The organism is Kitasatospora sp. NPDC088346 (assembly GCF_044740765.1).
Lineage (GTDB): Bacteria > Actinomycetota > Actinomycetes > Streptomycetales > Streptomycetaceae > Kitasatospora.
In genome coordinates this window covers 1-55401 of the sequence record NZ_JBIURH010000039.1, presented here as the reverse complement: position 1 = coordinate 55401, position 55401 = coordinate 1, and the positions used below count along the sequence as shown (strand labels likewise).

Below are 55401 nucleotides of genomic sequence, written 5' to 3'. Positions count from 1 at the left end.
CCGTGGGAGGTGGTGGCGCGGATGTCGAGGCCGGTGCTGCCGTCGTTCCTGAGCGCGTTGCTGATGCGGCCCCGGCCGGTCTCGGCGTCCAGGGCCGCCGAGACGCCCGCGGCGGCGCCGACCGTGATGTCACCGGACCGGGTGCGCAGCACCACCGTGCCGCGCACCGCTTCGGTGATCCTGATGTCACCCCGCGCGGTGGCGATCTCCGCGGGGCCGTCGAGCCGGCCCACCTCGACGTCGCCGTCGACGGCGGTGAGCCGGATGCTCGCGGCCTCGTCGACCGCGATCCGGCGGTACGCACCCTCGAACACGAGGTCGCCGAGCCGGCCGACGACGCGCAGTTCGGATCCGGCGGCCCGGCCCTCGACGTGGGATCCGGCGGGCAGCCGGACGGTGACGTCCACCGCCCCGGAGGGGCCGAAGGGCTGGTTCCCGCTCGCGGTGCCGATCCGCAGGACGCCGTCGGCGAGCGCGACGGTGGTCTGCTCGGCGGCCCGGACGTCGCGGCCCTTGGCGGGGTCGGCGGGCGCGACCTCCACGGTGGTGTCGGCGCGGTCGGTGGCGATCAGCCGGACCCGCCCGGCGGGGATGTCCAGGACGGCGGAGACGGGGGTGGGGGTGTCGAAGGTCCGCATCGTGCTCTCCTTGGGTGCTTGTCGTTTCTGACATCGCAAACGCTACGTTGCATTTGCAAGTCGGGCAACATGCGTTCCGCAAGGAACTGCCACTAATGCAGGTGAGAGCGGTAAATTCGTTGCAACTGACTCCGAATCAATGCAACGGGGATCCCTGCGTGCGTTGCATTGGATTGAGAGTGAATGCTCCGTCGCGGGATGTCAGCTCGCTGTCGGCGACCTGTCGGAAGCTGCGCGGCGGGCGTCCGGTGACGCGCAGGACGGTGTCGGTGGTGCGGTCCTCGGCGCCGTCGGCGATGGCGAGGTCCATGTCGGCCAGCATCCCGGCGAAGTCCACGGGCATCTGCGCGGTCAGACGGTCGCGCATCTCGTCGCGCGTCAGGTGCTGGTGTACGACCGGGCGGCCGGTGGTGTCGGAGACGATGCGGGCGATGTCGTCGTAGCCGAGCGCCTGCGGTCCGGTCAGGATCAGATCGGTGTTGGGCGCCGGGTCGTCGGTGAGGGCGCGGACCGCCACGGCGGCGATGTCCCCGGCGTCGACGAAGCCGACCCGACCGCTGCCGGTCGCGGTCCGGACCACGCCCTCCTCGCGGATGGTGCGGGCGTGCACGTGTGCACCGGTGAAGTTCTGCATGAACCAGGACGGGCGCAGCACGGCCCACTCGTCGAACAGGCCGGGCAGCGCGTCGTGGACCGCCCCGACCGCCGGGCCGCCCCTCGGCACGGCCGAGGAGCTGAGCAGGACGGCGCGGCGCACGCCGGCGTCACGGGCCCGGCGGAGGAAGGGCAGCATGACCGCGGCCGGGTCGGGCTCGCCCGTCGGCGGCACCAGGTAGGCGCGGTCGCACCCGGCGAGGGCGCCGTCGAAGGTGGCGGGGTCGTACCAGTCGAGGCGTACCGGTTCCGTGCCCGGGAGTGCGGTGGCGGTGCGGCCGGCCGCCCTGACGCGGCGTCCGGCCGCGACCAGGAGTGCGGCGGTCCGGCTGCCGGTGGTTCCGGTGGCGCCGACGACCAGGGTGGCGGCGGGGCTGCTCATCGGGTGCTCCCTGCGGTGAAGTCGAGGCCGGGCTGTTGAACGGCGAGCGGGTTCCAGTAGTCGCGGTAGGAGGTGAAGCGTCCGTCCCGGACCGTCACGACGGCGATGTAGGTCATGTCGAAGGGGGAGCCGGTCTCGACCGGCGTGCCGACTCCGCGCATCTCCACCACGATCGTGCCGGGTTCGGTGGTCCGGTGGATCCGCAGGTCGGGGAAGTCGTGGAGGTCGATGTGGTCGGGGTAGTCGCGCATGTAGGCGGCGATGGCCTCCCGGCCGTCGAGTCGCCCGGGCCAGCCGGGTGGCGCGAACGGGAACTCCATGACGCCGTCCTCGGCCCACAGGCCGACCCAGGCGGGGATGTCCTTGTCGAGCAGCAGGCGCAGGCTTCGGCGGTACAGCTCGTCCGGTGGGGTGTCGGGGCATGCGGGCATGGGTGTCTCCGTCCGGTGCGTCCAGTACGATACGGACCAGTGGTCCGCTTCAGTGGGAAGATACGGACCGCTGGTCCGGATTGCAACTGGAGGTAGACATGCCGGAGCGCGCCCCGCGCAAGGACGCGGCCCGCAATCGGGCGGCCGCCCTCGCGGCCGCCGATGCGCTGTTCGCCGGCTCCCGCAGTCCCGGGGAGATCACCATGGCCGACATCGCGGCTGCGGCGGGGGTCGGCAAGGGCACCCTCTTCCGGGCCTTCGGCGACCGCACCGGACTCATCCGCGCCCTCTACGAGGCGCGACTCCAGCCGCTCTCGGACGCCGTCGAGGACGGCCCGCCGCCGCTGGGGCCGGCCACCCCGCCGGTGGAGCGCCTACCGGCCCTGCTCGACGCCCTCCTCTGCTTCAAGCTCGACAACCGCCACCTGGCGATGGCCCTGGAGGGCACGGGGGCCGACAGTCCCTACCGCACCGCGTACTACGAACGCTGGCACGCCCTGCTCGCGGAGCTCTTGCAGGGCGTTCGCGGGATGACCGGCCACGACTTCACCGCCCACGCCCTGCTCGCGGCCACCCGGGCCGACCTGGTCGAACACCTGGCGGGCGCGCAGCACGTCACCCGGGACGAGCTGCGCGCCCGGCTGGCCGACCACACCGCGCGGATCACCGGCACCGTCGCGCCGCGCGAGACCCCCTGAGGTCGGGTCAGGCCAGGGCCGCCGCCACCAGGCGGGCCGTCTCCGCGACCAGCGGTTCGTCCGCCGGTGCGGCGGGGTCGTGCCGGGTGGACAGCACGGCCAGCACGATCGGGCCCCGCCCCGGGGGCCAGGCGATGCCCACGTCGTTGGTGGTGCCGTAGCCGCCGGTGCCGGTCTTGTCCGCGACGGTCCAGCCCTGCGGGAGTCCGGCGCGGAAGCGGTTGCCGCTGGTGGTGTTGCCCAGCAGCCAACCCGTCAGCCGCTCGCGGTCCGGTGCGTCGAGGGCGTCCCCCAGGGTGAGCCGGGCGTAGGTGCGGCCGAGCGCGCGGGGGCTCGACGTGTCGCTCTCGCGTCCCGGCTCCGCGGAGTTCAGTGCCGGCTCCCACCGGTCCAGCCTGGTCACCCGGTCCCCGAGGGACCGGCAGAAGCGGGTGACCGCGTCGGGGCCGCCGAGCTCGCGCAGCAGCAGGTTGGCCGCGGCGTTGTCACTGTGGTCGATGGCGGCCGCGCACAGGCTCGCGACCGTCATGCCACCGGTCAGGTTCTCCGGCAGGCCCGTGATCGGCGCGTAGCCCGACTCCGTGACGTCCCGGTCGGTGTACCTGATGCGGGAGGCGAGGAACTCCCCGTCCCGGTCGAGGTCCCGCAGCACCGCGGCCACGGCGATGGTCTTGAAGGTCGAGCAGAACGGGAACGGTTCGTCCGCGCGGTAGTGGACGGTCCGGCCGGTGACGGTGTCGCAGGCGAAGACCCCCAGGCGTGCGGAGTGCGCCCGCTCCAACGCGCGCAACCGGCCCTCGATGCGTTCCTGGCCCTCGATCGGTTCCTGACCCGCGCCGCCCTGCCGGCCTGCGCCGCCCTCGCCGCCCGGGGCCTGCGCGAAGGCCCTCCCGGCGGGGGTGGCGGCGGTCAGGGCCGTCGCGGCGACTCCGGTGAGAACCCCGCGCCGACTCGGATGCACTGTCATGACCACGTCCCTCTGTTCGTGCGGCCGCCGGGTGCGGCAGCCGTCCCTTTCGGGTCGTTCGGACCCGCTCATCCCTTGTGGGGACGTGGGGGCGGGCGGGGCCGTTCCCGAATCGGTCGGGCGATCGAGGGCGGGCTGACCGGCCGTCAGGTGCCGGTGCGACGGTCGAGGCCGTCGAGCAGGAGCCGCAGGCCGTACTCGAAGCGGTCGTCCGGGGTGCGGGCGGCCCAGTGGCGGATGGCCGTGCCGATGGCCGGGTAGTCGCCGGTGGCGGCGGTGTCCGGGGTCGGGGTGCGGTCGGTGGTGGCGAGCTGGTGCTCCCGGCTCTGTTCCTCGATGACGTGGCCGAGGACGTAGTCCTGGATGGTGAAGAAGGCCAGCGCGGTCTCCGTCTCCGGCACCCCGGCGGCGGCCAGGGCGTGCACGGCGGCCTCGCCGAAGCCGAGGGTGTTGGGCCGGCGGACGTACGTGCCGGACAGCACCCGGGCGCCGTCCCGGCGGGTGAGCAGGGCCCGCCGCAGTCGCCGGGCGAGTTCCGCCGTCCGCTCGCGCGGCGGCAGCGCGGGGTCCACGTCGGCGACGCCGCTCATGATCTCCTCGGCGATCGCCTCCAGCAGCGCCTGCTTGTCGCGGTAGTGCCAGTACAGGGCGCTGGGGCCGACGCCCAGGGACGTGGCGAGGCGGCGCATGGTGAGCCCGTCCAGGCCGTCCTGGTCGAGCAGGCCGAGGGCTCCGGCGAGCACGTCCTCGCGGTGCAGGCGCACGCGGATCTCCTTGCTGGGCGGGCGGGTTGGGCCGCCTTCGAGGCCCTGGTCACCCGCGTTGACACGCCGTTGAGCCTACCCTAACCTGAACACCGTTCTACTAGAACACTGTTCAGGTTTGGAGCCGACATGCCCATGCCCGCCTCCCCGCGCGACCCCTCCGCGGCCTCCCCGCCCGCCGTGCCGTCGCCCCGCATCCAGCCACCCGCCACCCGGCCACCCGTCACCGCGCCGCCCGCGGACCCGCCGCGCCTGCTGCGGCCCGGCCGGCCCGTCGCCGCGGCGGTGGCGATCGCCTGCGCCGCGTCGTTCATGGTCGTCACGGACGGCGCCATCGTGAACGTGGCCCTGCCCGCCATGAGCACCGACCTCGGACTCGGATCCGCCGCCGCCCGCTGGGTGGTGGACGCCTACCTGCTGGTGCTCGGCGGCTTCACGCTGCTCGCGGCCCGCGCCGGCGACCTCTTCGGCCGCCGGGCCACCCTCCGAGCGGGCCTGGTGCTGTTCACCGCCGCCAGTGCCCTCGGCGGCCTGGCCGGCAGCGGCCAGGCCCTGATCGCCGCCCGCGCCGCCCAGGGGCTGGGGGCCTCGGCCCTGGCGACCTCGACCCTCGGCGTCGTCCTCGCCGCCACCGCCGACCGGCCGGAGCTACGTCGGCGCGCCATGTCGGCCTGGGCCGCGTCGAGTTCGTCGGCCGCCGCACTCGGCGTGCTGCTCGGCGGTGTCCTCACCCAGCACGCCGGCTGGCGTTGGGTGATGTACGTCAACGTGCCCGCCGGCATCGCGCTGCTGGTCGCCGTCCACCTGTGCCTCCAGCCCGCCGGCGCCCGCGGCGCCGTCGGCCGCCTCGACCTGCCCGGGGCCCTCGTCTCCACCACCGGCGTCGGCCTGCTGCTCTTCGGCGTCACCCGTGGCGGCGAGCACGGCTGGATGTCCCCCTCCACCCTCACCGCCCTCCTCGCGGCGGCCCTGCTGCTCGGCGCGTTCGTCCGCATCGAGGCCCGCAGCGCCCACCCGCTGGTCCGCCTGCCGGTCTTCCGGCTGCCCGGCGTGCCGGCCGGGAACCTCGTCGTGCTGCTGCTCGGCAGCAGCCTGACGGCGTCGCTCTTCCTCGTCTCCCAACTGACGCAGCAGGTCCTCGGCTACTCCGCCCAGCAGGCCGGCCTGGCGATGCTGCCGATGGGCGCCTGCCTGGCCACCGCCGCGCTGCTCTCCCGCCGCCTGCTGGACGCCGGCGCGCGCCGACTGCCGCTGTACGGAGGCACCGTGGCGGCGGCCGGGCTGCTGTGGCTCGCCGTGCTCCCGGGCGACGCCCGCTACGCCGTCGACCTGCTCGGCCCGCTGCTGCTGACCGGGTCCGGCCTCGGCCTGATGCTGGTGTCCGCCACCACCGCGGCCACCGCCGCCGTGCCGCCCGCCGAGGCCGGTCTCGCCTCGGGACTGCTCAACACCTCCCGCCAACTGGGCGGCGCCCTCGGCCTCGCCCTGCTCGGCGCCATCGCCCAGTCCGTCACCGGAACGGCCGCCGGCACCGACTCCGGTACGGCCGCCAGGGCCGCCGCCGACCTCCTGCACGGCACCCACGCGGCGCTGCTCGCCGCCGCGGCGCTCAGCCTGCTGGGCGCGCTCACCTCCCTGCTGCTGCCCGGCACCAGGACCCGAACCCGCAGGTGAGCCCACCGACCCCCACCGACCCCCACCACCCCCTGAACCCGCCTCAACGCCCGCCCGGAGAACAGCCCATGAACACCGGTACGCACTACCCGGTCCTCGTCGTCGGCGGCGGCATCGTCGGCCTGACCGCCTCCCTCGCGCTCTCCCACCACGGGGTGCCCTCGCTCCTGGTCGAGGCCCACCCCGGCACCCACGACCACCCGCGCGCCCGCAGCCTCAACGCCCGCGCGATGGAGATCTACCGCGAACTCGGTGTCGCGGACGCCGTCCGCGCGGCCGGCGCCCCGCTGGCCCGCGCCGAGGGGCTCCACCGCGGCCCCGACCTCGCCACCGCCCTCGCCGCCGTCCCGCGGCGGCCGGACTCCGACGACCGGCCCGGGAACGGCATCTTCGCCCCCGCCGCGATGGCTCGCTGGAGCCCCACCACCGGCCGCCGCGCCACCCTCGACGCCGTCGAGCCCGTCCTGCTGGCGGCGGCCCGCCGCCGACCGGCCGAGATCCGCTTCGGCACCCGGCGCACCGGCCTCCGGCACGGCGCCGACCACCTCGCCGTCGACCTGACGGACACGGCCACCGGCGCCACCCGGACCGTCACCGCCGACTACCTGATCGCCGCGGACGGCGCGGGCGGCGCGCTGCGCCACGAGCTGGACATCCCCTCGACGTACGGCACCAGCCACGGGCACCAGCTCAACATCCTCTTCCGTGCGGACCTCGAACAGCTCGTCCGGGGAAGGGAGTTCAGTGTTGTCCTGATCTCGCTTCCCGGGGTCCGGGGGATGCTCACCGCCATCGACGCCCGCACCCGCTGGGCCTTCCACCTGCGCTACGACCCGGCCGTGGAGAGCCCCGCCGACTACCCGCCCGCGCGGTGCGGGCAGATCCTGCGGGACGTCCTGGGGGTGCCCGGCGCCGAGCCCGAGGTGGTCAGCGTGCTGCCCTGGGAGGCCCGCGAACGCACGCTCGACCGCCTGCGCGCGGGCCGGGTGTTCTTCGCCGGGGACGCGGCCCACCAGATGCCCCCGGCCGGTGCCCGCGGCGCCAGCACCGGCATCGCCGACGTCCACAACCTCGTCTGGAAGCTCGCCGCCGTCCTCGACGGCCGGGCGGACGAGAGCCTGCTGGACACCTACCAGGACGAGCGCCACCCCGCCGCCGTCCACGCCGTCGCCGCCTCCGGCGCCAACGCCCGGGCCATGACCCCGGGCAGCCCCTCGGCCGACCCCGACTGGACCGCCCCCGCCGACCACGGTCTCGGCGACCGCTACCGCTCGGCCGCCGTCCTCGCCGGCGACGGGGACCGCGCGGCCCCGGCCGCCGCCGAGCTCGACGGCAGTCCCGGCACCCGCCTGCCGCACGCCTGGACCGACGCCCGCCGGACGCGCTCCACCCTCGACCTGCCCGCCGGCGACTGGATCCTCCTCGGTCCGCCCGACTGGCGCCGCGCCGCCGACACCGCCGGCCTGCGCCACGCCGACCCCGGACCCGAGTTCGCCGCGCTCGCCGGGACCGCCACCGGTGGCGCCGTCCTGGTCCGCCCCGACGGTCACATCGCCTGGCGTTCGGCCGCCCCGACCACCACCGACCCCGCCGCCACCGAGCCCGCGGGTCCGTCCGTGGCCCTCGGCGCGGCTTTGAGCCGGCTGCCGTTGCGTCCCTGTCCGCCGGCGGGCCGCCGCTGACCGGACCCGCCGTCGACTCGGGCCGGTGCTGGCCGACTTCGGGCCGAAATCCGCGAACCGGGCGCGCACGACCCGGGGCGAACCGTAGCCTGATGGACATACAGGACCCGGGAGTTGATGTGGACCCCATCTCCGCTGCACTGCTGATCGGCCTGGCGACGGGCGTCGGGGGCGAAGCCGGGAGGGACGCGCTGGCACTCCTGGGCGCCCTGGTGAGGCGGCCGTTCCGCCGCTCGGAGGACCCGCGGGCGGCGGCCGTCGGTTCGGGTGAGGCCGAGGTCGCGGCGCTGGAGGCCGCGCCGGACGGCGCCGCCGCCCGGTCCGCCGCGCAGTCCCTGCGGACGGCGCTCGCCGAGCGGGCGGCGGTGGACCCGGACTTCCGCACCGCACTCCAGGAGTGGCACCGGCATGCGGAGGCCGTCCAGGCCGGTGGTGGCGGCGTGCACAACGCCATCAGCGGCGGCACCTTCCAGGCGCCCGTCGTCCAGGGGCGGAACATCTCCGGATTCACCTTCGGCCTGCCGCCGGCCGCGCCCGAGACCGACCAGCCGGGCTGAGGGGTCCGTCCGGACCAGCCGGTGGACGGCCTCAACCGGTCTTCGACGAACGGCGACTGAGGATCGCGGCCCGCCGTTCGTCGAACCGGCGGGCCTGCCCGTCGAGGCCGTCGAGGAACAGCCCCAGCTCCTGCTGCGCCCGGAGCCCCTCGGGGCCGAGGCCACCGATCTCCAGGATCCCGAGGTGGCGCAGGACGGGCTGGAGCACGTCGTCGTGGTGGACGCGCAGGTTGTAGACGCCACCGAGGGCGATCCGGGCGGCGGCGCGCTCGAAGCCGGGCATGCCGTGGCCGGGCATCCGGAAGCCGGTCACCACCTCCTTGACGGCCGACAGGGCCTGGTCGGGCGCGAGTTCGAGCGCGGCGGCGAGCAGGTTGCGGTAGAAGAGCATGTGCAGGTTCTCGTCGTTGGCGACCTGCGCCAGCATCCGGTCGCAGACCGGATCGCCGGACTCGTGGCCGGTGTTGCGGTGGGAGACCCGGGTGGCCAGCTCCTGGAAGGCGACGTAGGCCACCGTGTGCAGCGGCGAGTGCCGGTTGTCGGAGACGAAGCCGGTCCGTGCGTGGGCCATCCGGGCCCGTTCCAGGGCGACCGGGTCCACGGCGCGCGAGGCGAGCAGGTAGTCGCGCAGCACGGTGGAGTGCCGGGCCTCCTCCGCCGTCCACTGGTGCACCCAGGTGCCCCAGGCGCCGTCACGTCCGAAGAGGGTGGCGATCTCGTGGTGGTAGCTCGGCAGGTTGTCCTCGGTCAACAGGTTCACCACCAGCGAGACCCGGCCCACCTCGGTCAGTGGCGACTGCTCCGGTGACCACGGCTCACCGCCCAGCGGGCCGTCGAAGTCCCGGCCCCGGCTCCACGGCACGTACTCGTGCGGCATCCACTCCCGGAAGACCCGCAGATGGCGGTCGAGTTCCCGTTCGACCACCTCCTCCAGGGCCTGGAGCAGTCGGACGTCGCTCAACCGGGGGCGGGAGGGGATGTTGTGCACGGTGGTCAACTCTCGGGACGGACGAACCTACGGTTCCGTAGGCAGCCCCACCGTAGGAAGCTCCCGCGGCGGGTGTCTGGGGCCGTTCGGCCCTGTCGGCGGTGACCGTCGGCCCTGTCCGCCGCCCGCCCGTAGGGGTGCGCGGCGGGATCCGTCAAGGGCCGTTCGGCCCTCGTCCGGTAGGCCGAACAGGCCCTGGATTCACGCGGGATGACGCATCGTTAGGCTACGGACCATGGAGATCACCAGGACCAGTGACTACGACCGGCTGCTCGCTCGGCACCACGCGATGCGCCTGCGCCGGCAGATCCTCGCGCCCTCGACGGCCCCCGGACCGGCCGGGCCGGGGGCCGTCGGCGACGGCGGCGGCGGAGGCGGAGGCGGCGGAGGCTACGAGGGCGGTTGCGACGGTGGCCGGGACCAGCGGACCATCCTGCGGCACCTGGATCTGGTGACCCCGTTCGACGGCCTCATCGCGCAGCTCTACGACGCGATGTTCCGGCGCCGGCCCTACATGCGGCGGCTGTTCCCCGCGTCGATGGCGTTCCAGCAGGAACACCTCGCAAGGATGTTCACCTACCTGATCGAGAACCTGCACCGCCCCGACCACCTGACCGCCGTGCTGGAACAGCTCGGCCGCGACCACCGCAAGCTCGGCGTGTGGCCGGCGCACTACGGGGCGTTCGAGGAGGCGTTGCGCGAGGCCCTGCGCGGGCGCGCCGGACACGGGTGGACCGCGCAGGCGGAGCAGGCGTGGCTGCGGATGCTGCGCTTCGCCGTGCGGGCGATGGTCGGCGGGGCCGAGTCCGCGATGACCGAACCTCCGTACTGGCACGGCCTGGTGGTCGCGCACGAGCGGCGCGCGTCGGACCTCGCGGTGCTGTACGTCCGGACCGGCGAGGAGTACCCGTACCGGGCCGGCCAGTACGCGAGTCTGGAATCGCCGCTGCTGCCGCACACCTGGCGGCAGTACTCGGTGGCGTGCGCCCCGCGGGCGGACCACGTGCTGGAGTTCCACGTCCGCCGGTCCGGTCCCGGTGGGGTGAGCGAGGCGTTGGTGGACGGCACCGGGGTCGGTGACTCGCTGCGGCTCGGCCCCCCGCGCGGGACGCTGACGCCGGACGGCGACCCGCGCGACCTGCTGCTGGTCGCGCAGGACACCGGTGCGGCCCCGATGAAGGCGATCCTGGAGGACCTGTCGGGCGGTCGCCGGGCACGCGGGCAGCGGGTGCGGCTGTACGTCGGGGCGGGCAGCCGGGCCGACCTGTACGAGTGGGACACGCTGGCCGCCCTGGGCGCCGCCAGGCCGTGGCTCGACCTGGCCCCCGTGCTGCCCGTGGCCCCGGCCGCGACGGCGGACCTGGCCGGTGCGCTGGAGGGCCGGGACTGGTCCGAGCACTCCGCCTTCGTCAGCGGGCCGCCCGCGGTGCTCGACGCGGTACGGGCCCGGCTGCTGGCCTCCGGGATGCCCGCCGAGCGGATCCGTCAGGACCCGGCCGCCGGGCACGGCCGCGGGTGAGGCCGCTCCGCGGCGCCGCACCCGCCCACCGCACCGCGCGGCGGGGTGGGCCGTTCGGCCCTGTCGCCGGCCCCGCACGCGTCAGCAGAGTGGCACCCATGACCGCCATGGAGTGCGACGAGGTGATGCTGACCGTCCGGATCACCACGGCCGAGCTGACGCTGCTGCGTCGGCTCGCCCTCGGCCATCGCAGCGACGTGTCCGAGGTGGTCACCGACGCGTTGCTGGACATCCTGCCGACCGTCCTCGACCCGGTCGGCGCGCACCGGCTGGTGGCCCGGTCCGCGCGGCCCGCGCCGTGCGCGCTGACGGTCTGGCTGCCGGCCGCGCCCGCCGACCTGCTGCTGCCCGCGGGGGTGAGGATCGCCCAGCTCACCGGGGTCCGGCCGGCCTCGTCCTGTGCGGTGCTCGGTGCGGCGCTCCGGCTCTGGCTCGCGCAGGACCCGCGGCGGCTGGCGGCCGGCCTCGGCGTCATGCACGAGGTCCGGCCGGTCGCCCTGGCCGCCGGCTGAGCGAACCGGGCGCCCGAGTCCGTTCAGGCGCAGTGGTCTTGCACGGTCCGCCGCTTCGTCGAGGACGCGTCCGCACGACCCCCGCGGGCACCAGGGACGGCTCGGGCCGGTCGGCGGGGGCCACCGGGACCAACGGCCCTAGGTCGGCCCGCCCGCCGCTGCTGATCATGGAACGCCGCCTGGGGACGGCGGTGCGTCGGTGTCCGTCCGCCGCAACCCCCGTGCGGCCGTGCCGAGTTCAGTCGACGAGAAGGAGGGCGGCCAGTGGCTGCCAGCGAGACGCAGGTGGAGACGGCCGGGGCCGGGGGGCCCGGAGGGCGGACCGGGCCGCCGAGGGCCGGTTCGTCCCTGGTGAGGCTGCTGACCACGACCGACCACAAGACGATCGGCACGATGTACCTGGTGTCGGCGTTCGGGTTCTTCCTGATCGGTGGTCTGCTGGCGCTGGTGATGCGGGCCGAGCTGGCCCGTCCCGGGACGCAGATCCTGTCGAACGAGCAGTTCAACCAGGCGTTCACGATGCACGGCTCGATCATGCTGCTGCTGTTCGCCATGCCGCTGTTCGTCGGCTTCGCGAACTGGATCATGCCGCTCCAGATCGGCGCGCCCGACGTGGCCTTCCCCCGGCTGAACATGCTGGCCTACTGGCTGTTCATGTTCGGCTCGCTGATCGCGGCGGGCGGCTTCCTCACCCCCGGCGGTGCCGCCGACTTCGGCTGGTTCCTGTACGCGCCGCTGTCCGACGGGGTCCACTCACCCGGCGTCGGCGCCGACATGTGGATCATGGGTGTGGCGCTGTCCGGGTTCGGCAGCATCCTCGGTGCGGTCAACTTCATCACGACCATCATCTGCATGCGTGCGCCCGGCCTGACGATGTTCCGGATGTCGATCTTCGCCTGGAACGTCCTGCTGACCTCGGTGCTGGTGCTGCTGGTCTTCCCGGTCCTCGCCGCCGCGCTCTTCGCGCTGGAGGCGGACCGCAAGTTCGGAGCACACGTCTTCGATCCGGCCAACGGCGGTGCGATGCTCTGGCAGCACCTGTTCTGGTTCTTCGGCCACCCCGAGGTCTACATCCTGGCCCTGCCGTTCTTCGGCATCGTCTCGGAGATCATCCCGGTCTTCAGCCGCAAGCCGATGTTCGGCTACTCCGGCCTGATCGCGGCCACCATCGCGATCGCCGGCCTGTCCGTGACGGTGTGGGCCCACCACATGTACGTCACCGGCCAGGTGCTGCTGCCGTTCTTCTCCTTCATGACCTTCCTGATCGCCGTCCCGACCGGTGTGAAGTTCTTCAACTGGGTCGGCACCATGTGGAAGGGCTCGCTGAGCTTCGAGACCCCGATGCTCTGGACGGTCGGCTTCCTGGTCACCTTCCTCTTCGGCGGCCTGACGGGCGTCCTGCTGGCGGCCCCGCCGCTCGACTTCCACGTCTCCGACTCGTACTTCGTCGTCGCCCACTTCCACTACACGCTGTTCGGCACGGTGGTGTACGCGATGTTCGCCGGCTTCCACTTCTGGTGGCCCAAGATGACGGGCAGGATGCTGGACGAGCGCCTCGGCAAGATCTGCTTCTGGACGCTCACCCTGGGCTTCCACACCACCTTCCTGGTGCAGCACTGGCTCGGCGCCGAGGGCATGCCCCGCCGGTACGCCGACTACCTGGCCTCGGACGGCTTCACCACGCTGAACACCGTCTCGACCATCGGCTCGTTCCTGCTCGGCCTGTCGATCCTGCCGTTCCTCTACAACGTCTGGAAGACCGCCAGGTACGGCGAGAAGGTCGACGTCGACGACCCGTGGGGCTGGGGCCGCTCGTTGGAGTGGGCGACCTCCTGCCCGCCGCCGCGGCACAACTTCCGTACGCTGCCCCGGATCCGCTCCGAGTCGCCGGCCTTCGACCTGCACCACCCCGAGATCGCCGCCCGCGACCACCTGGAGCACCACGGCGAGCCGGCCAAGCACCTCGCCGGGGTGGTCCCGGCGCAGTACGACACCCCGCGGCGCGGGAAGGTCCGGACGGACGCCGGCGGCAGCTGACGGCACGGTCCCCGCGTGCCGTCCCCGCCCCGGCCGGCACGCCGGGACCCCCGAGACCCCGCCGACGTCCTTCCAAGGAGGCGAACAGCCATGGCCCACCCCGTTCTCGCGCTCGGCGCCGCCGCGCTCACCGCGGCCGGCAGCACCTGGTACCTCCCGGCCCTCGCGGACCTGCGGGCGGGCGACGACCGTCCCCGTCCCACCCGCCTGGCCGCCGTCGCCTGCCTCACCTGGTGGCTCGGTACGGCCGCCGCCGCCGTGCTCCTGCTGACCCCCGCGGTCTGGCAACTGCCCGCCGCCGTCGTACTCGGCGGCGCGGTCGCCGGCGGCCTGCTGCGGTGGACGGCCGCGGCAGGTCGCAGCGCCGAGCGGCGCGCGGACGCCCGGCGCTGGGCGGCGCTCCCGCCCGGCCCCGCGCCGCTCACCATCCGCCGACGGGCCCGACCCGTGCTCCTGGCCTGGCTGGTCGCGACACCCGCGGTGGCCTCGGCCGTGACCGCCGCGCTCCTGCTGTCGGGCCGCGGCAGTCTCTCCTGACCGGCCACGGCCCCGCGCGGGCCGCCCGCCCCGCCGCCGTCGCCGGAGTCCCGGTCAGCCCTTCCAGGTCCAGTCGGTGACCTCGGGCAGGTCGGTGCCGTGGCTGCGGATCCAGGCCTCGTGGCGGGTACGCCGGTCGGCCATCTCCTGGCGGACGGCCGCGGCCCGGACGGCGAGGCCCGGCACGCGGTCGATGACGTCCATCACCAGGCGGAAGCGGTCGAGGTCGTTGCGGACCACCATGTCGAAGGGCGTGGTGGTGCTGCCGGACTCCTTGTAGCCGCGGACGTGCAGGTACGGGTGGACCGCGCGCCGGTAGGCGAGGCGGTGGATCAGCCAGGGGTAGCCGTGGTAGGCGAAGATCACCGGCCGGTCGCGGGTGAACAGCGCGTCGAACTCGGCGTCCGGCATGCCGTGCGGGTGCTCCCCGGCGGACATCAACCGGGCCAGGTCCACCACGTTGACCACCCGCACGGCGAGGTCCGGCAGGTGGTGGCGCAGCAGCCCGGCCGCGGCGACGACCTCCTGGGTGGGGACGTCGCCCACGCAGGCGAGCACCACGTCCGGCTCGACGGCGGCGTCCCCGCTACCGGCCCACGGCCAGATTCCGGCGCCGCGGGCGCAGTGCACCCTGGCCTCGTCGAGGGTGAGCCAGTCGAAGCAGGGCTGCTTGCCGGCGACGACCACGTTGACGTAGTCCCGGCTGCGCAGGACGTGGTCGGCGACGGCGAGCAGGGTGTTGGCGTCCGGCGGGAGGTACACCCGCACGGCTTCGGGGCTCTTGTTGAGGACGTGGTCGACGAAGCCGGGGTCCTGGTGGGAGAAGCCGTTGTGGTCCTGGCGCCAGACGTGCGAGGTGAGCAGGTAGTTGAGGGAGGCGATCGGCGCGCGCCAGGGGATCCGCCGGGTGGTGCGCAGCCACTTGATGTGCTGGTTGACCATGGAGTCGACGATGTGGGCGAACGCCTCGTAGCAGGAGAACAGGCCGTGGCGGCCGGTCAGCAGGTAGCCCTCCAGCCAGCCCTGGCAGGTGTGTTCGGAGAGGATCTCCATCACCCGGCCGTCCCGGGCGAGGTGTTCGTCGGTGGGGAGGGTCTCGGCCTGCCAGGCCTTTCCGGTGACGGCGTACACGGCGTCGAGGCGGTTGGAGGCGGTCTCGTCGGGGCCGACCAGGCGGAAGTCGCGGCGGTCGGCGGTGGCGGCCATCACTTCTTCGAGCAGGCCGCCGAGCACCCGGGTGGGCTCGTGCGTGGTGGTGCCGGGCCGGTCGACCGGGACGGCGTGCCGTTCCAGCGGCGGCAGCGGCAGCTCGCGCAGCAGCCGGCCGCCGTTGGCGTGCGGGTTGGCGCCGAGCCGGCGGGCGCCCTCCGGGACGCAGGCCAGGACCTCCGCGGTGGGCCGGCCCCGGTCGTCGAAGAGCTCCTCGGGACGGTAGGAGCGCAGCCACGCGTCGAGCCGGGCGAGGTGGTCGGGGTTGTCGCGGACCTGGTCGAGCGGCACCTGGTGGGCGCGCCAGGTGCCCTCAACCGGTAGACCGTCGACCTCGGCGGGGCCGGTCCAGCCCTTCGGGGTGCGCAGGGCGATCATCGGCCAGGACGGGCGCTCGGTGCTGCCGCCGGTGCGGGCCGCGTCCTGGATCTCCCGGATCCGGTCGAGCGCGGTGTCCACGGCCCCGGCCATCTCCCGGTGGACCGTCGCGGGGTCGTCACCGCTGACGTGCAGCGGGAGGTGGCCGTAGCCGCGCAGCAGGGCGTCGAGCTCCGGCTCGGGCAGCCGGGCCAGCACCGCCGGGTTGGCGATCTTGTAGCCGTTGAGGTGCAGGACCGGCAGCACCGCACCGTCGTGGACGGGGTCGAGGAACTTGTTGCCGTGCCAGGAGGCGGCCAGCGGCCCGGTCTCGGCCTCGCCGTCGCCGATCACGCAGGCGACCAGCAGGCCGGGGTTGTCGAGCGCCGCGCCGTAGGCGTGCGAGAGGGAGTACCCGAGCTCGCCGCCCTCGTGGATGGAGCCGGGCGTCTCGGGCGCGACGTGGCTGGGTACCCCGCCGGGGAAGGAGAACTGCCGGAACAGCCGGGCCATGCCCTCGGCGTCGCGGGTGACGTCCGGGTACGTCTCGGTGTAGCTGCCGTCCAGCCAGGAGCCCGCGAGGACGGCGGGCCCGCCGTGGCCCGGGCCCCAGACGCAGATCGCGTCCAGACCGCGGGCCCTGACCACCCGGTTGAGGTGGGTGTGCACCAGGTTGAGGCCGGGGGAGGTGCCCCAGTGGCCGAGCAGGCGGGGCTTGATGTGCTCGGGGCGCAGCGGCTCGCGCAGCAGCGGGTTGGCGAGCAGGTAGATCTGGCCGGCCGCCAGGTAGTTGGCGGCGCGCCAGTGGGCGTCGAGGGCCCGCAGTTCGTGGTCGGGCAGCGGCGTGGCTCGGTCCATCGGGAGGTGTCTCCTCGAACTCGGCGGTGGCGGTGGCAAGGCCGTGGCTTCGGCGGGGCGGGACGGCACGGTGCGGGACGGCGGTCGTCACCGTCCCGTCCCGTGGTACACGGTCCCCGCCGGCGAACCGCGGTGACAGGGCCGGTCGGGGTCGTCCCGGGCCCTGGCGGTGGGCCCACCGGGCCATGCCGGCCCGGACGGTCGCCGGGCCGCCGGCCGTTCGGGCCCGCACGGCGGTCTGCGACAATCGGGGGTCGGCGAGGTGGAGGAGTGGCGCGTGGGCGGCGGCGAGATGCGGTCCCGGATTCCGCAGTTGCGGTTGGACGAACTGCTGGAGGAACTGCAGGCCCGGATCGACACGGCCCGCGGCACCCGGGACCGGGTGCACAGCCTGCTGGAGGCCGTCCTGTCGGTCGGGCGCGAGCTCGACCTGACCCAGGTGCTGCGGCGGATCGTCGAGGCCGCCGCCGTGCTGGTGGACGCCCGCTACGCCGCGCTGGGCGTCATCGGCCCGGACGGGCGGACCCTGGCGCAGTTCCTCACCGTCGGCCTGACGGAGGAGGAGATCGCCCCGATCGGCCCGTACCCGACCGGCCGCGGCATCCTGGGCGAACTGATCCGCCACCCCGAGCCGCTGCGCCTCGCGGACCTCTCCACCCACCCGGCCTCGTACGGGTGCCCGGCGCACCACCCGGTGATGCGGACGTTCCTCGGTGTGCCGGTCCGCGTGCGCGACGAGGTGTTCGGCAACCTCTACCTCACGGACAAGCGGGACGGCGAGGAGTTCGACGCCGACGACGAGTCCGTGATCGCCACGCTGGCGGTGGCCGCCGGGGTGGCGATCGACAACGCCCGCCTGTACGAGGAGGCGCAGCGCCAGCAGCGCTGGTTGAGCGCCAGCGCGGAGATCACCCGCAGCCTGCTGTCCGGCAGCGCCCGCTCCGACGTGGTCGAGCTGATCGCCCGGCGGGCCGCCGAGATCACCGGGGCCGAACTGGCGGACGTGTCCGTACCGGTGACGGGGACGGACACCCTGCGGGTCGAACTGGCGCTGGGCGGTGACGCCGGGCGTCTGGGCCTGGTCGTCCCGGTGGAGGGCTCGCTGTCGGGCGAGGCCTGCGCCGTCGGCTCCCCGGTGACCACGGCGGACCTCGCGGGCGACCCGCGGCTGTCCGCCGGACCGCGCCGCTTCCAGGGCCTGGGGCCGGCGGTGGCGGTGCCGCTCGGCCGGGCGTCCGGTCCGATCGGGGGCGTGCTGCTGCTGGCCCGGCGGGCCGGCGAACCCGAGTTCACCGACCGGGAGATCGCGCCGCTGCTCGGCTTCGCCGACCAGGCCGCCCTGGCCCTGGAACTGGCGGAGCGTCGCCGGGACGCCGAGCAGCTGGCCATGCTGGAGGACCGCGACCGGATCGCCCGCGACCTGCACGACCTGGCCATCCAGCGGCTGTTCGCCACCGGGATGACGCTGCAGAGCGCGGCCCGGTTCATCGACCACCCCGGCGCCTCCGACCGGGTGCTGCGCGCGGTGGGTGACCTGGACGAGACCATCAAGATCATCCGGTCCACCATCTTCGGGCTGCGCGCCCGGGACGAGGCGACCGACCAGGGACTGCGGGCCCGGGTCGTACGGACCGCCGAGGCGGCCCAGGCGGTGCTGGGCTTCGCACCCCGGCTGAGCATGGAGGGCCTGCTGGACACCGACGTGCCGCCGGAGGTCGCGGAGCACGTCCTGGCGGTGCTGGGCGAGGCGCTGAGCAACGCGGCCCGGCACGCGAAGGCCGGCCGGGTCGAGGTGGTGCTGCAGGCGACCGGACGGGACGTCGTCCTCACGGTGCAGGACGACGGCGTGGGCCTGCCCGAGGACGGACGCCGCAGCGGGCTGCGCAACCTCGCCGAACGGGCCGAGGGGCTCGGCGGCGCGTTCGAACTCGCCAGCCCGCGGGAGGGCGGCACCAAACTGGTGTGGTCCGCGCCGCTGGGAGCCTGAGCCGCCGGCGCCGGGCCGTCCCGCCGGCCAGCAGGTCCCGGCCGGTCAGCAGGTCCCGGCCGGTGGGCCGGCCAGGGCGCGGCCGGTCACCAGCTCCGGGAGGATCCGGACGGACACCTGCCCGGCGGGCGTCGCCGGCGCGGACGGCGCGGGGGCCGCGGGGCCCAGCGGGCAGGTGGGATCCGGGGTGACGTCGGCCCGGCCGAGGACGGTGACGCTCCAGCCGCTGCCGTCCGTCTCGCTGAGCTCACCCGCCTCGAAGGCGACCAGCGCACCGGCCACCGCGCGGACGAGCTCCGACGCGCCGTCCGCCCGCAGCAGCACGCTGCCGTCCCCGCCGAGGCGGTAGCGGACGGGCAGCACGGCGGGCAGGGCGCCGACGGTGTAGACGACGCGGCCGACGGCCGTGCGGCCCAGGAGTTCGAGGCACTGCCGCTCGTCGAGCGGCGTCTGGTCGGGTGTCATGGTGTCCATGCTCGCCGCGGGCCGCCCGGTGCGGGAGAGGCCGATGGTCCCCGGTCCCCGGCGGCCGGCCCCGGATCAGGAGGTGTGACGGCCCGTGGCGCGGTCGTGGCCGGCGAGCGCCTGGGTGGCGAGCACGGCGGCCTGCACCCGGCGTTCGACACCGAGCTTGGCCAGCAGCCGGGAGATGTGGTTCTTGACGGTCTTCTCGGCCAGGTAGAGCCGCTGGCTGATCTGCCGGTTGGTCAACCCCTCGCCGACCAGCACGAGGATCTCCCGCTCGCGGTCGGTCAGCTGGGGGAAGTCGGGGGTCTGCGGCGCGCTGTCCCCGCGCAGACGGGCCATCAGACGGGTCGTCGCGCCGGGATCCAGCATCGACTGGCCGCCGGCGACCGTCCGCACCGCCGAGACCAGGTCGGTGCCGCTGATCTGCTTCAGCACGTAGCCGGCGGCCCCCGCCATGATGGAGTCGAGCAGGGCCTCCTCGTCGTCGAACGAGGTGAGGATCAGACAGGCCAGCTCCGGCATCCGCGAACGCAGGTCCCGGCAGACCGTCACACCGTCCCCGTCCGGCAGCCTCAGGTCCAGGATCGCCACGTCCGGACGCAGCGCCGGGACCCGGGCCAGCGCCTGTTCGACGGTGCCCGCCTCCCCGACCACCGTCAGGTCGGGCTCGGCGTCCAGCAGGTCGTGCACCCCCCGGCGGACCACCTCGTGATCGTCCAGCAGGAACACCCTCACAGGGCGCACGGCCCCGTCCGCTGCGCTGTCCGCCATCACCGCTCCGTACTCGGGACCTGCCGGCCGCGCCGGCAGGTCGCAGGAAACCTCCGGGCAGTCTGCCCGGCCGGCCGCGGACGGCGACAGGGCCGTCCGGCCCTATTCGCGTCGGCGGGGGCACGGCGGCTGGGCGGCGGCCGGGCGCTGAGGCTGGGCGCGGCTGCGGGAGTGCGGGGTCGGGGTGAGCGCGGGGTCGGGGGAGTGCGGCGGTACGGGGGTGCGTCAGTCGTGCGGGACCACCACCACCGGGGCCGGCGCGTGCTGGATCACCGCGTGGGCGACCGGCCCGAGGTGCAGACCGAACGGGTGCCGGCGGTGCCGGCGGCCGACCACCACGAGCACCGCGTCACCGGAGGCGTCCACCAGCGCGCCGGCCCCGCCGCCCATCCGGCTGTCCTCCACCACCTCGACCTCGGGGTACTTCTCCCGCCATCCGGCCAGCGCGTCTCCGAGCAACTCGGCCTCGATCGCCCGGAACTGGTCGACCTCCAGCTGGGGCGCCACCCATCCCGCGTATCCCCAGACCGGGGGCGGGGTCCAGCCGTGTACGGCCCGCAGCACGGCGCCCCGGGAGGCGGCCTGCCGGAAGGCGAAGTCGACGACCTCGTCCGCCGGGACCCGCGGGTCGACGCCGACCACCACCTCGGGGGCGCCGGATCCGGCGGCCGCCGCCGGCCGGGCCGCGCGGACCAGGGCCACCGGCACGTCGCACCGGGCCGCGACCGCGAGGCCGACCGAGCCGACCAGCAGCCCGGCGAATCCGCCGAGGCCCAGCGAGCCGAGCACCAGCAGCTCGGCGTCGGCCGCGGCGTCGGCCAGGGACGCCGCCGGCTCGTCCCCGTCCAGGATCTCGGTGTGCACCGTCAGCCCGGGGTGGGCCCGGCTGACCGCCTGCGCGGTGTGGGCGAGCATCCGCGCGGTCAGGCCGCGGACGTCCGCGGGCCGGCCGCGTCCGGCGTTCAGGTCGTCCTGCCAGGTCCACGCGTGGACCAGCCACAGGTTGAGACCGAGGCGTACGGCCTCGTCGGCGGCCCACTGCGCGGCCGCGGTGCTCTCGGGTGAGCCGTCGACTCCCGCCAGCACGTATCCGGTCATGAACTACCCCTCCAGGGTCGGCGGTCGGCCTCGGGCGCGGATCGCCCTCGGGCCGTCCACCAGCCTTCACCGGCCCGCGGCCCCACCCCAGGGCCGGCCGGACCCCGCACTGGGGCCGGAGGTCCCGAGCCGGTCCCGCGGGCCTCCTGCCGGAGCTGTGCGACGACCGCCCGGTCGGTGTCATCGGGATTCACGGCCATGCCGCGAAACTGCCGGGAGATCCACGGCGGGCGGCGGGGAACGCCGGGAGGATCGGGTTCCCCGAGGCACTCTCGCCGCCATAACCTCGGAGCATGCAACTTGGTGTCAACGTACCGAACTTCGGGCCCGGGACCGACCCCGGCGTGCTGCGCGAGTGGGCGCGGGTCGTGGCGGGACTCGGGTTCGACCTGCTGATGGTGTCGGACCACGTGGCCGTCACCCCCGATGTGGCCGAGCGCTATCCGGAGCCGTTCTACGACCCGTTCGCCACGCTGTCCTGGCTGGCCGGAGCGAGCGACGGCGGGCTGCGGCTGGGCACGACCGTGCTGGTGCTGCCGTACCGGCATCCGCTGCTGGTGGCGCGGATGGCGAGCAGCCTGCAACGGCTCAGCGGGGGGCGGTTCGTGCTCGGCGTGGGGGTCGGGTGGGCGCGGCAGGAGTTCGACGCGCTCGGCGTGCCGTTCGGCGAGCGGGGCCGGCTGACCGACACGTGCCTGGGCGTGCTGCGGGAGACCTGGCGGACGGCGGCCGGGGACGCCCCCGCGGTGTGGGTCGGCGGCCACAGCGCGGCGGCGATCCGTCGGGTCCTCAGGTACGGCGACGCCTGGCACCCGCTGCGGCTTCCGGTGGAGCGGATGCGCTCGGTCCTCGCCGACCACGCGTTGCCCGGGTTCGCGCCACGGATCGCGCTGCGGCTCACCGACGCTCCGGTCGAGGAGGCCGACCGGCCGGCCGGCGTGGGGGATCCGGAGCAGGTCGTGGGCGATCTGGCGGACCTCCGTGCGCTCGGTGCCGAGACGGTGGTGCTCGACCCGTACGACGGCGACCCCGCCCAGACGCTCCGGCCGGAGGCGGCGTGGCGGGCCCTCGCGACGGTGGCCGAACGGTGGAGAATGACGTCGTGATCACCCCTGTCGACGAGGCGCTGCTGCGGCGCGCCATCGGTATCGCGGCGCGTGCGGTGGAACTGGGCGACGCACCGTACGGTTCGCTGCTGGTCGGGCCGGACGGCACGGTCCTCGCCGAGGCCCACAACACCGTCCGGCGCGACGACGACATCACGGCCCATCCCGAGCTGAAACTGGCCCGCTGGGCGGCCCGCGAACTCGATGCGGACACGGCCGCCGGCACCACCATGTACACCAGCTGCCAGCCGTGCGGCATGTGCGCGGGCGGCATCCTGCGCTCCGGCATCGGCCGGGTCGTCCACGCGCTCTCCACCGATCAACTCGTCGGGCTCAACCCGCCGTCGGGCGCCTGGCCGGCGGTGGCCCAGGACGGCCCGGCCCTGTTCGACGAGGCCCGCGCCCCCGTCGAGGCCTACTACCGGCCGAGCTGAGCTCGCGACGGGCGCGAGGTCACCGGCATGGGCCTCGGCTCGGCGTTGATCGCCGCTGCGCGCTGTGTTCCTCGATCTATTCAGCGCGCTGGACGGCCCCGCCGACGTCGTGGCGTCTGGCCCGGTGCTTGCTCCTCGCGCCGGGAGGCCCTCCCGGGCCCGCTCGCACGGATCGCGTCCGGCGCGGCGAGCGTCACCGAGCGGCCCTACGCTGGCGCCGTGAACATCGATGATCTTGAGTGGCAGGCGAAGCACTCCAGTGGGATCTCCTGGAGGCTGGTGAACCTCCTGCTGGAACGGGGGCATCTGGACCTGGTGATCCGGGCCGCGCATGAGCGAGGTGAGTGGTCCTGCGCCGAGGCGGCAGCCCGTGAGCTGCGCCGGACCGGGGAGTACGAGCGGGCCTGCGGCGTGCTGGAGCCCTTCGTCACCGCGGGCTGGCGGCCCGCCGTCCGGGAGACGGCGGAAACCCTGGTCCAGTGGGGCCGGATCGACGAAGCGCTGGCACTGGTCCGTCCGGACGAGGCCGGCCGCCGGTCGGACCGTGTGTGCTTCGACTTCGCCGAACTCCTGGCCGCGGCCGGGCGTGTGGACGAGGCGATCGAATTCCTGCGACCCCACCTCGGCGGCTGGTGGCTGACGTCGTGCCTCGTCGAGATCACCGACGGGCAGGACCGGGACGCCCGGGGTGCTGGAGCTGCTGGACCCGCTCGCGCAGAGTGCCCGGCAGGCCCGCGGCGAGGCCCGGTGGTACCACCCCTGCCACAACGCGCAGGAGCTGCAGGCCCACGTCCTCGAACGCTCCGGCCGCACCGAGGAGGCGATCCGGATCCTCGGCGCGGACATAGCCGCAGGCCGCTTCCTGACCCGGAACACCCTCACCGCGTACGCCGAACTCCTGTTGCGTCACGGGCGCATCGAGGCCCTGCGGGAACTGGGCGCCGGAAACCGGGCGGGCGTCGCTCTCCCCTACTACGCGCGGGCCCTCGAAGGCGCGGGGAGGGCCGAGGAGGCGGAGATGGTCCTGCGGGAGGTCATCGGCTCCGACGAGCATCCGGACCGCTTCCGCCGGCCCCTGATCGATCTGCTGGCCCGCCAGGGCCGCCTCGACGAAGCGGTCGAGGTGGGACGCCCCACGTTCGAATACCACGACGCCTGCCTCCTCGAAGGGGTCATCCACCTCCTCCAGAAGGCCGGGCGCCCCGAGGACGCCCTGACCCTCCTCGACGAACGCAGCGCCGAGTTCGTCGACGAACACCCCACCTGGTTCGCCTCGAACCGGATGTGGCTGCTGGGCGAGGCCGGCCGGTACGAGGAGGCCCTCGACCACGCCGCGACCCGGCCCGCGGACGAGTACCGCTGAAGGAGACGACGGCCTGGCTGCTGGTGGACTCCGGCCGTGTCGAGGAGGCCGTCACGCTGCTGAGGGCCGGCGACCCCCCACACCTGTCGGAGCTGGCCGAGATCCTGGTCACCCAGGGACGCGCCGCCGAGGCGCTCGCCGTCCTGCCCACGCTCGCCGAGGAACGCGCGGCGCAGCGGACGGGGACGCCCGTCGCCACCGACGAGAACGGCTACGCCATCGAACCCCCCGTCTAGGACGGCCCGGTTCAGCGAGGACACCTGGGGCAGGTGGTCCGGGAGCCCGTGCGCCCTGGCGTGGCTCCTGTCCTCGCCGAGCTGGGTGTTCCTCGATCGACCCGGCGCGTTCGACCGCCTTTCCGGCGTCGTGACGTGCGGCCGGTTGCTGCTTCTTCGAGCCGGGAGGCCGTCCGGGGCCCGGTTCGGACGCCGATGCCGGCCCGCACCGGGACGACGCCCCAGCCGTGGCCGGCCATCGCGGCCACGTCGCGGACGGCGCCGCTCAGCATGCCGGCGGCCCCGGTGCGGCCTCGGTGGGGACGTTCCACCAGATGAACACCTCGGTGCTCGGCGGGCGTTCGGAGAAGCGGCCGGTGGGGGAGGCCGCCAGCAGGAGCCGCCGCAGGTCCGCCTCGAACGCGCCGCGGCACGCCCCGAACAGGTGCGGAGCCGCGTACGACATCGAGAACACGCCCGCCACGAGGTCGTCGACCGTGCGGACCAGCGGGGGCCCGCCGGGGACGACGTGGCGCTGCGGGCCGGCGAAGCCCGCTCCGGTCAGGATCACGGCCTCGCCCCCGGGCGTCCCCTGCCGCAGGACACCCCGGCCGGCCCGTCGGACCGGCCCCGGCTGCGGCTCGTGCGGCCTCGGCGATCATCCCGCCGTCCGGGTCCACGCCGACGACCTCGCCGAACAGGTACGCCAGACCCAGGGCGAGGGTGCCGGGCCCGCAGCCCACGTCGATCAGGCGTCCGCGCCCGTCGAGCCGCAGGGCCCCGGCGAGCACCGCCGCCAGCCCCGGGGCGTACGGCAGCCTGCCGCGCCGGTAGTACGGGGCGGTGCCGGCGAACAGCGTGTCGTCCCACTCCCACGCGGCGGTCACCGGCTCAGGCCGGGTCGTCGAGCCGCGCGGAGAGGCCCCGGGCCAGGCACTCGGCGAGGCGGACGGCGATGGTTCCGTCGGGGTCCAGGCGGGGGTTGAAGATGGTGACGTCGAGGCCGACGGCGCGTTCCTCGGCCAGCGCCGTCCACAGCACGCTCTCCAGCTCCGCCCAGGTCAGCCCGTCGGGGAGGCGGTAGTCGACGGCCGGCATCACGGCGTCGTCCAGTACGTCGACGTCGAGGTGGACCCAGAACCCGGCGCTGCCGCCGGCCGTCAGGTGGTCCACCGCCCGCCGGGCGGCCGTGGCGGCACCGGCCGCCCGTACGCCGTCGAGATCGAACGCGCGCAGCTGGGGCGGCAGCGGCTGCATCCCGGCCTCGACGGCCTCGGCGGTGTCGCGGTAACCGAAGGCGACGACGTCCTCGTCACGCAGCAGCGGGCCGCGGCCTTCGAGGTCGGTGAGCATCCGGGGGCCGCGGCCGGTGGCGAGGGCGAGGTCCATCGAGGCCGCCTCGCCGGCCGGTTCCGCGGCCGGCTGGTAGAAGTCGGTGTGGCCGTCGAGGAACAGCAGCCCGTAGCGGCCACGGCGTCGCAGGGCGAGGAGGTTGCCGAGCAGGATGCTGCAGTCGCCGCCGAGGACGACGGGGAAGCGGCCGCCGTCGAGGACGGCCCCGACGGTGTCGGCCAGCGCGGCGGAGTACCGTGCGATGCCGGCCGGGTTGAGGACCCCGGTGGTCTCGTCCCGGGTGGCGTCCCAGGCCGGTGGCTCCACGCGGCCGGCCCGGACCGCCGCCGGCCGGCCGAGCGGGCCGAGCGGGCCCAGCAGGTCGAGCAGCCCGGCGTCGAGCAGGGCCGCGGGCAGGTCCTGGACGCCGGACGGCCGCAGCCCGAGCACGGACGGTGCCTCGATGATCGCGAGTTCCGGCACGGCATAACCCTTTCGTCGGAGGGGCGGGGGCGGACGCCCGCAGAGCGGACCCTATGCCGGACCGGCCCGGTGAGGTGCGGGCCCGGGCGCGTCCGCGCGAACATCACCCGACTGCGGAATCCGGCGCCCGCTACCCGACGGCGAATCCGACTCCCTCCGCTCCGACCGGGCCCGGTGCGGACGGGTTCGGGCCGGCGCCCGCTACCCGACGGCGAATCCGACTCCCTCCGCTCCGACCGGGCCCGGTGCGGACGGGTTCGGGCCGGCGCGGGCGCGGCGGGCCTCGGCCACGAGTCCGCCGACGCGGACCTGCTGCCGGGCCGGGGTGATGGCCGGTCAGAGGAGGCCGGGCTCCTCCCGCAGGGCGGGGGCGAACGCCCCGCCGGTCGGGAAACGCCGACCAGCGGCGCCCCCGAGGACTTGCCCGGCGTCGTCACGTACGCGCAGGCGGACGAGGCGACCGCCTCAAGGTCCTGTGCGGTGACCAGCCGGTGCTACCACGGGACGGTCTCGCCGTTGCGGTCCAGGAACTGCAGACCGGGGGCGCCGGCCTGCGCTTCGAGGACGTCGGCGACGGCCGGCACGCTCTCGTGGGGGAGCAGGGGCGCGTCCGGCCCGCCGAGCCGGGTCCGGTTGTGGCCGGGGTCGATGAGCAGCTTGGTGTGCCCGTCGTCGGCGTTGCGGGTGGCGTAGCTGCGCATCAGCTGGTTGAGCGCGGCCTTGCTGGCCTTGTAGAGCTCGTAGCCGTCCTCGGTGTTGCGCGAGATGCTGCCCTGCTCGGACGACATCACGGCGACGGTTCCGCCGGGGGCCACCAGGTCGCGCAGGGTCTCGACGGTGCGCAGCGGGCTCAGCGCGTTGGTGATCATCACCTCGGTGAACATCTCGGTCGGGACCTCGCCGATCGGCAGGTCACCCCGGTCGATCGCGGCGTTGACGAAGAGCAGGTCGAGCCGGGTGCCCGCCAGGCGTTCGCGCAGTGCGGCGAGCTGCTCGGGGTCCGTCATCTCCAGCGACTCGACCGTCAGCCGGCCGTCGCAGGTGCGGGCCGTGGCGTGCAGCTCGCCGCTGTCGTGGCGGGCCGTGGCGACGACCTGCCAGGCGCGTCGGCAGAGCTCCTCGGCGAGGACGAGCCCCAGCCCTCGGGAGGCTCCGACAACGAGTGCTCGGCGGTCGGTGGTGGTGTTGGTGGTGGTGGACATGGGCGCTCCTTCTCGTTCCACGAGTGCTCGGACTGGACGCGACGTTGCGTCTAGTCGAGACGTTGCGTCCAGACTAGGTGACGACTCCGCCGTTTGGGTATCGTGTTTCGCATGTCCACCCCGAGCTCCCCGCCGCCGGCCCAGACCCAGACCCAGACCCAGACTCAGCCACCGGCCCGGCCACCCCGGGCGCACTCCGGCAGCCGGCGCGACGAGGCGGCCCGGCTGGCCGTGCTGCACGCCGCGGACGATCTGCTCGTCGAGCACGGCTTCGGCGCGCTGACCGTCGAGGCGATCGCACGCCGTGCCGGTGTCGCCAAGCAGACGATCTACCGCTGGTGGCCCTCGAAGGTCGAGATCCTCCTCGACACGCTGATCGAGGACAGCGCCAAGCGCATCCCCGTCCCCGTGGACAAGCCCACCGCCAACGGCATCCGCGGTTACCTGCGCGCTTTCGCGCGGTTCCTCACCCGCGATCCGGCCGGCAAGGTCCTGCTCGCCCTGCTCGCCGAGGCGCAGCACGACCCCGGCACGGCCGCGGCCTTCCACATGCGCTATCTGGACCCCCGCCGGAGCCAGGAACGCGACCTGCTCGCGCGCGCCGTCGAAGCCGGTGAGATCTCACCGGAACTGGGCCCCGACGCCACGGTCGACGCGCTGATCGGCCCGATCGTCTACCGCGCCATGACCGGATCGACCATCCCCCGAGGACTGGTCGACACCCTCGTCGACGACCTGCTGAGGCCCGGCTCGACATGAGCGGAGCCGGGCGTCGACTGACTCACTGACCGGCCGGCCGGCCGACCGCCCGTCCGCCGTTTGCAGGGGCTTGTCACACGTTGCCGGTCTTGTCGAAGAAGCCGGAGGGGAAGTACGCCACGGCCAGGACGATCCGGGGCACGGCATCCACCGCGTCCGGAGCGGGTTCCCCGCCCCGACCGGCTCACCCCGACCGCCCCGCCTGAGGGATCCCGGGCCGTGAGCCGCCCGGTGAGCGGCCCGCGCCCCGGGACCGGGCGCCGGGTCGGGCGGGGGGTCAGGCGCGCGGCGGGCGGGTGGCCGTGTCGAGGTAGAAGGCGTCGATGGTCTGGACGGCCCGCTCGAACTCCTCCAGGTTCACGGGCTTGGTCACGTACGCGTTGGCGTGGCTGCTGTACGCGCCGGTGACGTCGTCGGGCGCGGAGGAGGTGGTCAGCACCACGACCGGGATGGTCCGCAGGTCCTCGTCGGTCTTCAGGACCTTCAGCAGGTCACGGCCGTTCATCCGGGGCATGTTCAGGTCGAGGACGATCAGGTCGGGCCGCACGCTGCCGGGTGCGCGCAGGTGCTCCAGGGCGGCGATCCCGTCGGTGACCTGGACCAGGTTGCGCGCCCCCCGATCGGCCAGGGCCTCTTCGATGAGCATGGCGTCGGCCATGTCGTCCTCGACGAGCAGGACGTCGAAGGGGCGGGCGGGGCTGGTCATCATCGGATGCTCCGAGGGTGCCTCGTTGGGATGGTGGAAGATCCCCGGCCAGCGGCGTCGGGCACCCTGGCGGGTCATGCCGCAGGCGGAGCCGAGCTGGGGGTAGCCGGCGCCCGCACGGGCGGCGGCCACGGCCACCTCCCGCTGGAGCCGCTCGGTCGCCTGCTGGAGGTGGTCCAGCACGTGCAGCAGGGAGAGCTCCCGGGCGGGACCGGCACCGGCCGGCGGCGGTGACTCCTCCAGCAGTTCGAGCACAAGACGCCGCGCGATCCTGCGGACGGCCGCGTCCGCGACCGCGGCCGTCTCACGCTGGGTCGTCCGCAACACGAAGTTCTTGCCAGGCATACCGGAACCTTAGGCCCCTGCCTGACCCCACGACAACATTCATTGTCGGACGCCCTCTACAGTGTGCGCTGCGCCGTTTTCGAGAACGGCCGTCACAGGGAGGGTGCACACGATGACCGGCCACGAGGGGCCACCGCGCAGGCGATGGCTCTCCACCTGGACGACCCGGCGGTGGCTCCGCGTCGGAGTGGCAACCTCCCTGACGGCCCTGGCCCTGCTCGGGCTGACCGGGGCCTGGTCCCTGGCGCGGACCCAGTCGATCAGCAACGAACTCGTCGACGTGCGGTCGCCGGCGCTGACCACGGCGTTCAGCCTCGAAGCGGCGCTGCTCAACCAGGAGACCGGGATCCGCGGCTACGGTCTCACCGGCGCCACGGAGTTCATGGCGCCGTACCGGCAGGGACTCGCCGACCAGGCCACCCGCGCGGCCAGGCTCGCGGAACTGCTGCACGACGACGCCCCCGCGCTCGACGACCTGGCCGACGTCCAGGCGGCGGTCGCCAGCTGGCAGGAGAAGGTGGCCGAACCCATCGCGGCCACCCCGCCCGGCTCGCCCTCACCCGCCGCCACCGGCCTCGCGACGGAGGGCAAAGCGGCCTTCGACGCCGTGCGGGCCGCCCTGACGAGGCAGCAGGACCGGCTGCGCGCCGACCGGCTGCGGGCCCGGCAGGACCTGGCCGACACCATGCGCACCAGGAACTGGCTGTTCACCGCGATCGCCACGGTCATCGCGGCCCTCGCGGTCCTGATCTTCGAGGGCCTGCGCCGCGGCATCACCCGGCCGCTGGACCGCCTCGGCGCGGACGCCCGCACCATCGCCGGCGGCGACTTCGACCACCCCATCACCTCCACCGGCCCCGCCGACCTGCGCCGCCTCAGCGCCGAGATCGAGTCCATGCGCCGCCGCCTGGTACGGGAGCTCGCCTTCACCGAGCAGGCCCGGCTGCGCCTGGACGCGCAGGCCGCCGACCTCCAGCGCTCCAACACCGAGCTGGAGCAGTTCGCCTACGTGGCCTCCCACGACCTCCAGGAACCGCTGCGCAAGGTCTCCAGCTTCACCCAGCTCCTCAAGCGCCGCTACGGCGGTCAACTCGACGCCAAGGCCGACCAGTACATCGACTTCGCGGTCGACGGCGCGAACCGCATGCAGACCCTCATCAACGACCTCCTGGACTTCTCCCGGGTGGGGCGCCTGCACCACGCCCACCAGGAGGTCGACCTGGAGACGGTGCTGGAACAGACCCTGTCCGCGCTGAGCGTCGGCATCGAGGAGGCCGGCGCCGAGGTCACCCACGACCCGCTGCCGGCCCTGGTGGCCGACCCCACCCAGATGGGCATGCTCTGGCAGAACCTGATCGGCAACGCCGTCAAGTTCCGCCGCCCCGGCCGGGAACCGCGGATCCACGTCGAGGCCGAACGCGACGGCGCCCGGTGGCGGTTCGCGGTCACGGACAACGGCATCGGCATCGCACCGGAGTTCGCCGAGAAGGTCTTCCTGATCTTCCAGCGGCTGCACACCAAGGACGCCTACTCCGGCAGCGGCATCGGCCTGGCGATGTGCAAGAAGATCGTCGAGTTCCACGGCGGCACGATCGGCATCGACCCCGACCACCGGGACGGCACCCGGATCACCTTCACCCTCGCCGCCGAACCCCCCAGCACCGGCGACGCGCCCGCCCTGCCGGAGAAGACCCACGCGGACGCGGAGCGGGCCCGGTGACCGCCCCCGTGGCGGCCGCCGCCGGGACGGTACCCGACGAACCGCTCTACCGCATCCTGCTGATCGAGGACGACGAGGGCGACGCTCTCCTGGTCGAAGAACTCCTCCACGACACCGGACTGCGCTTCGAGCTGACCACCCGGCCCACCCTGGCCGAGGCCCGCACCGCACTGGGCACCGGCCCGATCGACTGCATCCTGCTCGACCTGCACCTGCCCGACGCGGCCGGCACCGCGGCGGTCACCGCCGTCCGCGCCCTCGCGCCGCACACCGCCGTCATCGTCCTCACCGGCCTGTCCGAGGCCCAGGCCGGCACCGACGCGATGGCCGCCGGCGCCCAGGACTACCTGGTCAAGGGCAAGGTCGAGGCCGACCTGCTGCACCGTACGGTCCGCTATGCCGTCTACCGCAGCCAGACCGAACGCGCCGGCATCGAGGCCCAGGCCGCCCGGCTACGGGCCGAGGAGAACGCCCGGCTGGAACGCGGACTGCTGCCCCCGCCGATCATCGACGCCAGTGCGGTCACGGTGACCACCCGCTACCTGCCCGGCGTCGCCATGGCCCTGCTCGGCGGCGACTTCCTCGACGTCGTGGAGGGCGACGACGGGCTGCTGCACGCCGTCGTCGGCGACGTCAGCGGGCACGGCCCCGACGCCGCCGCACTCGGCGTCTGCCTGCGCATCGCCTGGCGATCGCTCCTGCTCGGCGGACACCGCGGCGCGGAGCTGCTGCACCTGATGGAACGCATCCTGGTCGCCGAGCGCGTCAGCCAGGCGCAGTTCGCCACCTGCACCCTGCTCGCCCTCGACCAGACCGCCGCCACCACCGCCACCGCCACCCTCCACCTCGCCGGCCACCACGAACCCCTGCTCACCACACCCGACGGCACCCGGGAGCTGGCCGCCGCCCACGGCATCGCCCTGGGCATCGTGCCCGGCCTGCGCAGCTGGACCCCCACCGTCGTCCCCCTCCCGGCGATCGGCGCCCTGACCCTCTACACCGACGGCCTCACCGAAGGGCACAACGGCGCGACGGGGGAGCGCCTCGGCGTCGAAGGGCTGCTCACCCTCATCGGCGGGCTGCCGCCGTCCGACCCGGCGACCCACGTCGACCTCCTCATCAAGGAGACCCACGCCCTCAACGCCGGCCGGCACACCGACGACCTGGCCGTCCTGCGCCTCGACTGGGGCACCCGGCCGACCCGGCCCTGAGACCCGTCCTGTCCCTGAGGCCCGACCCGGACGAGCCCCGGACGAGCCCCGGACGAGCCCCGGCGTGGCTACGACGCCCCGCACGTGGTCAGGGCGTCCCGCGCCAGCGCACGCAGCCAGGCGTGGGCGTGGTCGGTGTCGTAACGCTGGTGCCACGACAGGTAGATCGGTGCCGAGGGGAGTTCGAGCGGCAGGGGGAGGACGGCCAGGCCGAGGTCGGTGACCGCGGTGCGCGTGGTGATCTCGGGGACGCTGATCAGGAGGTCGGTGCCGCGTGCGAACTCCAGCGCGGCCGCCTCCGTGGGGGCAGTGGCCACCACGCGGCGGGTGAGGCCGAGTCGAGCGAGGGCGTCGTCGAGGGCGTTGCTGAAGTTTCCGCGGCGCGAGACGGTGACGTGTTCGGCAGCGGCGTACTGCTCTGCAGTGACGGGGTGGGTGCCGGTCAGGGGATGTCCCTGCCGCACGACGGCGACGAGGCGGGTGTCGCCCACGTGCTCGGCGCGGATGTCGGGTGCGCTCGGGCGGTTGGCGTTGGCCTCCAGGTCGACCTCGCCGCGCCGCAACCCGGGGGTGTCGGTGCTCGACTCCGCGACGAAGCGCAGTCGAACGCCGGGCGCCTGTCCGCGCACGGCCGCGAGCAGCGCGGGGCCGCCCAGGGCGACCAGGGAATCGTGCCAGCGGAGGGTGAACGTGCGCTCCAGCGTCGCCAGATCGAGTTCACGGCTCGGTGCCAGCACCCCCTGGACCTGGTGCAGCAGCTCGTGCACCTGCGCCCGGACGGCGATCGCATACGGCGTCGGGGTCATCGTGCGGCCGGTGCGCACCAGGATCTGATCCCCGGTCGTGCGCCGGATCCGGCCCAGACTCCGGCTCATCGCGGGGGCGGTGACATGGAGGCGCGCGGCGGCCCCGGCCACGCTGCCTTCCTCCAGCAGGGCATCGAGTGCGGCGAGCAGGTTCAGGTCTAGTTGCATGGGAGTAATCCTAGCCATGCTTGACATGCACTTGAAGGTAATGGCAGGGCTGGATAGCGTCGTCATCACGGCGCAGGACGGAACGCACGATCCGGTCCGACCGGCCTCAACACCCCTTGCTCAGACGGGAGTACCACCATGTCCGCATCGCTTCAGACCACCGACGCCGCCCTCTCCGACGCCGATCTGCTCGACCGGACCGCGGACGCCGTGCGCGCGGCCGGCGCTGCGCTGCGGGAGCGCTTCGGCGAGGTGGTCCGCTACGGGAGCCGCGAGGAGCTGATGGCTGCGCTCGCCGTCAACGACGACGCGGCCCTGGCCATCCTGCGCCCCGCCCTCACCGAACTGCGGCCGCAGGCCCGGTGGGTGGAGGACGAGCTGGACGGCGGGGCGCTGCCGGCCGGTGAGTGGTGGGTCGTGGACCCGGCCGAGGGCAACGTCAACCACCTGCACGCCCTGCCGGAGTGGGCGGTGACCGCGACCCTGGTGCGCGACAACCGGCCGGTGCTGACGGTGGTCCACCTGCCGTTGACCGGTGAGACCTACACCGCGCGCACCGGCGGGGGCGCCCACCTCGACGGCCGGCCGCTGCACGTCTCCTCCACCGCCGACCTCGGCCTGGGCATCGTGGCGACCAGCCAGGCCCGGCCGGACGAGGACGAGCAGGTCGTGCGGCGCGTCGGCGCCTCGATCACCGCGATGCTCTTCGACGCGCTCGTGGTGCGTGTCGCGGTGCCCGCGACCCTGCACCTGGTGAACGTGGCCGCCGGCCGGATCGACGCCTTCTGGCAGTTCGCCGGCGCCCGCGCGGACCTGCTGCCCGGCGCGCTGCTCGTCACCGAGGCCGGCGGGACGATCTCCGACGCCGAGGGCCGCCCCTGGACCCCGCAGAGCGGAAGCTTCCTGGCCGCCGCGCCCGGCATCCACGCTCAGGCCGTCGCCACCCTCACCCGCTGACCGCACACCACAGACCCGCACCAACGAGAAGGACCACACCATCATGACCAGCATCGCCGTACTCGGAAACGGCCGCGTCGGCGGCAACCTCGCCGCCGCCCTCACCCGCGCCGGCCACGAGGTGACCGTCGTGGACCGCGAGCCGGGCGCCGCCGCGGCGGCCGCCCGCACCGCCGAGGTCGTCATCAACGCCACCCCGGGCGCCGGCTCGCTGGAGCGGCTCGCCGCCCTGCGCGAGGAACTGCGCGGCACGATCCTGATCGACGTCTCCAATGCCACCGTCGACGGACCGGACGGCCTGCCCGGCGACCTCATCTACCCCGGTTCGAGCCTCGCCGAGCAACTCCAGGACGCGCTTCCCGAAACGCACGTCGTCAAGACCCTCAACACCATGCTCTTCCCGGTGATGACCGCCCCGGCCACGCTCACCCAGCCGCCCACCGCGTTCCTCTCCGGCGACGACCCGCAGGCCAAGCAGACCGTCCGCGAACTCCTCACCGACCTCGGCTGGCACAACGAGTGGATCACCGACCTCGGCGGCATCCGGACCGCCCGCGCCACCGAGGCCGCGATCCTGTTCGTGCCGCACGTGATCCGCTCCAGCGGATTCACACCCTTCGCGATCTCGATCGCCCGCTGACCCGCCCACGGCGCACCGCCCCTGGCGGGGCGCACCCCTTCCGGAAGGGGTGCGCCCCGCCAGGGGCGGTGGGGCCGTCGGTCAGACGACGGGGCCGCCGTAGAACGGGCCGTAGTAGCCCGTGAACGCCTGGTGGTACCCGGGGTCGGTGTGGTGGCCGTCCCGGTCGTACTCGGGGCTGCCCTTGATCTCGTCCTTCGTCCGGTCGACGTAGACCTTCTTCTCCTCCTGCTCGACCCGGACGACGGTGCCGGCCGGGAGCAGGACGTGCTTGCCGAAGATCCACGGGCCGGTGTCCACCACGAGGTACCGGGCCCCGACCTCGTCGGACAGCTTGTCGACCTTGCCGATCGGGCCGTCGGTGGCTTCGACGTGGAAGCCGACCAGGTCGGTGCCGGAGACGTGGCCGGAGGTGCTGCGGAAGTCCCAGATCTCGATGCCGCTCATCGTGTCTCCTTCGTGTTGTGGCGTCGCGCGGACCGTCCCGACGCGACGCGGTGTCAGCCCCCGCCTGCCCCGGACCCCGCGGCCCACACCTCCCACCTCGGCGCCGAACGGCCGGACCCGCAGGTCGCCGACCTGCGGCCGCCGTGCGTGGACGGCCCGTCAGGGGGCAGCCGACGGCTGTCGGGCGCCGCCCGGTCGGGGAACGGGGAGGGGGCGTGTGGAAGCGCCGTCGCGGGGTGGCGACCTTCGAGTGGTGCGCCGCCGGCGTGCCGTACGTTGCCGCGCTGGGCGTCTTCACCACCCCTGGTGGCACTGGTGCCCGTGGTCGGCTCCACGCCCCCGGCGGGGGCAGGGAGTACACCGCCGCGGGGCGCGGGCGGATCGCAGCAGAGGGGGAGACACGCATGATGGGCCACTCGCACGCCGTGAGCGGAGCACTGGTGTTCGCGGCGGCGGCGCCCTTCCTGCCGCCGCTCCTGATCGGCCGTCCCCTGCAGCCCGGTGAGGTGCTCGTGGGAGCCCTCCTCAGTGCGGGCGCCGCGCTGCTGCCCGACCTCGACCACCACGACGGAACGGTGGCGAACCTCTTCGGGCCGTTCACCCGCCTCCTGTGCCGCACCGTCGCCCGGCTCTCCGGAGGCCACCGGCACGCCACCCACTCCCTGGTGTTCGTGGCGCTGGCAGGAGCCGGAACCCAGCTGGGGGTCGCCCGCTGGGCGCGCGGTTTCACCGGCGGCCTGACCTTCGCCCTGCTGCTGTTCGCCGTCCACGCCCTGCGCTCGCACGCCTCCGGGCGGTGCGCCCACTCGCGGGCCACCACCGTCGGCCTCGCGGCGATCGGGACGGCCGCGGCGGACACCTGGCTCCCCGGGACCGGTGCGTGGCTGCCCTACGCGGTGGTGCTCGGCACACTCGCCCACGTGCTCGGCGACTGCCTCACCCGGCAGGGCGCGCCACTGCTGTGGCCGTACGGGCGACGGTTCGAGATGGTGCTGATCAAGCGGACCGGAAATCGCTTCGAGACGCGCTTCCTGGTGCCGGTCATGACGGCCGGGACCCTCGTCCTGGTCTGGCTGGCGACCTTCGCACCGACCGCCCTCACCGGCTGAGCCGACCGGGCGTACCGGTGTTTCCCTGCGGACGTACGGGTCATACGAACCGCATGGGTAGCTATGTGATCACCATTCCCGGGACTCTGCGCCGTCCGATCGACGGCGACGCCAGGCAGGCGGTGCTGGCCGCGGTCAGGGGCTCCGACCCGGAGCGGGTCGGAGCCGCGGTGCCCGATCTCGACGTACTGACCGTCGACGACGGAGCGGGCACCTTCGTGCTGCGCCTGGAGGTCGAGGCGGCGGACAGTACCGAGGCGGGCGCCGCGGCCCTCGCCGCCGCATCCGAGGCCTTCGGCCGGGCGGGTTACCGCGACGGCGAGGTGGTGGCCGGTGACCCGGTCGTCACCGGGATCGACGTCGGCTGACGCCGCACCACCCCGCCGGTCACCGCCGCGTCCGCCCGGCCGCGGCGGTCAGGCGTGTGAGTCGGCGGGCACGTCCAGGCCGCGGACGGTGACGAGGCGGGCGGTTCCGTCGGCCAGGCGGTAGGAGAGACCGACGACGGCGGCGGTCCCGGCCTCGACGGCGTCGGCGAGGACGCGGGAGCGCTCCATCAGCAGGTCGACGGTGTGCACTATGTGCGTGTCGATGAAGTCGGTGTCCTCGGTGTGGCCGGCGGCGCGGGCGGCCAGCACGCTCGGGGTGACCCGCTCGATCACGTCGCGCACGTAGCCGGTGGCGGTGGTGCCGTCCTGGACGGCGGCCCGGGTGGCGGCGACCGCGCCGCAGGAGTCGTGGCCGAGGACGACGACCAGCGGGCTGCCGAGCACGCTGACGCCGTACTCGATGCTGCCCAGCACCTCCGCGCCCAGGACGTGTCCGGCGGTGCGGACCACGAACAGGTCGCCCAGGCCGCGGTCGAAGATGATCTCCGCGGCCAGCCGGGAGTCGGAGCAGCCGAACAGGACCGCGAACGGGCTCTGGGCCGGCGCGATGGCGGTACGGCGTGCGGCGTCCTGGTTCGGGTGCTCGGGGGTGCCGGCGGTGAACCGCCGGTTGCCGGCCAGCAGGGTATCCAGGGCGGTGCGGACAGTCATTCGATCACCGGTCATGACTGGCAGCCTACGGTGTGTCCCGCCGGGATGGGGTACCGGCCTCGGCGCCTCACGGCCGCTCGACCGGGCCTGTGTGCCTCGCGCACGCTCGTACGCGCGGGGGACGTTCGGTGGGGCGGGGCCCGAGGCCTCGACGGTGGCACCGCCGTCCCATAGGGTCCCGCCATGGCCACGCATGAACGCGAGATCACCGCGCCGGTGGATCTGTGCCTCGCCGACGGCCGGCTCGACCCGGCCGCGGTCGGCTGGTCACGCAGGCCCCTGCACCGGTCCCGGATCCCGGGGTGGGGCCGGGTCAAACGGTGGGAGTACTGGTGCGTGACCACACCGACCCACCTGATCGCGCTCACGGTGAGCGACCTCGACTATCTGGCGCTCAGCTCCGTCTACGTGCTGGAGTTCGGGCCCGGCCGGCGGCGCGAGTTCGAGCGCACCTCGATCACACCGGGCGGCCTGGGCGTCCACCTGCCCGACCGGGTCGCCGGCTCCCGCGGATCCCCGCCCGTCGTCGTCGGGCCCGCGCGGCCGGTCCGGGGTCAGGTGCGCATCGGGATCACCGACGCCGGGGGAGCCACACGGCTGACGGCGCGCTGCATGGGACCGGGGCGTCTCCCCGTGGAGGCCGACCTGCTCGTCGCCATGCCGGAAGGGCACGAGACGCTGTCCGTGGTCGTCCCGTGGAGCGACCGCCGCTTCCAGTACACCTCCAAACACACCGCGCGCCCCGCCCGGGGAACGCTCACCGTCGGAGACGACGTCCTCGAATTCGGCGACGGCGCCTGGGCCGTCCTCGACCACGGGCGAGGGCGGTGGCCGCGACGGGTGGACTGGAACTGGGGAGCCGCGTCCGGCCGGACCGACGGGCACACGGTCGGGCTGCAGCTCGGCGGCCGGTGGACGCGCGGCACCGGATCGACCGAGAACGCCCTGTGCGTCGACGGCAGACTCTCGAAGATCGGCCAGGAACTGGACTGGCACCGGTCGGCCCGGGACCCGATGTCCCCCTGGACCATTCACGGCGGCCACTCCAGCCGGGTCGAGCTGGAGTTCACACCGTTCCACGTGCGGCACGCGCACACCGACCTCGGCGTCATCAGCAACCGGACCGACCAGTGCTTCGGCCACTTCACCGGCACCATCCGCAGCGACGACGGACAACGGATCGAGGTCGACCGCCTGCTGGGCTGGGCCGAGGCCGTCGCCATGCGGTGGTGAACCGGTCCACTGCGCCGTCCGTTGCGCTGTCCGTTGCGCCGGGCGGCTACCGCGATCTTGCGTGAGGTCGGGTACGCGCCTGTGCCGTCGGCGCGGACCGGCGGATGATGGACGGCGCCCGCCGTCCCGCCCGCTCAAGGGGTGTTCCCCGGCGGCGGTCCGGCCCGGACCGGACCCCGCCGGAAATCGAAAAGACCGGGACTCGCCGCGAACCGCCCGATAGCCGCCCGACTTGAGCGAACCCGTCGAACAGCGACAGGATCCTCACCCATGGAAGAGACCTGGAACACCGTCAACTCCCTTGCCCGAAAGCTGGATGCGCTCTCCGACCGCAGTGACGAACAGCGCTGGACCCTGCAAGCCCTCAAGCTCCAGGAGGAGGCCGGGGAAGTCGCGCAGGCCGTGATCGGGGCACTCGGCGCCAACCCGCGCAAGGGCTTCTCGCACGACTGGGACGACGTGCGCAAGGAGGCCTGCGACGTGGCGCTGACCGCCCTCGTGATGCTCGCCCGGATGGGAGGCGACCCCCGCCGCTTCTTCGAGGAGCACATCCGCACCGTCGCCGAGCGCGGCACCGGTCGCAGCACCCCGGCCTGAGCCCCCGGCCGCCGCTCCCCGCCCGACCCGCCGAAGGAAGGACCCGGATGCGCAGCACGCCGAAGCCCACCGAGGAGGTCTCGGACAGCGAGCAACTGCTGTTCGGCGGCCCGATGCGCTACGACTACGGCTGGGCCCGACACGAAATGGCCAGCGGGGAGGTGACGTTCTGGGCGGTGGCCCGCCAGATGCCCCGCTTCCTGCGGCTGGCCGGACGGATGGCGTGGCAGGCCGACCCGACGGCCCTGGTCGCCCTCGTCTCCGCCGAGGTCGCGCGCGGCCTGGCGGCCGCCGTCGCACTGATCGCCACCAACCGGGCCCTGTCCGCGATCCTCGTGCCCGGGGAGGTCGGGCACGTCCTGCGCGCCGCCGTCCCGGCGGTGGTCGCGGTCGGGCTCCTGGCCGGTCTCTCCTCGGTACTGTCGGCCGTCTCCGGCTGGGCGGGCGGGCGGCTGGAACCGGCCGTCTTCCGGCGCGCCACCGTCGAGTTCCTCGGGATCGTCAGCCGATCCGAGCTGGAGGCCATCGAGGACCCCGCGTTCCTCGCGGAGGTCGACAGCGCCCGCTGGGGCGCGATGTCCCTGCAGAACATCATCGGACAGGCCACCGCCGTCCTCACCGCCGGCCTCTCGCTGGTCTCCGCGGCCGGTGTCCTGTCCCTCCTCCACCCCGCCCTGCTCCCGATGCTGGTACTGATCACCGCGCCGCGCGGCTGGGGCGCTGTGCTCACCGCCCGCCGCCAGTACGCCTCCACCCGGGCCTGGCTCCAGCACTCCCGGGCCAGCACCGCCCTCGCGGACATGATGATCCGCCCGTACTCGGCGGCCGAGCAGCGCGTCCACGCCAGCGGCCCGTTCCTGCTCCACCACTACGAGCGGATGGCCGAGTCCGCCGAGCGGGAACAGGCCCGCCTCGCGGGAGCGCGCGCCCGTACCGACCTGCTCACCGCCGTCCTCGCCGGCGTCGCGACCACCGGCGCGTTCGCCCTGCTCGGCTGGCTCGTCCTGGACGGCGCGATCCCGCTCGCCGCCGCCGGCACCGCCGTGGTCGCCATCCGCACCGGATCGGCCGGCATCGGCGGACTCGTCTCGCAGATCAACCACCTGTACGAGGAGTCCCTGTTCGTCCGGGACCTCGACCAGCTGCGCCGCGACGGCCACCGCCGGGCGATACCCGTCGGTGGCACACCGCTTCCCGAACGACCGGAGAAGATCACCGTCGAGGAGGTGACGTTCAGCTACCCCGGCCGCGACACCCCGGCCCTGGACGGGATCAGCCTCACCGTCGAGCGCGGCACGGTCGTCGCCCTGGTCGGCGCCAACGGCTCGGGCAAGTCCACGCTGGCCAACATCCTGTGCGGGGTCTACCAGCCGCACCAGGGCCGGGTGCGGTGGGACGGCGTCGACACCGCGACCGCCGACCGCCACCAGCAGTTCCGCTCGGTCGCGCTGCTCGCCCAGAACTTCCAGCGCTGGATCTTCACCCTGCGGGCCAACCTGATCCTGGGCCGGCCCGAAGTCCCCCTCGGCCAGGAACACCTGGACGCCGCCGCCGACTACGCCGACCTCCGCCCGGTGATCGACGAACTGCCCAGGCAGTGGGAGAACCTGCTGGCCAAGGGCTTCGAGGGCGGCGTGAACCTGTCCGGTGGCCAGTGGCAGAAGGTCGCCCTGGCCCGCACCCACCTGCGCCTCACCACACCCGACGCCGACGGCCGGCTCCCCGCGCTGGTCGTCGTCGACGAACCCACCTCCGCGCTCGACCCGCAGGCCGAGGTCGAGGCCTTCGAGCAGATCCGCCACCTCACCGACCTGGGCACCACCGTCATCCTGATCACCCACCGCCTCGGCGCCACGGCCAAGGCCGACCAGATCTTCGTCCTCGACCGCGGCCGGCTCGTCGAGGAGGGCGACCACGCCGACCTGATGGCCCGCCGGCCCGCCACCCGGTACCGCGAGGCCTATCTGCTCCAGGCCCGCCAGTACGCCACCGACATCCCCGGTGTGGGTTCCACGGCGAAAGGGACAGTGCCTGCGCAGAATGGACACTGAGTGGGCAGCTCCGGGTTCTTCGGACAATGTCTACCTCCACGACGAAGCCACCAGCACGGTCCTCTTCAACCTCCCGGCTGGCGCGCGGAGGCCAGCACCCACAGCACCACCTACACCTACGACGCCGCCGGACGCCCGACCACCGTCGCAGGGGCGGACACCTTCACCTTCACCTACGACGCCGACGGCAGCCGCGTCACCACCAGGACCAACGGCGTACTCTCACGCACCCTCACCTGGGACATCAACAACCCCCTGCCGCAGATCGCCACCGAGACCAACGCCACCGGCGCACTGATCGGCGACTACACCTACAACCCGCTCGGCCAGCCACAGAGCCAGCACAACCCCGGCGGCACCTACTACCACCACCACGAGTCTTCGCATGGTGGCGAGGCAGGATCGACATCAAGGGATACTTCAGCGACAAGACCGAGGAGGCCGCGAATGCACTTGCGGCAGCCCTCGGCGCGCATGTGCTCGGCGATGATGAACAGCACCTGAGCACTCCTTGGAGAGCCCCTGCCTTCATGCAGGGGCTCTCCGCGTATCCAATCGGCGTCCGCGGCAAGGAGACCGGGTGGTGCCTCTGCGCAGCCAACCCCGTACCTCGATCACTCAGGTCGGTGCGCTGGCCGGAGATGCCGTTGCCATACCGATCGTGGAGTCTGTCGATCGAACGGGAGTATCGATCGGGTGATCGCGGGCCCTGCCCGGCATGAGAGCAGGGCCTGGCGGTATAAGGGGAAAATTCAGGGGAGCGGACGGCCGCGCGCTGCTACGGTCGGGCGCCATGAGCTGGCTTCCCGATGACTTCGTCCACCCCGTCCTGGTACCGCTGCCGGGCGGTGGCCATCACCTGCGGCCGATCCGGGAGGCGGACACCCCGCTCGACTACCCGGCTGTGATGGGTTCGCGCGAGCGGCTGTGGACCATCTTCGGCCCGGCCTGGGGCTGGCCCGCGGCCACCATGACCTACGAGGCCGACCAGGCCGACCTGTTGCGGCACGAGAAGGAGATCGCCGCACACCAGTCCTTCAACTACGCGCTGTTCGACGCGGCGGAGACAGCTCTGGTCGGCTGTGTCTACATCGACCCAGCGGAGAGGGCCGGCGCGGACAGCGAGATCTCCTGGTGGGTGGTGGACGAGCTGGTGGGCAGCAAGGTCGAGCAGGCCCTCGACGCGCTGGTGCCGCAGTGGATCGCCGCCGACTGGCCGTTCGAGCAGCCGCGCTTCCTCGGCCGCGAGATCTCCTGGTCGGACTGGCTCGCCCTGCCGGAGCATCCCGACACGTAAGTGGTTGTTGCCCGTACCGATCTCGAAGGCTGTCGATCGAACGGGAGTCTCGATCGGGTGACTGCGGCGGTTTCCGCGCGTGAAAGCAGGGCCTCCAGGTAGCTCGGGGTGCGATCCCATTCCGAGTGGTTCCCGGAGGCCCTGTTGCCTTTGTTGTACGTTCCCGAGCATGCTGACTTCAACTCGCCCGCCGTGTCGTGCGATTGCCTCGCGCACGTGTACGGCAACGCGGCCGACCATCCGGACCGGGTGCGCCGGTATCCGTCGGACATGACGGACGCGGAGTGGGCGCCCGTTCGGCCGTTCCTGCCGGTGCCGCACCGTCACCCACGAAGGCGTCGTCACCCTCCCCGGAGCGCGGTACCCGTACGCCTACCGCACCTCTACCGCCCGGACGGCCGCGTGGACCGGATCCTCGAACGCCTGGCCCCCGGCCCGCCGGACCCGCCCGACTCCCGCCCCACCGACTGACGGCGGTCACCCGACTGCTGTGCTCCTCCGGCCCGAGCGCCGTGGCAGAGTACCCGTTCGACGGCCTGCTCCCGCCTCCTGACGGCCGCCCACCCACGACCGGGGGAGACCCGACGATGACCACCACCCCGGCCAGGCCCGCCGTCCCCGCGGACGCGGACGAGCTGCTGCGCCTGCGGGTCACCGTCCGGGACGGCGGTCCGCTCACCGAGGAGTGGCGGACGGCCTTCCGTGACGACATCCGCGAGCGCCTCCGCACCGACCCCGACCTGCTCGCGTACGTCGTCCCCACCGGCGGCGGCCTCGCGGCGTGCGCCATCGGCATCGTTCACCGCGGCTACCTCGGACCCGCCCTCCCGACCGGTCTCTGGGGCCGGATCCACACCGTCGCCACCGACCCCGCCCACCAGCGGCGCGGCCACGGGCGCACCGTCACCACCGCGCTCGTCGAGGCGTTCAAGGACCGCGGCTGCGGGTCCGTCGAACTGCGGGCGACCGCCGCCGGCGCGAGCCTCTACCGCACCCTCGGCTTCGAGCCCCTGGACGGCTTCATGGCCCTGCGGCCGGGCCCCGGCGGCTGGGTGCGGTGAGCGCGGTCGGCCCGCAGCCCGCCCCCGCGCCCGGTCGGCGGGACGCCGCGAGGTATGCGGAACACGCCGGCGGGACGGCGGGTTGCACCGCACCGTGCAACATGATCAGGAGTTGTCCGGCGGTATTCACCCCCTGCTGGCGGGGCGGTTCAGCCCGGGGCGGTTCGATCCGTCAGCCGTCGTCGACGACCGCACGGTCGATCTGCTGCTGGAAGCCGCGCGGTGGGCGCCGTCCGCGGGCAACTCCCAGCCATGGGGGTTCCTCACCAGCCGGCCCGGCGAGCCGGACCACGGGCGGGTCGTGCGGCACCTCACGCCGAGTTCGGCCCGGTGGGCGGCGGATGCGGGCCTGCTGGTCGCGGCGCTGACCCGCAGCCACCTCGGCGACCCCCACCTGCCGTACTCCGAGTTCGCGCACTACGACCTCGGCCAGGCCGTCGCCCACCTGACGGTCCAGGCCCAGGCGATGGGACTGTCAGCCCACCAGTTCCGGGCCTTCGACCTGCACGGCCTCACCAGCGAACTGCGCCCGAACCCGGGCTGGGAGATCGTCTGCCTGATCGCGGTCGGCAGGGCCGCGGGAGGCCCGCCGGAGCGCCGGGAGCGCCGGAGCATCGCCGATCTGCGGTCCGCCCCCTGGCCGCCGCCGTAGGCGTCCGGTCACAGGTGCGCGAGCAGGTCGTGGAGCGGTGCGGGCACCCGTGCGGTGTCGAGGGCCTCGACCAGGAGGCGGCCGTAGCGGATCTTGCGGCCCTTCTTCGTGCCCAGGAAGCGCCGCATCTGGTGCTCGGCGGGCCGTCCTTGCTGCGCGGGCTGGCGGACGAAGGTCCGCCAGGCCGGGAGGTCGCCCTCGGCGCGGACGACCTCCTCGACCCGGGCCACGCCCAGCGCGCGGATCAGTTCGTCCTCCAGGTCCGTCGCACACACGAAGAACCCCCGGCGCGGCGCGCCCGCCCGCGCCAGGCCCCGGTCGTAGAAGCCCTGTTCGCCCTCGTCGCAGAGCCCGGCCAGGCGCAGGCCCAGCCCCGGTGGCCCGAGGACCGCGGCGTAGCGGCCGATGTTCATTGCTCCGCCCATGGAGATGGCGCACACCCCCTCGGCGGGCAGGTCCCGGCCGTACCGTACGGCCAGCGCCTCCACGGCCGCGAGGTCGCTCAGCCCTTCGAGCAGCACCGTGGTCCGTACGCCCAGCCGCTCCGCGAGCTCGCCCGCGGGCCCGCCCTCCGTCGACTCGGGCCCGCCCGCCGCCCACCCGGTGACCGCATCCCGGAATGCCCGCATGTCCGCCATGGGCCGATTCTGCTCCTGTCCGGGTCGGCACGGCACGGCGTTTTCGCGACCCGGAGGAGATGTCAGCCCGCCGGTCCTCGCCGGTCCTGCGCCAGGTCGATCAGCTGGTGCATCGTCGCCGCGGGCAGGGCCGGATTTGCCGCGGCGGGGAACGCACTCGCGGGTCGCGTGAGCCGCCTCAGCAGTTCCTCGGCGGGGAACCTCGGATCACGTACCGCCCACGTTCCCACGTCAGGATCGTCGGCCAGCCGCAGCAGCAGCTCGGGGCCCGCTTCCGGGTCGTCCAGGGCGGCATGGCGCAGCCGAGGATTGGGGTCGTCCGCGAACCGGGCGAGACCGGGCGCGGCGAAGTTCCGGCGGTGCCGCAGCGCGGACCAGTTCCGGTCCTGTGCCGTGGCGTACAGCTCCACCAGCAGGTCGTGCGGTGCGTCCTGCCACGGCCGAGGCGCCGGCAACTCCTCGAACTCCAGGAGACGTTCCAGGGCCGGCCCCGGCAGGGCCGGATTGAACGCCAACCCGTTCAGCCACGCCCGGACCACGTCGTCATCCGTGCCGGCCCGCCTCAGGTCCTCGTCCACCCCACTCATCCGGGCATTCTCACATCTCGGTGTCGCGCGGGCGCCGTTGCCGGGTCCTGCTCCACCCGGATCCCCCACCGTCGTCGACTCGCGCTATACGGGTCGCACGCCCCACCCCCCCCACTGACGGGCAGTCACCCACGTGAGCAACGAAGAGTCCAGGTCCCGGTCCGCCTTCAGCTGGGAGTCCACGACGGTGGGCTCCCTGGGCGGGCCGCTGCTCGTCTGTGCGGCCGACGCCTTCGCGGCCTGGGGCGGGGCGGTCCACGACGCCGACTACGAGCTGGATCCCGCCTGCGACTACGCCCGTGCCTGGTCGGCGGTCCATCCCGACGACGACGATCGCGAAGCGGCCTTCGTGCGGTTCGGCGACCGTGACGAACATGCCGGCCTGGTCTGGGAGATGGACGGCGAGGGCAGCGCCGCGGTCGCGTACGGCCGCAGCGGAGACGGGAGCGGCTCCGACGCCGACGGCTTGCTGCTCATGCGCACCTGGGTTCCCCGGGGCCGGGCGGACGCGCCGCGGCGGCGTGCGGCGGGGGCGTCCGTGGCGGGCGAGGAACAGGTGGGGGCGCTCGAACTCCGCACCGGTCGGGTCGTGGTCGCCTGGGCGGCCGTGGCGGCGAGCGAGGCCGGTCCGTTCGCGACACCGCAGGACGTGGACCACTTCGCGGGCCTGCACGCGGTGCTGCGGGTCAGGCCGGGCACGTACCGCGTCACCTGCGGCTGGCACGAGGGGCCCGGGGACGGTACATGCCCCGGGAGGAGATCGACGGATCGCCCCGGCCCTCCGCGGACGACGACTGGAGCTGTCGCTGGGTCCGCTTCACCCTGGCGGGCGACGCCACCGCCGAGGGGTGAACTCACCCACCAGCGCTGCGCGATCGGGTGGCCACCGGTCGCGCGTCGGGTGAGGATGCCGGCCGCCCGGCCCGCCGAAGAAGAAGTGCCGGCGGGTGAGCGTCCGGGAGCCGCCGCAGGCGGCGAGCCTGATCCTGGCATTTTCCCCGCTATCCCGGGAAGGATGGGGAACTTTCCGGTTATCCCATCCGAATATCCGAATGATCGGCCCGATGACGTTCAGGCCACGGTGATTGGTATCCGGACAATTCCCGGGTGGTAACTCCGCGGACCTGTCCGTACATATCGCCACAGACGCGGTGGTCGAAGCGTCGAAACGGCTTGCCGCCCACCGGTGCGAGTGCGCACTGTTGGGTGTCCGCGCCACTCGTAGCGCGGACTGTTCGGTCAAGTCGGGAGGGGAATTCTCATGCGCAAGGCACTGTCCATGACACTGGCCGCCGCGGCCATCGCCGTCGGCGGCTCGCTCGCCGGAGCCGGTACCGCCGGTGCTGCGGAGTCCGGCAGGAGCGTGGTGGCGGGCAACGGCACCGTCGCCGCCGCCGTGCAGGGCGTGAGCGGCCGTTCGATCTGCTACAAGGCCCATGTGCAGGACATCGGCTGGCAGAACTTCGTCGCCTGCAACGGGGCGGTCGCAGGAACCACGGGGCAGGCGAAGAACGTGGAGGCGCTCAACTTCGCCACGTCCGGCACGGGCGGTCTGTGCGCCCGCGCGCACGTGTCCAACATCGGGTGGCAGGCCTGGTCCTGCGTCTCGGACGGCCAGGACCTCTACATCGGCACCACCGGTCAGAACCTGCCGATCGAGGCGGTCGAGCTCAAGATCGGCACCGGGACCGTGTCGGCCAACGCGCACCTGCGCGACGTCGGCTGGCAGGGCTGGGTGACGAGCTCCTACATCCAGGTCGGCACCACCGGCCAGAGCCGGCCGGTCGAGGCCATCGCCGCCACGGTCTGACCCGTCCGGTCCGGTGGAGCGGGCACGAGCGCCCGCTCCACCGAGCCGGGCACGACCTCCCGCTCCACCGGACCGGTCACCGGCCGAAACCGTTCCGTGGAGCCGTCCGCGGCGGTCGCGGTGCGGGTGCGGGTCGGGCGGCTTACCGTCGTCGGGAGATCCGAGGAGTGGGAGGAAGCCGTGTCGGAACAGAAGATCACCACCTTCCTGTGGTTCGACCACCAGGCCGAGGAGGCGGCGCGGTTCTACACCTCGCTGTTCGCGGACTCGCGGATCGTCGAGGTCCAGCGGTACGGGGACGTGGGCCCCGGCAAGGCGGGCTCGGTGATGACGGTGGTGTTCGAGCTCGGCGGGCAGCGGTACGTGGCGCTCAACGGCGGGCCGCTGTTCCCGTTCACGGAGGCGATCTCGCTGCAGGTCAACTGTGACGACCAGGCGGAGGTCGACCGGCTGTGGGCGGCGCTCACCGAGGGAGGCGGGCAGGAGAGCGACTGCGGCTGGCTGAAGGACCGGTACGGGCTGTCGTGGCAGATCACCCCGCGGCGGCTGATGGAACTGCTCGGCGACCCCGACCGGGCCGGGGCGCAGCGGGCGATGCAGGCCATGCTGCGGATGAGGAAGATCGACATCCGGACGCTGGAGGACGCCTACGCGGACGCCGCCGGGAGCGGCCCGGCCTCGTAGGGGGGAGGGGCGGGAGGGCAGGCCCTCAGGCGCGGCCCCTCAGGCGCGGCCCGGGGCCGGCTCGGCCCCGGCGGGAAGGGCCGCCGCGCGGCGGGGGAGCAGTAGTGGGGTCGCCAGCAGGAGCACCCCGGCGAGGCCGATCGCGGCGCGCGGGCCGAGCAGGGTGCCCAGGACGCCCCACAGTGCCGTCAGGAGCGCGGTCGAGGCCTTGGTCGTCACCGCCCAGGCGGACAGCGTGCGGGCGACGCGGTCGGGCGACGTGCGTTCCAGGCGGAGGGTGGCGCTGATGGGGTTGAAGACCCCGCAGCAGAGGATCAGCCCGAACTCGACGCCCGTCACCAGCAGCAGCCCGCCGGCGCCCGGCCGCAGGAAGGCCAGGCCGACCGGCCAGACGGCGCGCAGCGTCCCGGCCGCGGTGAGGACCCGGTGCCGCCCGAACCGGCCGACCAGCGGCCGGGCCAGCCGTGAGCCGAGCAGGCCGCCGATCGAGGGCACGGCGAAGGCGAGGCCGTACTGCCACGGGGCGAACCCGAGGTGGCCGAGCATCAGGACGGCCAGCAGCGGTTCGGTGGCCATCACCAGGCCGTTGAACAGGGTGGTGTTGACCAGCAGCGGGCGAAGGGTCGCGTCGGCCAGGACGTACCGCCAGCCGTCGAGCAGGTCGCGGACCCGCATGCGGGGGGCCTGCCGGTGCCCGGGGGGCCGTTCGGGCCCGCCCGTCGCACGGATGCCGAGTGCGGAGAGCAGGTAGCTGGCGGCGTCGACCACCACGGTGGCCACCGGGCCGAGGAGGCCGAGCGCCGCGCCGCCCAGCGGTGGTCCGATGATCGTGGTCGTCCACGCCGTGGACTCGAACCGGGCGTTGGCGACGAGCAGGTCCCCGTCCGGCAGCAGCGTCTTGAGGTAGGCGCCGGAGGCCGCGCGGAAGGTGATGTCGGCCGCCGCGACGACGACCGAGACCAGCAGGAGCTGGACGAGGCCGAGCACGCCGAGCGCGTACGCGGCGGGGACGGTCAGCAGAGCGGCGAACCGCACCAGGTCCGTCGCGATCATCACCGGCCGCTTGCGGCGGAACTCCACCCACGGCCCGAGCGGCACCGCCACGGCCGCGCCCACCGCGGCCCCCACGCAGGAGAGCGCGGCGACCTCGGCCGGTCCGGCGTGCAGCACCCGGACGGCGATCAGCGGGAACGCACCGAAGGCGAGCCAGGTACCGAGCGCGCTGGTTCCGTACGCCGCCCAGAGCCACCCGAACGGCCGCCCCAGCCGGTGCCCGCCCCGCATCCGCGCCACCCTTCCCCGGTAACCCAGGACGCACCCCTACGACGCACCCGTACAACCGATGCGCGATCGGAAGCATCAAAGCGGGCGCGAAGCCCCGCGATCAAACAACCACTGCGCCACCGGCCACAACCGACGGTTGTGCCTCTAGGCTGGCGGCATGGACCTCGACACCGTCCGGACCTTCGTGGCCGCCGCCGACGCCGGGCAGTTCCGGGAGGCCGCCGCCGAGCTGGCGGTCACCCAGCAGGCCGTCTCCAAGCGCATCGCCGCGCTGGAACGCGACCTCGGCGTGCGGCTGTTCACCCGCACCGCGCGCGGTGCCGAGCTCACCATCGACGGGCAGGCGTTCCTGCCGCACGCCCGGGAGCTGCTGAGGGTCGCCGAGCGCGCGGTCGGGTCCGTCCGCACCGGGAGCCGTCCGCTGCGGGTCGACGTGATCTCCTCGCGCACCGCGGCGTCCGGGCTGCTGCGCGGCTTCCACCGGGCGCACCCGGACGTCGAGCTCGACGTCGTGACACTGTTCGACGTCGAGACGGCCGTCGCCGCCGTCCGGTCCGGGGCGATCGACGCGTCCTTCCGCGCCGTCGCCGTGCCGGGCCGGCCCCTTCCCGAGGACGTCGAGTCCGTCCGGGTCCTCGACGAGGCGCTCCACCTGCTCACCGGCCCCGCCCACGCGCTGGCGGGCGCCCGGTCGGTGACCGTCGCACAGCTCGCCGGCCACCGGATCTGGATGCCCGGCATCGTCCCCGGCACCGAGTGGGCCGCCTACTACGAGGACCTAATCGCCGAGTTCGGCCTCACCATCGAGGCGACCGGCCCCAACTTCGGCTCCGACGCGCTCCTCGACACCATCGCCGACACCCCGGCGCTGGCCACCTTCATGGGCGAACACACCCGCCTGGTCTGGCCCGCCGGTCACGGCCTGCGCCGCATCCCGGTGACCGACCCGGCACCGGTCTACCCGCACTCCCTGCTCTGGCAGCGCGACAACCCGCACCCGGCACTGGCCGCCCTCCGTGCGCACCTCGCCGCCACCGCGACCGGCCACGACGCCGCCGGGACATGGGTGCCGGACTGGGCGGCCCCGCGCTGACCGCGGCCGGACATCCGCCGTCGGCGGTGCCCGGCCGAAATCCGGTTGACCCGGGCGCGGGGCGACGCTGGACTGTGGCGGGCCCACGCGTCGTGGTGCCGTATCCAGGGGAGGCAGCGGCAGCAATGGACATTCGTCCCACCACCGACCAGGACCTCGAGGTCTTCGTCGACACACTCCATGCCGCGTTCGGACGCTTCCCGGAGTCCCCGGACCAGGACGGCGGCGGGGTCTTCTGGTCGGCGTACGAGATGGACCGCAGCCTGCTCGCCGTCGCGGCGGACGGGCGGCCCGTCGGCACCGCCGGCGCGTACTCCTTCGAGCTCACCCTGCCCGGTGGGGCCCTCCTGCCGACCGCCGGGGTCACCGCCGTCGGCGTGCTGCCCTCGCACCGCCGCCAGGGCGTGCTCACCACGATGATGCGGCACCAGCTCACGGAGCTGCGGGCCCGCGGGGAGTGCCTGTCCGTCCTGCTCGCCTCCGAGGCCGTGATCTACCGCAGGTTCGGCTACGGCCCGGCGACCTACACGGCCCGGCTGACGGTGCCGCGCCACCAGGCGGCCCTCGCCGTCCCCCGGGCCCGCGCGGCGGCCGACGCCCCGGCACATGACGCGGACACCGGCTCGATCGAGGTGCTGCGGCGGGCCGAGTGCGGCGCGATCCTGGAGGAGGTCTACGACCGCTACCGCCGGGCCCAGCCCGGCGCGCTGTCCCGGCCGCACCGCTGGTGGGCGTCGGGCGCGGGACAGCCCCCGATCTCCCCGGCGCCGCGCTACATCGCGGTCCACCGCGACGCCGACGGTGTCCCGGACGGGTACGCCAGCTACTCGCTCGGCGAGTCCGAGACCCTGACCGTCGACGAGACCGTCACCGCCGACGACGCCGTCCACACCGCCCTCGCCCGGTTCCTGCTCGCCCACGACCTGGTCACCAAGGTCGTGTTCAAGCACGTCCCGACCGGGCACCCGCTCCGCTGGCAGTTCGCCGACTTCCGTGCCGGCGAGGTGACCGGCGACACCGACTGGCTCTGGGTGCGCCTGCTGGACGTCCCGGGTGCGCTGACCGCGCGCGGCTGGTCCACCGACGGCGAGATCGTCCTCGACGTCGACGACCCGTTCCTCGGCGAGCACGGCCGCCACCTGCTGACCGTCCGGGACGGCAAGGCGGACTGCCTCCCGACGGACCGTGAGCCCGACCTGTCCCTGGACGTCGGCGACCTCGGCTCGATCTACCTCGGCGGCACCGCCCCGAGCACGCTCGTGCGAGCCGGACACGTCCGCGCCCACCACCCGGGCGCGGCCGCCCTCGCCGACGCGCTCTTCCGCGCCGAACGCCCCCCGCACTGCCTGCACTGGTTCTGACCGGGCGTCCGCCCGTCGGGCACGCACGCCACGCACCGCTCCCGCCCTCCCGGCCGTCCCCGGACGGCAGGGCGGGACCACGCGTCACCGCCCGGTACGGGCTCCGCGTCGGGCCCGCGCCCGGGTAGCCCCGGGCGTTGCCGAGCGCCGAGCCCTGTGGTCCGCCCGGGCGGGCGGGCCCGCCCGCCCGAGGCCGCCGGGCCGCGGCCGCGGTTCACACGACCTCCATGTCGACGTCCGCGTCCTGGGCTTGGGCCGGGACCTGGCCGGCCTGCTGGTTGTTCGCGTCCCGGAACGACTCGATCAGGCGGATTCCCTCGGCGTACGAGGCATGCTCGCCCGCCGCGTACCCGTACCTGCTGGGTGCGTACGCGCCGGATCCGCTGTGTTCCATCATCGCCCTCAGGACGTTCCGGGCCTGCGTCGGAGTGAGTTTGGATCCCTGGCCGAAGTACTGTCCCAGCGCGGTTTCGATGGCCAGCTTCCGGTTGGCCTTGCTGCCGTCGAAGGGCGCCGGGACGTTGGCGAGCACCTCGTCCAGCAGGTCGCGGCGGACTTGCAGCTGTTGCTGGTGCGCGGCGTTGATCGCCTCCACCAGAGCCCGGTCGGCGGGCGATGCCCCGGTACCGAGCTGGGTGCGGTCGAGCGACGGGTAGAGCGTCTCCGCGACGTACGGCCGGGAGTTCCAGAGCGAGCTCTGCTTGTCGAGGATGTGCCCGGCCGACGCGTCCGCGGTGATGTCGATCCAGCCCAGTTCCGTCCTCAGCCCGGTCGTGGGATCGGTCCGGGTGATCACCAGGTCCGGGCGGGTGGAGCCGTGGGTCACCTGGGTCTCGATCCTGACACCCGGCGGCAGCTGCGGAGCGATGTCGTTCGCGATCATCGCGGTCGTCATCGACTCCACCGCGTACCCGAACTGGGCCGGGAACCACTGCTCCAGCTCGGCGCGGCGCTCGGGGGAGGTGTTGGGGTTGACCCACTCGTTGTAGCTGTTCACCCAGCGAGCGGTGTAGCCGTCGAGCGGCGGAACCCCCGCCGGATTCGCCAGAGCCGTCCTGGCGGCCGTCTGTACCCGCTGGTCGATGGCGCCCGCGATCCCCTCCACCATGGTCTTGTCCTGCGGGGACAGCGAGTCGCCCGCGACATGGACGGACAGCACGCCGAACTTCGCCGCGTCCGACTCGAAGATGCTGTGGTCCATCTCGGCGGCGATGGTCTCCTCGTGCGGCCCCGAGGTGGCGGCCCAGACGTGCTGGCCCTCGGCCCACTCGCCGGGGAGCTTGCCGGGTTCCGCCTCCCAGGTCTGACGGGTGCTCGGGTCCGCCCACATCAGCTTGCCGTCCTGGCCGTGCACGAGGGCCACCGCGTGGCCCTCCTCGCCCGGCTTGCCGAACAGCACCGTCGAGAAGCTGCCCGGGCCGGCCTCGTGGACCTTCTCCAGCAGCAGGTCCACGCCGCCCTGGTCCACGCCCCACTTGTGCGGCGTGTCATGGCGCTTGAGCAGCGTCCAGGCGGGCGAGTCCTCCGGCCGTCCCTCGTACGGCCGGGCGGAGGGCCGCGGACGGCCGTAGTGCGTGTCGCGCAGCGCCTCGGTGACCTCCAGGCAGTTGTGCAGGTCGTCGCCGTTGATCGCGTCCCGGTGCGGGTTGACGGCCTCCAGCAGCTCGGGCGTCACCTTCGGGAACCGGCCCTCGCCCTTGCCGGCCAGGTGGTCCGTCAGCGCCTCAAACTGCTCGCGCGTCGGCGGCTGGAGACCGCGGCCCTCCAGCACCGCCGCGGTGTTCTCGTACGAGGGCGTCCGCTGACGCTTCGCCGGCGGAGCCGTCTCCTCCGACCGGACGTCCTCGTCGCGCGCACGCTTCCCGGACGGCCGTGCCGGCTCCGGGTGCGCCGGGGAGGGCTGCACGCCGTGCTCGGGCCGCGGCGACCGGACCGGCCCCAGCCGGAACCCGTCCGCACCCGGCTCGGCGGGCCGCCGGGAACGGGGACGCGCGATCGGCCGCGACGGATCGGACGGGGCGTGCGGCACCCCGGACGGGCCGGGACGCGCGGGCGCGCCGCCGTGCGCGCCCGCGCCCGCGCCGGGGTGCGCTCCCGGAAGCCCGAAGCCGGGCATGCCGGGCGGGCCGGCCTGCGGGGGCGGGGTCGCCGCGGCGTCGGCCGGCCGCGGCTGGGCAGCCGCGCCGCTGTCCGGTGCGCGCTCGGCGGGCGGCGGCGTCCTCGTCGGGCTCGGCCCCGAAGTGATCCGCGTCCCCTCGGGACGGTCGGACACCCCCTCCGGCGTCGGGGCGTGCTCGCCCGTCCCCGGAGCGGGCGTGTGCGGGGGAGCGGACACCCGGCCGCCGCCGCCACCGGCGGCGGCCTCGCCGACGGGCGGCGTGTGCGGCTCGGCCGACGGTTGCGCCCCGGCGGCCGGGTGCGCCCCGGCCGCAGGCTGTGCCCCCGCGGTGTCGTGGGCCCCGGCCGGAGCGTGCGCCTCGCTCGGAGCGTGCGCCTCCGGGGTGGGGGTCGCGTCGTGACGGGGCGGCGCGCCGTGCCCGGAGGCGTCACCGGTGTCCTGGCGCGGGGGTGCGGACGTGCCGGGGTCGGGGCGGCCGGGTGTGGTGTCGTGGGGCGGGGTGGTGGTCGCGCCCTGCTCGGGGTGTCCCTGGTTCGTGTCGTGGGCGGGTGCGGACGCGCCTGGGTCGGGGCGGCCGGGTGCCATGTCGTGCGGCGGCGTCGACCCGCCGTCACGCGACGAGCCCTCACGCGGCGGACCGGACGGCGCTTCCCCGTGGGTGACCTGCGGTTCCCGGCCGCCGACCGGCGACTCGGACGGGCCGGGGTGCGGACGGCTCTCCGGCGTCGTGCCCGGGGCCGGCCCGGTGTGCGCGGACGCCGGCCCGCCGGGCGTCTCCCGACCGGAACCGGGCGGGTGCGCCTCGCCGCGCTGCGGCGGCAGTTCGGCGCCCGGAGTCCCGTTCGTCGGGTGGGCCTGAGCGGTGGGCTCCGGGCTCGCCTGGTGCGGGTGGTCCGAGCCGGCGACCGGGCCGCCCCGGTTCGCGTGATCCGTCCCGAGCGGTGCCCTCGCACCGGTGTCCCCGCTCTCGTGGACCCCTGCGCGGAGGCCGTCGCCGGAATGTGCGGGCGCGACCGGCGGGGCCGTCGCGGCGGACGGCTCGTGGCCACGGCCGGCCCCCGAGGACGGGGACGAGGAGGGGGACGGGGACGCGTCGCCGTGTCCGGTCGCCTGCCCGGAAGCCCCCGGGTGACCCTGCGCCACGTGGCCGCCCGGCGTGCCGCCCGTCGCGGGACCGGTGGCGGGGGCCTCCGAGGCGGGCCTGGCGCCGCTCGGGGCGCCCGCCCCGACGGTCGCGGGCGGCCGTTCCGAGGCTCCCTGCCCGCCCGCCGCGCGGTCGGAGCCGAAGGGCACCAGGCCCTTCGTGCCACCGGTGTCCGGCGTCCCCCCGGCCTTCTCCGCCGACGGTCCAGGGCCGTGGTCCGTGGAGCCGGGGCCGCGATAGGCGCTGCCCGACCCGAGGTCCTTGCCACCGCCGAAGACCGGCTTGCCGCCGGCGTCCGACTTGCCGCCGCCGTCCGGGTGACGGCCGTCGGCGCCCGGCACCCCGCCGTGCGGAATCCCGCCGGTCGGTCCCTTGAAGTGAGCCCGGCCGGCCGCGGCAGCCGCGTGCGCACCGACCGCGCCGGCGCCACCCATCCCGGAGCCGAGCAGGCTGCCGCCCTCGACGTGCCCGGTGGTGATCAGCTGCGTCGCCGCGTCCGTACCGACACCGGTCGCCGCACCGTGGACCATCTTGCCGGGGACGGTCTGCATGGCCCCCGCCAGACCCATCTTCCCACCGGCTCCGCTGAGTCCCTTGCCGATCAGGTGGCCGGACGCACCGGCGACGGCGCCGCCGAGGGCGTTCTGCCCGACCTCCTTCATGTCGATGCTCTTGCGGTGACCCTCCATCACCTCGATGCCCTGGGCGAGCACGTTGATCGCCGCCATCTGCGCGGCCTGCTTCGCCGCGAACTCCAGCGCCTCCTGCAACAACTTCTTCAGGACCTGCTGCACGACGGCACGACTGACCCCGACGGCGATGGGGATCTGTGCCAGCGAAACACCGGCCGTGAACGGTGCCTCGGCCTCGGCCGTGGCGATCTCGAAGGCCAGGATGCCGAGTTGGGCGACGATCTGGATCTTCGCCGTCTCCGCCGAGTTCGCCATCGCCTCCAACAT

The 55401-nt window shown here is 74.1% G+C and carries 52 protein-coding genes and 1 pseudogene (1 of these 53 only partly in view); 32 read left to right on the top strand and 21 right to left on the bottom strand.

The window, feature by feature from the left end; genetic code table 11:
• The 3 genes from ACIOFR_RS32495 to ACIOFR_RS32485 form a co-directional block, all read right to left on the bottom strand.
• A protein-coding gene (locus ACIOFR_RS32495) for a DUF4097 family beta strand repeat-containing protein (protein WP_401002833.1) crosses the window boundary here: on the bottom strand, window positions 1–638 show its 5' portion. The gene continues 25 nt to the left of window position 1, outside the view; 638 of the gene's 663 nt are visible here — the first part of the coding sequence; it begins with the start codon at window positions 636–638; the stop codon falls past the left edge of the window.
• A gap of 136 nt (window positions 639–774) precedes the next feature.
• On the bottom strand, window positions 775–1674 hold the full coding sequence (locus ACIOFR_RS32490; protein WP_401002832.1) for an NAD(P)H-binding protein: 900 nt from the start codon (window positions 1672–1674) through the stop codon (window positions 775–777).
• Complete coding sequence (locus ACIOFR_RS32485) at window positions 1671–2105, bottom strand: nuclear transport factor 2 family protein (protein ID WP_401002831.1); 435 nt, start codon at window positions 2103–2105, stop codon at window positions 1671–1673. Before ACIOFR_RS32485 ends, ACIOFR_RS32490 begins: the two co-directional genes overlap by 4 nt.
• A 98-nt stretch (window positions 2106–2203) precedes the next feature.
• Between ACIOFR_RS32485 and ACIOFR_RS32480 the strand changes: the two genes are divergently transcribed.
• On the top strand, window positions 2204–2803 hold the full coding sequence (locus ACIOFR_RS32480; RefSeq protein ID WP_401002830.1) for a TetR/AcrR family transcriptional regulator: 600 nt from the start codon (window positions 2204–2206) through the stop codon (window positions 2801–2803).
• A gap of 7 nt (window positions 2804–2810) precedes the next feature.
• Here the strand turns inward: ACIOFR_RS32480 and bla are convergent, their stop codons facing one another.
• Both bla and ACIOFR_RS32470 read right to left on the bottom strand, forming a co-directional pair.
• Window positions 2811–3770, bottom strand: a complete 960-nt coding sequence (gene bla / locus ACIOFR_RS32475) for a class A beta-lactamase (protein ID WP_401002829.1) — start codon at window positions 3768–3770, stop codon at window positions 2811–2813.
• Window positions 3771–3916: 146 nt separating this feature from the next.
• Window positions 3917–4534, bottom strand: coding sequence for a TetR/AcrR family transcriptional regulator C-terminal domain-containing protein (locus tag ACIOFR_RS32470; RefSeq protein WP_401002828.1), 618 nt, complete (start codon window positions 4532–4534; stop codon window positions 3917–3919).
• Window positions 4535–4663: 129 nt separating this feature from the next.
• Here ACIOFR_RS32470 and ACIOFR_RS32465 point away from each other — a divergent pair, with 129 nt between their 5' ends.
• The 3 genes from ACIOFR_RS32465 to ACIOFR_RS32455 all read left to right on the top strand — a co-directional run bounded on the left by ACIOFR_RS32465 (window position 4664) and on the right by ACIOFR_RS32455 (window position 8447).
• Complete coding sequence (locus ACIOFR_RS32465; protein WP_401002827.1) at window positions 4664–6208, top strand: MFS transporter; 1545 nt, start codon at window positions 4664–4666, stop codon at window positions 6206–6208.
• A 68-nt stretch (window positions 6209–6276) separates the two neighbouring features.
• Window positions 6277–7890, top strand: a complete 1614-nt coding sequence (locus ACIOFR_RS32460) for an FAD-dependent monooxygenase (RefSeq protein WP_401002826.1) — start codon at window positions 6277–6279, stop codon at window positions 7888–7890.
• A gap of 92 nt (window positions 7891–7982) precedes the next feature.
• Window positions 7983–8447 (top strand): hypothetical protein, encoded by a 465-nt coding sequence (locus ACIOFR_RS32455; protein WP_401002825.1) that lies wholly within the window; start codon window positions 7983–7985, stop codon window positions 8445–8447.
• A gap of 31 nt (window positions 8448–8478) precedes the next feature.
• On the opposite strand, the gene ACIOFR_RS32450 is transcribed toward ACIOFR_RS32455, so the two are convergent.
• On the bottom strand, window positions 8479–9435 hold the full coding sequence (locus ACIOFR_RS32450; protein ID WP_401002824.1) for an acyl-ACP desaturase: 957 nt from the start codon (window positions 9433–9435) through the stop codon (window positions 8479–8481).
• A 235-nt stretch (window positions 9436–9670) separates the two neighbouring features.
• Here ACIOFR_RS32450 and ACIOFR_RS32445 point away from each other — a divergent pair, with 235 nt between their 5' ends.
• The 4 genes from ACIOFR_RS32445 to ACIOFR_RS32430 all read left to right on the top strand — a co-directional run bounded on the left by ACIOFR_RS32445 (window position 9671) and on the right by ACIOFR_RS32430 (window position 14040).
• Window positions 9671–10954 (top strand): globin domain-containing protein, encoded by a 1284-nt coding sequence (locus ACIOFR_RS32445; RefSeq protein WP_401002823.1) that lies wholly within the window; start codon window positions 9671–9673, stop codon window positions 10952–10954.
• A 98-nt stretch (window positions 10955–11052) separates the two neighbouring features.
• The gene (locus tag ACIOFR_RS32440) at window positions 11053–11466 is read left to right on the top strand and encodes a hypothetical protein (protein ID WP_401002822.1); all 414 of its coding nucleotides are present in this window, start codon (window positions 11053–11055) and stop codon (window positions 11464–11466) included.
• Between the two features lie 351 nt (window positions 11467–11817).
• Window positions 11818–13503 (top strand): cytochrome c oxidase subunit I, encoded by a 1686-nt coding sequence (ctaD, locus tag ACIOFR_RS32435; RefSeq protein ID WP_401002847.1) that lies wholly within the window; start codon window positions 11818–11820, stop codon window positions 13501–13503.
• 90 nt (window positions 13504–13593) lie between these two features.
• Window positions 13594–14040, top strand: a complete 447-nt coding sequence (locus ACIOFR_RS32430) for a hypothetical protein (RefSeq protein ID WP_401002821.1) — start codon at window positions 13594–13596, stop codon at window positions 14038–14040.
• Between the two features lie 54 nt (window positions 14041–14094).
• On the opposite strand, the gene ACIOFR_RS32425 is transcribed toward ACIOFR_RS32430, so the two are convergent.
• Entirely contained in the window at window positions 14095–16464 is a 2370-nt protein-coding gene (locus tag ACIOFR_RS32425; RefSeq protein WP_401002820.1) for a phosphoketolase, read from the bottom strand.
• A 292-nt stretch (window positions 16465–16756) separates the two neighbouring features.
• On the opposite strand from ACIOFR_RS32425, the gene ACIOFR_RS32420 reads away from it, so the two are divergent.
• Window positions 16757–18451, top strand: a complete 1695-nt coding sequence (locus ACIOFR_RS32420; protein ID WP_401002846.1) for a GAF domain-containing protein — start codon at window positions 16757–16759, stop codon at window positions 18449–18451.
• Window positions 18452–18496: 45 nt separating this feature from the next.
• Here the strand turns inward: ACIOFR_RS32420 and ACIOFR_RS32415 are convergent, their stop codons facing one another.
• The 3 genes from ACIOFR_RS32415 to ACIOFR_RS32405 form a co-directional block, all read right to left on the bottom strand.
• On the bottom strand, window positions 18497–18916 hold the full coding sequence (locus ACIOFR_RS32415) for a pyridoxamine 5'-phosphate oxidase family protein (RefSeq protein ID WP_401002819.1): 420 nt from the start codon (window positions 18914–18916) through the stop codon (window positions 18497–18499).
• A gap of 75 nt (window positions 18917–18991) precedes the next feature.
• On the bottom strand, window positions 18992–19690 hold the full coding sequence (locus tag ACIOFR_RS32410) for a response regulator (protein ID WP_401002818.1): 699 nt from the start codon (window positions 19688–19690) through the stop codon (window positions 18992–18994).
• A 225-nt stretch (window positions 19691–19915) separates the two neighbouring features.
• Window positions 19916–20788: a universal stress protein gene (locus ACIOFR_RS32405; RefSeq protein ID WP_401002817.1), complete on the bottom strand. Its 873-nt coding sequence runs from the start codon at window positions 20786–20788 to the stop codon at window positions 19916–19918.
• Between the two features lie 293 nt (window positions 20789–21081).
• On the opposite strand from ACIOFR_RS32405, the gene ACIOFR_RS32400 reads away from it, so the two are divergent.
• The 4 genes from ACIOFR_RS32400 to ACIOFR_RS32385 all read left to right on the top strand — a co-directional run bounded on the left by ACIOFR_RS32400 (window position 21082) and on the right by ACIOFR_RS32385 (window position 23927).
• Complete coding sequence (locus ACIOFR_RS32400) at window positions 21082–21894, top strand: LLM class flavin-dependent oxidoreductase (RefSeq protein ID WP_401002816.1); 813 nt, start codon at window positions 21082–21084, stop codon at window positions 21892–21894.
• Window positions 21891–22328, top strand: a complete 438-nt coding sequence (locus ACIOFR_RS32395) for a nucleoside deaminase (protein WP_401002815.1) — start codon at window positions 21891–21893, stop codon at window positions 22326–22328. Before ACIOFR_RS32400 ends, ACIOFR_RS32395 begins: the two co-directional genes overlap by 4 nt.
• 688 nt (window positions 22329–23016) lie before the next feature.
• Window positions 23017–23691, top strand: a complete 675-nt coding sequence (locus tag ACIOFR_RS32390; protein ID WP_401002814.1) for a hypothetical protein — start codon at window positions 23017–23019, stop codon at window positions 23689–23691.
• A 23-nt stretch (window positions 23692–23714) separates the two neighbouring features.
• On the top strand, window positions 23715–23927 hold the full coding sequence (locus ACIOFR_RS32385; protein ID WP_401002813.1) for a hypothetical protein: 213 nt from the start codon (window positions 23715–23717) through the stop codon (window positions 23925–23927).
• A gap of 265 nt (window positions 23928–24192) precedes the next feature.
• Here the strand turns inward: ACIOFR_RS32385 and ACIOFR_RS32380 are convergent.
• From ACIOFR_RS32380 to ACIOFR_RS32370, 3 genes and pseudogenes are all read right to left on the bottom strand, one after another.
• Window positions 24193–24793, bottom strand: a pseudogene (locus ACIOFR_RS32380) (methyltransferase domain-containing protein).
• A 4-nt stretch (window positions 24794–24797) separates the two neighbouring features.
• On the bottom strand, window positions 24798–25721 hold the full coding sequence (locus tag ACIOFR_RS32375) for an arginase family protein (protein ID WP_401002812.1): 924 nt from the start codon (window positions 25719–25721) through the stop codon (window positions 24798–24800).
• Between the two features lie 494 nt (window positions 25722–26215).
• Window positions 26216–26923: an SDR family NAD(P)-dependent oxidoreductase gene (locus tag ACIOFR_RS32370; RefSeq protein ID WP_401002811.1), complete on the bottom strand. Its 708-nt coding sequence runs from the start codon at window positions 26921–26923 to the stop codon at window positions 26216–26218.
• Between the two features lie 111 nt (window positions 26924–27034).
• On the opposite strand from ACIOFR_RS32370, the gene ACIOFR_RS32365 reads away from it, so the two are divergent.
• Window positions 27035–27682, top strand: a complete 648-nt coding sequence (locus ACIOFR_RS32365) for a TetR/AcrR family transcriptional regulator (protein WP_401002810.1) — start codon at window positions 27035–27037, stop codon at window positions 27680–27682.
• Between the two features lie 277 nt (window positions 27683–27959).
• Here the strand turns inward: ACIOFR_RS32365 and ACIOFR_RS32360 are convergent, their stop codons facing one another.
• Window positions 27960–28733 carry a response regulator gene (locus ACIOFR_RS32360; protein ID WP_401002809.1) on the bottom strand — a complete coding sequence of 258 codons (774 nt, stop codon included), beginning with the start codon at window positions 28731–28733 and terminating at the stop codon, window positions 27960–27962.
• 112 nt (window positions 28734–28845) lie between these two features.
• On the opposite strand from ACIOFR_RS32360, the gene ACIOFR_RS32355 reads away from it, so the two are divergent.
• Window positions 28846–30453, top strand: a complete 1608-nt coding sequence (locus ACIOFR_RS32355) for an ATP-binding protein (protein ID WP_401002808.1) — start codon at window positions 28846–28848, stop codon at window positions 30451–30453.
• The gene (locus ACIOFR_RS32350) at window positions 30450–31664 is read left to right on the top strand and encodes a PP2C family protein-serine/threonine phosphatase (protein ID WP_401002807.1); all 1215 of its coding nucleotides are present in this window, start codon (window positions 30450–30452) and stop codon (window positions 31662–31664) included. The genes ACIOFR_RS32355 and ACIOFR_RS32350 overlap by 4 nt, the downstream gene beginning before the upstream one ends.
• A gap of 68 nt (window positions 31665–31732) precedes the next feature.
• On the opposite strand, the gene ACIOFR_RS32345 is transcribed toward ACIOFR_RS32350, so the two are convergent.
• A complete protein-coding gene (locus ACIOFR_RS32345; RefSeq protein WP_401002806.1) occupies window positions 31733–32638 on the bottom strand; it encodes a LysR family transcriptional regulator in 906 nt (301 codons plus the stop codon).
• Between the two features lie 138 nt (window positions 32639–32776).
• On the opposite strand from ACIOFR_RS32345, the gene ACIOFR_RS32340 reads away from it, so the two are divergent.
• Together ACIOFR_RS32340 and ACIOFR_RS32335 are read left to right on the top strand one after the other, a co-directional pair.
• Complete coding sequence (locus tag ACIOFR_RS32340) at window positions 32777–33595, top strand: inositol monophosphatase family protein (RefSeq protein ID WP_401002805.1); 819 nt, start codon at window positions 32777–32779, stop codon at window positions 33593–33595.
• Between the two features lie 43 nt (window positions 33596–33638).
• Window positions 33639–34235, top strand: coding sequence for an NADPH-dependent F420 reductase (locus ACIOFR_RS32335; protein WP_401002804.1), 597 nt, complete (start codon window positions 33639–33641; stop codon window positions 34233–34235).
• Between the two features lie 81 nt (window positions 34236–34316).
• On the opposite strand, the gene ACIOFR_RS32330 is transcribed toward ACIOFR_RS32335, so the two are convergent.
• Window positions 34317–34682: a PRC-barrel domain-containing protein gene (locus ACIOFR_RS32330; protein ID WP_401002803.1), complete on the bottom strand. Its 366-nt coding sequence runs from the start codon at window positions 34680–34682 to the stop codon at window positions 34317–34319.
• 215 nt (window positions 34683–34897) lie between these two features.
• On the opposite strand from ACIOFR_RS32330, the gene ACIOFR_RS32325 reads away from it, so the two are divergent.
• Window positions 34898–35791 carry a metal-dependent hydrolase gene (locus tag ACIOFR_RS32325; protein ID WP_401002802.1) on the top strand — a complete coding sequence of 298 codons (894 nt, stop codon included), beginning with the start codon at window positions 34898–34900 and terminating at the stop codon, window positions 35789–35791.
• Between the two features lie 53 nt (window positions 35792–35844).
• Window positions 35845–36159 (top strand): hypothetical protein, encoded by a 315-nt coding sequence (locus ACIOFR_RS32320; protein WP_401002801.1) that lies wholly within the window; start codon window positions 35845–35847, stop codon window positions 36157–36159.
• 48 nt (window positions 36160–36207) lie between these two features.
• Here ACIOFR_RS32320 and ACIOFR_RS32315 read toward each other — a convergent pair whose 3' ends face one another.
• Complete coding sequence (locus tag ACIOFR_RS32315; RefSeq protein ID WP_401002800.1) at window positions 36208–36846, bottom strand: carbonic anhydrase; 639 nt, start codon at window positions 36844–36846, stop codon at window positions 36208–36210.
• A 168-nt stretch (window positions 36847–37014) separates the two neighbouring features.
• On the opposite strand from ACIOFR_RS32315, the gene ACIOFR_RS32310 reads away from it, so the two are divergent.
• The 7 genes from ACIOFR_RS32310 (at window position 37015) to ACIOFR_RS32280 (ending at window position 43722) form a co-directional block, all read left to right on the top strand.
• Window positions 37015–38064, top strand: coding sequence for a DUF2804 domain-containing protein (locus ACIOFR_RS32310; protein WP_401002799.1), 1050 nt, complete (start codon window positions 37015–37017; stop codon window positions 38062–38064).
• A gap of 270 nt (window positions 38065–38334) precedes the next feature.
• Window positions 38335–38661 (top strand): MazG-like family protein, encoded by a 327-nt coding sequence (locus ACIOFR_RS32305; protein WP_401002798.1) that lies wholly within the window; start codon window positions 38335–38337, stop codon window positions 38659–38661.
• 47 nt (window positions 38662–38708) lie between these two features.
• Window positions 38709–40712 (top strand): ABC transporter ATP-binding protein, encoded by a 2004-nt coding sequence (locus ACIOFR_RS32300; protein ID WP_401002797.1) that lies wholly within the window; start codon window positions 38709–38711, stop codon window positions 40710–40712.
• On the top strand, window positions 40713–41216 hold the full coding sequence (locus ACIOFR_RS32295; protein ID WP_401002796.1) for a hypothetical protein: 504 nt from the start codon (window positions 40713–40715) through the stop codon (window positions 41214–41216).
• 289 nt (window positions 41217–41505) lie between these two features.
• On the top strand, window positions 41506–42009 hold the full coding sequence (locus ACIOFR_RS32290) for an N-acetyltransferase (RefSeq protein ID WP_401002795.1): 504 nt from the start codon (window positions 41506–41508) through the stop codon (window positions 42007–42009).
• A 587-nt stretch (window positions 42010–42596) separates the two neighbouring features.
• Window positions 42597–43070, top strand: a complete 474-nt coding sequence (locus ACIOFR_RS32285; protein WP_401002794.1) for a GNAT family N-acetyltransferase — start codon at window positions 42597–42599, stop codon at window positions 43068–43070.
• 94 nt (window positions 43071–43164) lie between these two features.
• Window positions 43165–43722: a nitroreductase family protein gene (locus ACIOFR_RS32280; RefSeq protein WP_401002793.1), complete on the top strand. Its 558-nt coding sequence runs from the start codon at window positions 43165–43167 to the stop codon at window positions 43720–43722.
• Between the two features lie 8 nt (window positions 43723–43730).
• Here ACIOFR_RS32280 and ACIOFR_RS32275 read toward each other — a convergent pair whose 3' ends face one another.
• Complete coding sequence (locus ACIOFR_RS32275; protein WP_401002792.1) at window positions 43731–44360, bottom strand: TOPRIM nucleotidyl transferase/hydrolase domain-containing protein; 630 nt, start codon at window positions 44358–44360, stop codon at window positions 43731–43733.
• 62 nt (window positions 44361–44422) lie between these two features.
• Window positions 44423–44947, bottom strand: coding sequence for a hypothetical protein (locus ACIOFR_RS32270; RefSeq protein ID WP_401002791.1), 525 nt, complete (start codon window positions 44945–44947; stop codon window positions 44423–44425).
• 133 nt (window positions 44948–45080) lie between these two features.
• Here ACIOFR_RS32270 and ACIOFR_RS32265 point away from each other — a divergent pair, with 133 nt between their 5' ends.
• From ACIOFR_RS32265 to ACIOFR_RS32255, 3 genes are all read left to right on the top strand, one after another.
• Window positions 45081–46061, top strand: coding sequence for a hypothetical protein (locus ACIOFR_RS32265; protein WP_401002790.1), 981 nt, complete (start codon window positions 45081–45083; stop codon window positions 46059–46061).
• A gap of 147 nt (window positions 46062–46208) precedes the next feature.
• Complete coding sequence (locus ACIOFR_RS32260) at window positions 46209–46757, top strand: hypothetical protein (protein ID WP_401002789.1); 549 nt, start codon at window positions 46209–46211, stop codon at window positions 46755–46757.
• Between the two features lie 180 nt (window positions 46758–46937).
• Window positions 46938–47441 (top strand): VOC family protein, encoded by a 504-nt coding sequence (locus ACIOFR_RS32255; RefSeq protein WP_401002788.1) that lies wholly within the window; start codon window positions 46938–46940, stop codon window positions 47439–47441.
• A 39-nt stretch (window positions 47442–47480) separates the two neighbouring features.
• Here the strand turns inward: ACIOFR_RS32255 and ACIOFR_RS32250 are convergent, their stop codons facing one another.
• The gene (locus ACIOFR_RS32250; RefSeq protein WP_401002787.1) at window positions 47481–48725 is read right to left on the bottom strand and encodes an MFS transporter; all 1245 of its coding nucleotides are present in this window, start codon (window positions 48723–48725) and stop codon (window positions 47481–47483) included.
• Window positions 48726–48882: 157 nt separating this feature from the next.
• On the opposite strand from ACIOFR_RS32250, the gene ACIOFR_RS32245 reads away from it, so the two are divergent.
• Together ACIOFR_RS32245 and ACIOFR_RS32240 are read left to right on the top strand one after the other, a co-directional pair.
• The gene (locus ACIOFR_RS32245; RefSeq protein ID WP_401002786.1) at window positions 48883–49818 is read left to right on the top strand and encodes a LysR family transcriptional regulator; all 936 of its coding nucleotides are present in this window, start codon (window positions 48883–48885) and stop codon (window positions 49816–49818) included.
• Between the two features lie 125 nt (window positions 49819–49943).
• Entirely contained in the window at window positions 49944–51179 is a 1236-nt protein-coding gene (locus ACIOFR_RS32240; protein WP_401002785.1) for a GNAT family N-acetyltransferase, read from the top strand.
• Between the two features lie 214 nt (window positions 51180–51393).
• Here the strand turns inward: ACIOFR_RS32240 and ACIOFR_RS32235 are convergent, their stop codons facing one another.
• Window positions 51394–55389, bottom strand: a complete 3996-nt coding sequence (locus ACIOFR_RS32235) for a toxin glutamine deamidase domain-containing protein (protein WP_401002784.1) — start codon at window positions 55387–55389, stop codon at window positions 51394–51396.
• Between the last annotated feature and the right edge of the window lie 12 nt (window positions 55390–55401).

What these genes read in the sequence shown, in the direction of transcription:
- ACIOFR_RS32490 (WP_401002832.1), bottom strand. Translation starts at nt 1,674, where the DNA reads ATGAGCAGCCCCGCCGCCACCCTGGTCGTCGGCGCCACCGGAACCACC.
- ACIOFR_RS32485 (WP_401002831.1), bottom strand. Translation starts at nt 2,105, where the DNA reads ATGCCCGCATGCCCCGACACCCCACCGGACGAGCTGTACCGCCGAAGC.
- ACIOFR_RS32480 (WP_401002830.1), top strand. Translation starts at nt 2,204, where the DNA reads ATGCCGGAGCGCGCCCCGCGCAAGGACGCGGCCCGCAATCGGGCGGCC.
- bla (WP_401002829.1), bottom strand. Translation starts at nt 3,770, where the DNA reads ATGACAGTGCATCCGAGTCGGCGCGGGGTTCTCACCGGAGTCGCCGCG.
- ACIOFR_RS32465 (WP_401002827.1), top strand. Translation starts at nt 4,664, where the DNA reads ATGCCCATGCCCGCCTCCCCGCGCGACCCCTCCGCGGCCTCCCCGCCC.
- ACIOFR_RS32460 (WP_401002826.1), top strand. Translation starts at nt 6,277, where the DNA reads ATGAACACCGGTACGCACTACCCGGTCCTCGTCGTCGGCGGCGGCATC.
- ACIOFR_RS32455 (WP_401002825.1), top strand. Translation starts at nt 7,983, where the DNA reads ATGGACATACAGGACCCGGGAGTTGATGTGGACCCCATCTCCGCTGCA.
- ACIOFR_RS32445 (WP_401002823.1), top strand. Translation starts at nt 9,671, where the DNA reads ATGGAGATCACCAGGACCAGTGACTACGACCGGCTGCTCGCTCGGCAC.
- ACIOFR_RS32440 (WP_401002822.1), top strand. Translation starts at nt 11,053, where the DNA reads ATGACCGCCATGGAGTGCGACGAGGTGATGCTGACCGTCCGGATCACC.
- ACIOFR_RS32430 (WP_401002821.1), top strand. Translation starts at nt 13,594, where the DNA reads ATGGCCCACCCCGTTCTCGCGCTCGGCGCCGCCGCGCTCACCGCGGCC.
- ACIOFR_RS32425 (WP_401002820.1), bottom strand. Translation starts at nt 16,464, where the DNA reads ATGGACCGAGCCACGCCGCTGCCCGACCACGAACTGCGGGCCCTCGAC.
- ACIOFR_RS32420 (WP_401002846.1), top strand. Translation starts at nt 16,757, where the DNA reads ATGCGGTCCCGGATTCCGCAGTTGCGGTTGGACGAACTGCTGGAGGAA.
- ACIOFR_RS32415 (WP_401002819.1), bottom strand. Translation starts at nt 18,916, where the DNA reads ATGACACCCGACCAGACGCCGCTCGACGAGCGGCAGTGCCTCGAACTC.
- ACIOFR_RS32410 (WP_401002818.1), bottom strand. Translation starts at nt 19,690, where the DNA reads ATGGCGGACAGCGCAGCGGACGGGGCCGTGCGCCCTGTGAGGGTGTTC.
- ACIOFR_RS32405 (WP_401002817.1), bottom strand. Translation starts at nt 20,788, where the DNA reads ATGACCGGATACGTGCTGGCGGGAGTCGACGGCTCACCCGAGAGCACC.
- ACIOFR_RS32400 (WP_401002816.1), top strand. Translation starts at nt 21,082, where the DNA reads ATGCAACTTGGTGTCAACGTACCGAACTTCGGGCCCGGGACCGACCCC.
- ACIOFR_RS32370 (WP_401002811.1), bottom strand. Translation starts at nt 26,923, where the DNA reads ATGTCCACCACCACCAACACCACCACCGACCGCCGAGCACTCGTTGTC.
- ACIOFR_RS32365 (WP_401002810.1), top strand. Translation starts at nt 27,035, where the DNA reads ATGTCCACCCCGAGCTCCCCGCCGCCGGCCCAGACCCAGACCCAGACC.
- ACIOFR_RS32360 (WP_401002809.1), bottom strand. Translation starts at nt 28,733, where the DNA reads ATGCCTGGCAAGAACTTCGTGTTGCGGACGACCCAGCGTGAGACGGCC.
- ACIOFR_RS32355 (WP_401002808.1), top strand. Translation starts at nt 28,846, where the DNA reads ATGACCGGCCACGAGGGGCCACCGCGCAGGCGATGGCTCTCCACCTGG.
- ACIOFR_RS32345 (WP_401002806.1), bottom strand. Translation starts at nt 32,638, where the DNA reads ATGCAACTAGACCTGAACCTGCTCGCCGCACTCGATGCCCTGCTGGAG.
- ACIOFR_RS32340 (WP_401002805.1), top strand. Translation starts at nt 32,777, where the DNA reads ATGTCCGCATCGCTTCAGACCACCGACGCCGCCCTCTCCGACGCCGAT.
- ACIOFR_RS32335 (WP_401002804.1), top strand. Translation starts at nt 33,639, where the DNA reads ATGACCAGCATCGCCGTACTCGGAAACGGCCGCGTCGGCGGCAACCTC.
- ACIOFR_RS32330 (WP_401002803.1), bottom strand. Translation starts at nt 34,682, where the DNA reads ATGAGCGGCATCGAGATCTGGGACTTCCGCAGCACCTCCGGCCACGTC.
- ACIOFR_RS32320 (WP_401002801.1), top strand. Translation starts at nt 35,845, where the DNA reads ATGGGTAGCTATGTGATCACCATTCCCGGGACTCTGCGCCGTCCGATC.
- ACIOFR_RS32315 (WP_401002800.1), bottom strand. Translation starts at nt 36,846, where the DNA reads ATGACCGGTGATCGAATGACTGTCCGCACCGCCCTGGATACCCTGCTG.
- ACIOFR_RS32310 (WP_401002799.1), top strand. Translation starts at nt 37,015, where the DNA reads ATGGCCACGCATGAACGCGAGATCACCGCGCCGGTGGATCTGTGCCTC.
- ACIOFR_RS32305 (WP_401002798.1), top strand. Translation starts at nt 38,335, where the DNA reads ATGGAAGAGACCTGGAACACCGTCAACTCCCTTGCCCGAAAGCTGGAT.
- ACIOFR_RS32300 (WP_401002797.1), top strand. Translation starts at nt 38,709, where the DNA reads ATGCGCAGCACGCCGAAGCCCACCGAGGAGGTCTCGGACAGCGAGCAA.
- ACIOFR_RS32290 (WP_401002795.1), top strand. Translation starts at nt 41,506, where the DNA reads ATGAGCTGGCTTCCCGATGACTTCGTCCACCCCGTCCTGGTACCGCTG.
- ACIOFR_RS32285 (WP_401002794.1), top strand. Translation starts at nt 42,597, where the DNA reads ATGACCACCACCCCGGCCAGGCCCGCCGTCCCCGCGGACGCGGACGAG.
- ACIOFR_RS32275 (WP_401002792.1), bottom strand. Translation starts at nt 44,360, where the DNA reads ATGGCGGACATGCGGGCATTCCGGGATGCGGTCACCGGGTGGGCGGCG.
- ACIOFR_RS32270 (WP_401002791.1), bottom strand. Translation starts at nt 44,947, where the DNA reads ATGAGTGGGGTGGACGAGGACCTGAGGCGGGCCGGCACGGATGACGAC.
- ACIOFR_RS32260 (WP_401002789.1), top strand. Translation starts at nt 46,209, where the DNA reads ATGCGCAAGGCACTGTCCATGACACTGGCCGCCGCGGCCATCGCCGTC.
- ACIOFR_RS32250 (WP_401002787.1), bottom strand. Translation starts at nt 48,725, where the DNA reads ATGCGGGGCGGGCACCGGCTGGGGCGGCCGTTCGGGTGGCTCTGGGCG.
- ACIOFR_RS32245 (WP_401002786.1), top strand. Translation starts at nt 48,883, where the DNA reads ATGGACCTCGACACCGTCCGGACCTTCGTGGCCGCCGCCGACGCCGGG.
- ACIOFR_RS32240 (WP_401002785.1), top strand. Translation starts at nt 49,944, where the DNA reads ATGGACATTCGTCCCACCACCGACCAGGACCTCGAGGTCTTCGTCGAC.
- ACIOFR_RS32235 (WP_401002784.1), bottom strand. Translation starts at nt 55,389, where the DNA reads ATGGCGAACTCGGCGGAGACGGCGAAGATCCAGATCGTCGCCCAACTC.